Below are 52799 nucleotides of genomic sequence, written 5' to 3' on the forward strand. Positions count from 1 at the left end.
AAATTTTTTTGATGATAAGTTGCAGTTTAGAACACCTAGCACATGTAAAACTCATGACTTCATATTACCCCCTTGATAAATTAAGAAAAATACCTGGACTTGAAAATGTGAAATTCATTGATCCTTACGCCGGAGGTAAGGGAAATTCCATAAGATATCTTTCTGTAGCTCCTGTTTCCAATGACTTAAAAGTATCCGGGGTAGAAAATCTATTCTGCGGCGGAGAAAAAAGCGGATTGTTTGTTGGTCATACTGAGGCAATATGCACCGGATCTTTGGCAGGTCATAATGCTGTTCGCCATGGTCTTGGAATCCCTCCATTGATTTTACCAACCAGCACCATAATAGGTGATATAATAGATTATGCAAATCATAAAATACGTACCAGCGAAGGGAGAAAAAACAGATACACTTTTTCCGGTGCTGAATATTTCAATAGAATGAAAGAAAGAGGCATGTATACCATAGACAAAGTTGTTATAAAACATCGAATATCAAGCTTGAACCTGCTGGATATATTCAACAAGAAACTTCTCTAAAATAGAATCCACCTACAAATACTGCCGGATAATAAAATAACCGCAGTATTTGTATTTTTCATAAGTAAACAGTAATTTTTACCCTATCCATTGATTTCTTCACTTTAAAAAACCTTTCTCTGTAGATCTGTCCTATTTCTTCTCCTATATCATATCTGATGTTAAACTGCATTGGAAATGTTATGAACAATTTTTTTTATAAGTTTTAATAATTCTTCTCTTTCATCCCAGGTATCCAGGCACCTCATTATCCTGTCATAAACTGTTTTCTCAAATTCAATGTGTTCTTTTTGCATCAATATGCCTTGTTCAGTAAGTATTAGCCTATAAGAACGCTTATCCCTGTTACTGATGGTCCTATTTATAAGGTTTCGCTTTTCCAATCTATTAATTATACTTGTCAATGTACTCTTAGGTATTTTTAATATTTCTACTATGTCTTTTATAATTACATCTTCTTTTTCTGAAATAATTCTCAACACCCCTATTTCTGTGGTGCTTAACCCTTGTATCCTTGAAAATTGAGATTCCATGTGTTTACAGTTTGATGCCATTATCATGGAATGCCATATCTGACTTAGTTCATCAACCTGTTTTTGATATTTTTTGTCCAAGCGATCACCCCCCATCTATTTTTGAATGCATGCATTAACCACAAAGCTTTTATAATTTATCCTTTTAAAGTCAAAAGGTTTAAAACCACACTTTTCTATCTGAAACTATTTACTCTTTCAATTACTTCATTATACATTACTTTTACAAATTTTCCATCATGCCCTTCATCGTAACTTTCTGCCTGCCTATCAAAATTTGCCTTTGAATTTTCTTTAAAAAATGTTTTTATCATCTATCATGTAATTTTCTCCTTAATATTAATACCATATTAGTAATGTACTATTTTAGTACTATATCGATATGGTATCATTTTGTAAACTTAAAATCAATATGCCAAATTAATAGATTATTTATTTTTACTAAAATACACTGATATTTTAACAAATTCTAAATTATTATTCTACGGCCCCTCTATTTTTGTTTTAAGCACCACCTAATCCCTTGCAAGTGGATTTTTTAATTTGTGTTTAATACCTCTTACTCAATATGTCCTACTGATTAATTCAAACAATCAATTATGCTGTTTTTTACTTTATCTATTTACACTGCCTAGAAAACAATGCTAATGTTCCAATTGATCACTTCATAAATATTTTTTATACTATAATCTGGATGTATATACTTATATTTTATTTTTATAATACAGTATTCTAAGTCCTTCTAGTGTTAAAATTGGATCAATTATATCAATATAAGAAGTTTCATCCGAAATTAATTTTGATAATCCACCTGTAGCAACAACTAATGGTTCTTTCTCACCCATATCCATCATTTCCCTTTTCATTTTAGCAACTATACATTCCACTTGTCCTACATATCCATACAACAAACCTGATTGAATACTGCTTACAGTATTTTTGCATATTACCTTATTAGTCTTTAAAAGCTCCACTTTAGGAAGCTTGGCTGTTTTTGATGCAAGTGCCTCCAGTGAAATCTTTATTCCCGGAACTATTACACCCCCAAGATGATCAGCCGACATCGTAATTGCACAAAATGTAGTTGCAGTTCCGAAATCAATAATTATAAGTGATCTCTTGTATTTTTCAAGACCCGCAACTGCATTAACAATTCTATCCGCTCCCATTTCTCTAGGATTATCATATTTTATATTTAATCCTGTTTTAATCCCATGTTTTACTATTATAGGGCTAATTTCAAAACACTTCTTAACCATATGTTCAAGAGAATACATAACATCTGGTACAACTGATGAAATTATCACACCTTCAATTTCTGATAATTTAAGATTGTTATATAAAAAAAGGTTCTGAATAATTACAGCATATTCATCTGATGTTTTGTCACTACTCATAGAAAGTCTCCAATCTACAATAAGTTCCTTTTTCGAAAATACACCAAGCACTATATTAGTATTGCCAACATCTATTACTAATATCATATATGCCCCTCCACCTTTATACAAAATGTTTGTATATAAATTTATTCATTATACATATTTTTCAGGAAAAACTGTAATTTGAAATTTTTTATATACCCTAATATCCTTTCCTCCAAATCATTCCACCTGCCATACTCCGTCTTTTAAAAAGTCAGAAGCATTTTCCTGAGCTCTTTTTACTATATCACTGCTATATCCTAAAATACCCAAAAGTTTTATTGCATTTTGAGTTTGGGATCTTCCATCATGTATTTTATAATCGAAGGATATATTATCATCTATAATATTCTCTTCAAAATGATAATTGGAAAAATACCTTTCAAGTATACGGGTAAGCTCCACATCATGAGTAGCCGCCACACATACACAATTGTTTAAAGTCAAATATTTAAGTACCTGGGAAGAAGCTGCCACTCTTTCTACAGTATTGGTACCCCTGAGTATTTCATCCACAAAACATATAGTAGGTACATTATCATTTATACTGTCTATTATCCTCTTTAAGGATTTAGTTTCTACAATATAATAACTTTCATTATTAAATATATTATCCTTTAATGCCATGGAAGTATATACTTTAAAATAACAGCATCTAAACTCCGAAGCCAGGCAGGTGTATATGGTTTGAGCTAAAATAATATTTATGGCAACTGTCTTTAAAAATGTGGACTTTCCAGATGCATTGGAACCTGTAATCAAAATGGAATCCCTCATCACTATTGAATTGGGTACCGGATCTTTTATAAGTGGATGTACCACATCTTTAAAAATACTGGTTTGCTCCTGCTTTTTACTGCATCTGATCAATTCAGGTGTGACATAGTAGTTGAGTCTTTTTCTATATGATGCGACAGCCATACAGCTGTCTATAGTACCTATGGCTTCAAATATAACTTCAAACTCCCTGCTTTTTTCTATAAGCATATCAGACATCTTTTCATAATTGATAAGCTCTACAAGGAAAACCATTCCCACATATTCTGTAAGAATTCCTGTATCCGTACCATTATTGCTTTGGCTAAAGGAAGCATTTTTTATACTTTTTATTTCTTTAAGGGCGTGTCTCAGCTTTTCATTATAGTCTTTAAGTTCTCCTACCTGCTCTTTTAAAATTAATCCTGCATATTTTGCTATTCTCAATATGTACATAAAAGCTTCAAATTTATGTATTATTTTTTTCTTTCTACTGTAATATACCCCTATGTTTAGGCAGAAGGATATAACTATTGTAATCAATCCAATATATGAATTTAAAAATAACGCTCCTATGCCCAAAATGGGGATTCCGGCCAGAATTCTATAATAAGCCAAAAATGACTTTCTTTTTTCTTCTTTCTTATAAAAATAATCTGATATAAAGCAGCCTCTATTTTTACCCAATCTTGCAAGTATATACTGTATTTTTTTTCTTTCTGCTTCGTTATTCTGAAAAAATTGTATCAATTTATTTCTATTCTCAAGTTTTTCATGGTCAAATAAGGGTTCTCTTAACATATTATATAAATATTGTTCTCCTGGACTGCTCTCAGTGGTATTAATATTTTTAAAAATATCGTCCATGCTCAAATCATTCCAGGTAATTTCATCAATAAAAAATTTACTTTTTTCACTTTGCCTTTTATTATTAAAATATTCAGCCATAGTCTTCATATCATCATCATTATATTTTTCCCCTTTTTCCTTTCCCCAGTTACTTTCTATTCTTTCTCTAATTTCATTATTTGCTTTAAAATTTGAAAATGCAGAAAACAAGGTACTTACTACTATAATTATCAATATATATACAACAATAGCTGCCATAATTAACTCTCCCTTAAGAATAAATATTTTTTAATTTTTCCTTAGCAACATATACAATTAAAACAAAATATATTCAGATTATACCATAATAGGTAATTGGAAATCAAAACAGAGAATTTTTAAATGGATTGAACCAGTGACATTATCATAAATTAGCAACAAGATATTCAAAATTTTATTTGACATATATTTATTAAAGATATATAATATAATGATACAAGGAGGTGATAGAATGAATGACAATAAATCTGTATTAATAACGCCTGAAGTCATGGAAGAATGTTTATGTGAATCTTTGGATATAATTGAAAAGAACAACCAGTCACATAAGAAAAATAAAAAACATTTAAAATAGTTTTTTATTTGTGAATAAATGAGTGTAGTAGAAAGTTTTATCTAGTAAAATTTACTTTTTAATGCCCATCAGTTAATCTTTGCATATTGTTCCTTTCTTAACAATAATTTTCTTTTAAGAGTTTATATTTTTAAAAAAATACCCTGTAAATTTCCCACTGCTCCTCATAATATCATTGAGGAGAATAAAAAGTGGTATTTTTATAGGATTGCAAATGAGATCGACTGATCTAAAGGCTTTAGAAGTATTTTCTTTTTTTGTTTTTGCAAGTAATTTTTTACCATAAATTCAATTTTAAGTATTATGGCCTATAGATTTTCTCTACACTTACTTTAATATATTAATATTTATTCACTAATTTCAACTCCATAAATCTTGCATCTTTAAATGGATTATATGTATAAGCCGGAATATCATAAAATCCAGAGGACAAGTACAAATGCTGTGCACTTTTCATGGTCACAAGAGTATCAAGCCTCATATATAAATAATTCATGCCCTTACCCTTTTCAATTAATATGTCTATGAGTTTTCTGCCTATACCTAATCCTCTATAAGTATCCCGAACATAAAATCTTTTCATTTCACAAATATTTTTAGATATTTTTCTAAGAGCTATACATCCTGCACTTTTGCCATCCACTAAAGCCAATATGAGTATTCCCCCTGGCAGGCTGTATTTTCCCGGTAGTGTATCCAGCTCTGTTTGAAAGCCCTGAAAATCAAGATCTATATCCAATGATTTTGCATAGTCTAAAAATAATTTTTTTACCTCTTCTATCTGTGGCTGTTCTTTTACTAATTTAAATTCAATCATATGGTCTTTTCTTTCATAAATATACATAAATAACCCCTTTTATATATTTTATCCCATGGTTGCCCATTGCTAACACTCTCATAATAAGCAATGCTACACCTCTGCTGAGTTCTCCTAATGTAAATAATACTACAAAACTCCTAATTTAACAAAATATTATTTTCATGCATTTATCCTGAATTAAATTGTCGATTATAGTTGAAATATATGAATTAATATAATATAATAAAACATGTTATTTTAATATGAAGGTGATGGAGTTCACCATAAATGCCCTTTAGGGCTAATGACTCCTACAAATAGCAAGGACATTCATACTATTTGCAGGTGTCTTTTATTTTTATTTAAAATATTCATAAATTTATTACTTGAGGAAGTGACAGTTTGATGAGAAAGTATATTTTTATAGCTATAGCTGGAAGTCTGGGAACTATTTTAAGATATGTAATCAGGAATATTCACATTTCCAATTATAAGGGAATTATTCCGATAAATACATTATTGATTAATATATCCGGTAGTTTTCTATTAGCATTTATATTAACTGTAGCTTTAGAAATTTGGACCTTTGATACTGATATCAGATTGGGAATAGCTACAGGATTTATAGGATCATACACAACTTTTTCAACTATGTGTAAAGAAACAGTGGAACTTATGAGAAGAGGATACTACTATTCTGCTATATCCTATATATGCTTTTCTGCTATGCTGGGACTTGCTGCAGCATATTTTGGAGTGATTTTAGCTAGAGAGGTAATTTCAAAATTAGTAAATAAAAATAATTCATACAATTTAGAAGATGAAGATACACCAGAACATGAACAATTGAGGAGAGAGATAAGATGACATATTTATTACTTGCAATTGGCGGAGCATTGGGAAGTTTGTTTAGGTATAGTTTAGGCAAGTTCATGAGTAAAAATTCAAATACGTCTTTTCCCATAGGAACTTTTATAATAAATATCACAGGTGCAATTCTATTAGGCGTTGTAACTTCAATTCACATAAACAGCAATCTATTATTATTACTAGGGGATGGCTTTTTGGGGGCATATACAACTTTTTCAACCCTCATGTATGAGGATCTTAATCTTTTTCAATCAAAAGAAAAGCTAAATGCTTATATCTATATATTGAGTTCATTGTTTCTTGGAACTATAGGATTTGCTCTGGGAACCAAAATAGGTAGTGTATAAAAAAGTGGTGATAATAAATGAAATTAATAATAAGATGGGAGATACTTAAAATTTACATTAGTGAATTGCCAGAAACAAGAAACACAGTTTATATCATGCCTTAGCCCTAAAATCAGACTTTGTTTTTATAGAAATTTTGTTATCTTCCCATCTGACTTAATACCTTTGGATGAAGTATTTTTTTAGTAGCTGTATTTATACTTTTTGAAGAAAGTACTAAAACTATAAAAAATGAAAATATAATTATAAGAATTTTGCTCGTAAAAGAATTTATATAACTGAAAAAGTCATACTTGACTAGTAATTTTACAATAAAACCATGAAGTGCATATACAGACGTAGTCCTTGAACCTAATTTTGTAAAAAACAATTTGCATTTTGGAATTAAAGCCAGAACAAAAACGGATGTAATTATAGCTAACATATATGTAAATATACGCATTATAAATTTAGGATAGATTGGAGTTGAGAGTTGAGAGTAGGAAAAACTCCCATAAAACCATTTATAATCAAAATCATCATTTATAAAATATATTAAACACACAATGATAATTAAAGCTAAAATTGCATACTTCTTTCTTATATATTTTTTAATTATATTTATATGACTTTGGCTGCAAAAATATCCTATTAGAAAATAAGGGAAAAATGTTATTGTCCTAGACAAACTTAAATAGTATCCAATATTATTGTCATATCCAGATAATATAGAGATAAAAATGGCTATTACAATAGAATATTTAATTTTAGAAAAATAAGGTAATATAAGGATCCACATAAAAAGGGACAGAAGATACCATGTAATCCAGTAAGGATAAACGAAAGTAATTTTTGCACTTTGTCCCTTAAGTACATATATATTGAACAGGGAATATAACAATTGAAAAATAATATAAGGGATAAGTATATTATTGATTTTAGAAAAAGTTTTTTCATTCTCATTGATATTTTTACAAAAATAACCTGAAATAAAAACAAAAAGTGGCATGTGAAAAGAATATATAAAACTGTATATTAATTTAACATTTACATATGAGCCTATTAACGGCTCTATTATATGACCAATTACCACCAGTGTAATTAACATAAATTTTAAATTGTCAAAATAATAATTTCTATCTACATTTAATTCCATATCCAACCCCATTTTCATAAAATTTTTTATTAATTAAATTGTATATTTATATTGTTACAGTGGGGTGTTTTATTAATTAACTAAATTTGTATTTTATTAAAGTTCAGTAAATAATGTTAATAAATATTTGCATAATAAAAACATCTCTTCCCTTAGTCTTATAAAGAAAAGATGTTTTATAATAAAAAATTTATTGACTACCAAATAAAATACAATTAAACGCCTGTATAATATTTAAAATGTATTATCCAATAAGCACTAAGCCATAACAGTTAATTTGATCCTTACCGTTTTTATCCTTTAACACACCTATTGGAAATCCATTTGCCCTTATTGTGGCGAATACATCTATTCCACAGGCTTCCATGGAAGGTCTTGCTTCATTAGGATGTCTGCAATTTCCTATATCACATTTTTCACACAGCTTGCAGGGTCCTGCTCCAAAGCCAAATGCCTTATAATCTCCCGACAAAAAAATAACTCTTTCCATTTCAACTGCAATTTTAGTAGTTGAACCTAAATCCAGCCTGCATTGTATAAGGAGAGCTTTATTATAACAGTCAATTATTTCCCGAGTTTCCTTATAGGAAGGGGCATTAGGCGGACAGCAATTGCTTTTATTATAGTTGCCACATCCAAATTTACACTTCATTATTGTCCATGCAGCTATCTCTATAGTATTTGTATCAATTATCTTAGCATCGTGTGCACCCAGTTCCTTTGCTTTTTCGACATATGTTTCCAAATCATTCTTCATTTAAAATTCCCCCTTGAAATCAAACAATTAATTGATAAACTACATTCAATTATACACTAAATAAAGACTTATCCCAATCAAGATAAGTCTTCATTTTATATTTATTATCTCCTCATAGTATAAAATAAAAGTTAGGCCAAAGCTCCTAATTTTTTATATATGGTATTATATACCCAAAAAGCATTTATTAAAAGTAAACTACTTGTAACAATAAATACGCTTCGAATACCAAAGTTTGACGCTATCTGCCCGCCCAACACCGAGCCGCTAAACATACCTAAATATTGTGCAGATATGCTGAATCCGAAAATTCTTCCTATAAGAGGTTCCGGACTGATTTTTCTCACTATTACATTGACTGAAGGGGTTAGTCCCGCAGTTGCCAGTCCTAATAAAAATCTAAGTACCATAAGCTGCCATGGACTTTTTACAAAGGCCTGTGGTATGAATACAATTCCTGCTACAATAAGTGCCAATAGAATAACTTTTCTGGCTCCAATTTTATCTGAAAGTTTTCCAAGCCTAGGTGCAGCTATTATACTTGCTAATCCTGAAGCTGAAAATGTGAATCCGGAAATCAATGCAACATGTGCTGAATTATGAGACAATTCAGTAATATACACAGTTACAATAGGTTCTATGGAATAAAGCGCCAATTGCAGTACAAAAGATGTTACAAACATAATAACTATTAAATTAGGATTTGGAATCAGTTTCCACACCTGTTTAATACTAAGTACCTTTTTCTTTGAAGGTACAAAATTTTCCTTCACAAATATAAGCGTGGTTATAAATGCAATCATCATGAGAGTTCCCGTTATAAAAAATACACTCTGAAGTCCCGTCATTTCTTCCAAATACCCTCCAATAGTAGGTCCTATGAGAGAACCTGATACAGAAGCTGTTGAAAGCGTTCCAAGTGCCCAGCCCACATGTTCTCTCTCCGTTTGGGTGGCAATTAATGTGATACACGCCGTACTATAACCGGTAATAACACCCTGAAGCAGCCTTAATGCTATTAATTGGTATACGTTATGTGAAAATCCCATACAAAATATTACAATTGACATTCCCAGGCTAGCACGAAGCAGCATTGGCTTTCTACCATACTTATCAGCTGCTTCACCCCAAATTGGTGAAAAAATAGCTGAAACTACGAAAGTAACACCAAAAGCAATTCCAGACAATTGTTCAATAGAATTTGTATTATGAACTCCAAGCTGTCTCACATAAAGGGGCAGTACAGGAGCTATCTGACTCATTCCTATTAATGTTACAAACATTCCAAACCAGCAGACTACTAAATTTCTTTTCCAAATCTTCATGAATTAAGCCTTTCTATACTATTAATTCTTAAAATTCTTCAATGATTCAAATATTCTTTTGGAAATAGCCTCATAACCTGCGGAATTAGGATGAAAATTATCAGCGGCAAGATAATTTTGGGAATTATATTTAAAAAGATCATAAGTGGGAATATATACTGCATTATCATATGATGACACTAAATCCTCCGTTTTATAATTCCATTCATTTAACAATTCCAGTTTATCTGCAGTCAGATCATCTCCAAAAGGATTATATAACCCGATAAACGCAACAATGCTGTTTTGATTTTTACTTCTTATTAGTTTAAAAATATTCTCCAAATTTTTCAGGTAACTATTCTGAACCGCTTTCTCATTATTGGGCTGAACAACTGATGAAGATGCATCTGTACTTCTAAAATTTTTGATTTCATTACCTCCAATGGAAATGAATATCATATTCGAGTCCTGTATATATTGAAGATTTTGCTGATCTTTTACAATATTTAAAAGTCCGGAAGACACATCACCATTAACTGCAATATTGATAACCTTTATAGGCTTTTTAGCTTTAGCTCTCCACAAACTTGAGAAATCATTTGCAAACCCCCTGTTGCTTTCATCCCCGGTACCTCTTGCCAGAGAGTCCCCCATAACCAGGATATTATATGAATTACTGTCCAATTTTTTTATTTTAGTATTCACAGCTTTATTTTCACTTCCTTTATCTTTCACTATAGAAGTACTATTTTTACTGGGTGCATTAGTAATTGAAATGGAGTATATAAAACCTGTTGACAGTACTGCTGTAATTATCAGTGCAAAAATCAGTATAGTTAAAAATCTTATTTTTTTATACATCAGACTCCTACCCCCTGAACTAAACCAATACGTCTTGTTTTTGAAACACATTAAAGCTTATAATTAAAGCTGCCAGCGACCATGCACATAATACCAACACGGAAAAAGTAAGGCTCATACCTTGTATTGGCTGATAAGATCCTGCTAAATACTGAGTCAAATCCAAATTTACTGCAAAGAAGTATCTAACTAAGGGCCAATCTGATAAAAACATTTGAAGAAATCCTCCTCCTATGAGGGAGGCCAACATTATACCTATGGAAGTTGCAGTGTTTCTCACTATTACAGAAACCATAAAAGATAAAGTTGCAATATTAATGGAAGTAAACCATCCAAGAGAATACACCAAAATGGCATATTGCCATTGATAAATTCTTATAACGCTTGAAGAATCCAGCTTATCACCTATAACTTTAAATCCCGTTGCCATGGGTTCATTCCAGCCCCCATTGTGAAATATAAAACTTGACACCAATATACACATAACAGCTGATTCTAAAATCACTATACAGGATAAAATCAAAACTGCAATATACTTGCTAAGTAATATCTTCCACCTGGGAACGGCCCGGGTCAGAAGCATCTTTATTGTCCTTGAAGAAAATTCTCCCGAAACAACATCTCCGGCCAGTATTATTATAAGAAGCGGTAAAAACAGATAAACTGCCTGCTGCATAAAATCAATAGTAAATTTTGCACTGCTTGGAGTTATGGGATTTATATTATGGTTTAAATAATATTCCAGCTGATCTATTTGAATATTTATGGAATTTTTTCTATCCTGCTTAATGTATTGATTATTGACAGTATTTTTTAAATACAATATCTGCTGGTTTACCAGTGATCGCCAATTATAATTTTGAGTTTGACCCGGTGTCCCTGAAAATCTTCTTATTGTATGTTTATACGATGCATTTTCACCATAACAAAAAAGAGATACCAGTATTAATAAAATTGCCGAGATAAAAACAAGTTTCTTTTTCGAAAGCATTTTAAATATTTCATTTTCCACTAGTTTTAGCAAATTTATCACCTCCACCGCTAAACAATTTCATTTCCTTCTGTCAGGCTTAAAAATAAATCCTCCAAAGTTTTATGTTTATTATCCACATATCTTATCTTCAAACCCTGCTCTATAAAATAGGAATTTATTCCTTCCAATTTATCTGGAGAAACCTGTGCTTCAAGCTTTTCTTTTACTATTTGCCCATTAATTTTCCATACATCTTTTAAAATTTCTTTTCCCTTTTCATTGTCACTTAGTACCCAGAATACATTTTGATTATTTAATAGTTTATCTACATCTGAACTTTCCAAAATCGTTTTTCCATTTTTAATTATAGTTACTTTATCACACATGAGTTCTATCTCAGAAATAAGATGACTTGATATCAGTACGGAAATATTCTGCTCTTTTGCTATTTTCTTTATTAAATTTCTAAGCTCGCTTATACCTGATGGATCCAATCCATTAGTTGGTTCGTCTAAAATAAGAAGCTTTGGATTGTGCATTAGGGCTTGTGCAATTCCAAGCCTCTGCTTCATTCCCAATGAATATGTACTTACCTTGTCTTCTATCCTATTTTTTAAGCCTACCAACTTTACAGAATTTATTATATCCCCTTTCCCAACATTTTTACTCATAGATGCCAGCATTTTAAGATTATCAATTCCACTCATATAATTATACAAATCAGGTCCCTCTATAATACATCCCACATTTGACATGGCCTTTACATAATTTTTAACTATTGAGCACCCGCATATTTCAATCTTCCCGGAGGTAGGTCGTGAAAGTCCTACAATCATTCTAAGAGTAGTGGATTTACCTGCTCCATTTGGGCCGAGGAAACCCATTATTTCTCCTTCTTTCATGGAAAAGCTTATTCCCTTAATTATATTCTTACCTTTTATTGTTTTTATTACATTGTCCAACAGCAAAACTTCTTTTCCCATAACATACCTTCTCTTTAACAATTATATACTATACATTTTATTATGATTAATTTTACAATATATATCAACATTATAAATACAATTTAATATTTTATTCATTTAAAATAATTGAGAAGAGCCATACAAACTCAGTATAGCTCTTTTTTCACTTCACCTTGTATTACCACTTTTCATAGTGGACTATATCTTCCAATCTTTTTCTTGGTCTAGGCTGTGGCTCTTCATCCGCATATCCAATTGTAATCACGCATAAGACATATTTATCTTCAGGTATGTTCAATACCGGTCTTATGTCTTTTTGGGTAAACCAGGCAATCCAGCAGGTTCCCAGCCCCAAATTTTGTGCTTCAAGCACAATATGTTCTGCTGCAATTGCAGTATCTCTAACTACTTGTTTAACTTCTTCCTGAGAGCTGTATTCATCTACAGACAATTTTTCACTTCCTTTTATTCGCGAATTCAAATCCCCAACGCATACTATAAATAAAGGAGCTGCATTCATCCACTGTTGATTATGGCAGGCTTTTGATACCTTTTTTTTCATATCCTCTGATTTTACTACTATGAAATGCCAGGGTTGAGTATTATCTCCTGATGGTGCAATTCTTGCACTTTCCAATAGTTGAATTATTTTTTCCTCTTCAACATTCTCATTTTTATACTTTCTTATACTCCTGCGTCTTTCAATTTCCCTAATCAATCTTTATCTCTCCTTTATATACCTAATGTACAAAGTACTAAGCCCTTTGCCACGGCTAAATTTATACATATATTATATCAATTAGCAAATCTTTGTAAAATTATTTTATTGATAATTATATATCATTTGATATATAATTATCAATCAGTACAAGTTTAATTCTACTTATAAAATTTCATTAATATAATCAAATATATTTACTTTTTATATAATAAAGTAAATACACTATTATTACTTAACTAATTATACAAGGGGTGATACCATGCAAAGAATATGTGTATATTGCGGTTCAGGTTTAGGTGCACGTAAAGAATATACTAAAGGTGCCAGATTACTTGGAAAAGAATTAATTAAAAATGAAATACAGCTTGTATATGGTGGATCCAGTACTGGACTTATGGGGGAAATTTCAAATGAAGTTCTAAAAAATGGTGGAAAAGTTATTGGTGTTATTCCCAAAATGCTTCTTTTAAATGAACCACCTAATAAAAACTTAACTGAACTTATCCAGGTTGAAAACATGAGTGAAAGAAAAGAGAAAATGTCTGATCTTTCTGATGGGTTTATAGCTCTTCCAGGAGGACTTGGTACCTATGAAGAACTATTTGACACCATAAGCTGGGCCAGACTTAAAATTCATAAAAAACCCATAGGATTGTTGAATATAGAGCATTTTTTTGATCCGCTTTTAGACATGCTTGAAAATTCCTGCAGAGAGGGTTTTATAAGTGAACTCAGCCTGAAACTCCTATTGGTTTCAAACAATGCTCATGAATTGATAAATAATATGAAAACTTATAAGCCTTACTAAATATCAAGGGAAAATTTTATTATAAATTTTCCCTTAACCTGTATCACTTGATAACCTGGGCAATTATCCTTGCCACATATTTCATGGAAGCCTTGGATTCATCCGTAGTATTTATCTGTGCTCCAACCTCCATGAGTATTGCATTATTGCTCATACCCTGGTTAAAATATCTTGTTCCATAATTATAATCCAAATTAATACCTCTTGAAAAACCTGGATATAACTTGTTTGAAAGATCTACTATTTGATTTGCCAGTTCCATATTCTTGTCAAAATGAGGATTTTTTTTAGTCATGACAAGCATAAATTTAGACACATCTTCCCCATTTAATTTTATTGTCTCCGAACTTTTATCTTCTGCATAATCCCTATGCATGTCTATTATCAGTTTAAAGTCCCCATATTTTTTTAAATATTTGCCCAATGTAACTGAAGATCTGGCATAACTCTGGGTATATGCTACTGCATCATGTACAGTTGTATCATTTATTGCAGATATACCATATTTATTCAATTCAGTCACCAACTGCTGTCCCACAGCACAGACATTTTTGGTATCATCAAAGCTATTAGCATCTCCAGGTTTATAGCTCTCTGTAGTATGGGTGTGATATATAAGTACATCGGGATTTTTTGTGTTCATCTTTCTATTTAAACTGGGATCATATACATTTGTATTTTCAGTTGGAGTATTTGAACTGTCTCCCCTGCTTAAATTATCATCTGTTTTAGTTATTTGTTTATTATCTAGTTTAAATTCATTGACATTGTTATTAGAAATATCCTTTCCTATAAAGGCCACTTCCTTTCCCAGTATACTCAATGGATTTTTAGCATCTATATTAAACATTTTCAAGGCCAAATTCTTCAATGAAAAACTGTCTTCTGCCATGTCATCTTGATCAAAACAAATGGTTTTAACTGCTGGCATTGAGTAATTCAGTACTTGAACATAAAACATATTTCCTTTAATATTATTATTTGTATTGCTGCTGGCTTCAACCAAATAGGGTAAAATAATTACAAATATAAGGCTTATAATTAAATTGAGCATTTCAAACTTAGGTTTATCTTTTCTGCTAAATCTTCTATAATTCAATATATTTACTGCTCTAACTTAAAAGCAGTTTTCCCCCCTTTCATAAACAAAATCACTAGCTATTTTTTATCTAAAACCCAATATACAAAAACATCAATTGAATTATTTTCCCATGCTTTATTTGAAGATACTATATTTACAATATTTCCTTTTACTATACTTCCAGCATTGGCATTATCACTTTCACTTCCTTTTGCTTTTACTCCAATAGTACTAAATAAAATAGCGGGAATTATCCATAGTACTATAAAAAGTACAAAGCTTTTGTTTATCTTAGACAACCTCATCACTCCTTAATTTAATGTTTATTAAATAATATTCAACTATTTTTAAAATATAACAGTTATATATTCAATGAAGTTTTCCGATATAATTAATAATTACACTAGAATATTTTTCCTGATGTTTATTGACAAGATTTCATTCATCTATTATATTATATATGTAAATGCATATATGTTGCATTTACATAATTTTAAGGAGGTACTTACATGTTTAAAAAAAATAAGTTATCTGTATTAGCTGCTATACTCAGCTGTATTATGTTTATTTTTTCCGGATGTAATGGCACTGGCGGAACGACCGCAAACAATAAAACTCAATCCAAGCCAAAAGTAGTGGTATCCTTTAACGCTATGAGAGAATTTGCTTCAGCTATTGGAAAGGATAAGATAGATATTACCACTATAATACCTAACGGTACTGAGCCTCACGATTTTGAACCTACTGTAAAGGATCTTAAAACTTTAAGCAATGCCAATGTATTTGTATACAGCGGCCTTGGAATGGAGTCCTGGAAGGATAAGATTATAAATTCAGTAGGTAATAAAAACTTAATTGTGGTAGATGCTTCAAAGGGGATAAGTCCAATTAAAAATACTGCTAATGATGAAATAAAAGAACATGGCCAGTATGATCCACATGTATGGATAAGTTTAAAAAATGCCCAAATTGAATCAAAGAACATAAAAGATGCTTTAGTTAAAGCTGACTCCATAAATAAAGATTTTTATGAAAAAAATTACATAAACTTTTCAAATGAGCTCAATGATCTTTACAATGAGTACAATAAAAAATTTGCCACTGTTACAAATAAAAATTTTGTAACTGGGCATGCTGCTTTTGCATATCTTTGCAGAGATTATGGTTTAAAACAAAATAGTGTGGAAGGCATATTTGCTGAAGGAGAACCTTCTCCGAAAAAATTAGAAGAGCTGGTAAACTACTGCAAACAGGACAATATTAAAACCATATTTGTAGAAGATATGGTGAGTTCCAAGGTATCTGACACTCTAGCTAAAGAAGTAGGAGCCAAGGTGGAAAAAATATATACAATTGAAAGCAAAGAGGACAATAAAAATTACATTCAAAGTATGAAATCCAATTTGGAAATGATTTATAACAGTTTAAAATAACTGAATAAAAATGATCATGGAGGCATTGACAAATGCTAAGTATAATTACAGCTATTAATCAAAATTATGTAATAGGCCGAGATAATCAGTTAATATGGCATATACCTGAAGATTTAAAAAGATTTAAAAAAATAACATTGGGCAAAACCATTGTAATGGGAAGAAAAACCTTTGAGTCACTTCCCAAAGTACTTCCGGATAGAAAACACATTGTAGTAACCAGGGATGAGAATTATTCCACTTCAGATAATAGAGTTACAGTCATACATTCCATTAAAGACATTTTAAAATATAAAGATTCCCCTGAAGAAGTCTTCATAGTAGGCGGGGAACAAATCTATAAGCAGCTGTTGCCTTATTGCAGCAAATTATATCTAACTGAAATAATGTCCTATGAAAATGGGGATACATATTTTCCTGAATTCAATAAAGCAGATTATGAAATAATTGAATATGAAAAACATTATGATAACTATATTAAATACAATTTTTTAACTCTTGAAAAAAAGTTTTTTCGAAATAATGGACTTTAAAAAATATTCTATTCAAAATTAATTAACATTTTCATAAAGAAATTCTGAGCAAATCTTAATGTAATATTAAGGTTTGTTTTTTATAATAAATCTATACCAAAAAAGAATTAATTTGAGTTTTGCAGGTGATAGTATTGTTTCAAAGCACATTAAATATCTTTATAACAATTAGTGCACTTATATTAGTGATTATTTTTTCACTAATAATTCACAATAAAAAAACTTCTATAGTAAAAAGCAGTTATGTTCTGGGGACTATAGTTCATCTACAGATATTTGGCAATAAGTCTGAGCAATTGGCAGAAAAGTCACTGGAAAAGCTCATGGATATTGACAATAAAATGTCTGTATTCAAGGATTACAGTGAGATATCAAAAATAAATAAAAATGCCGGGTTATCTGTTCAAACTGTCAGCAGCGATACTTATTTCATAGTAAAAAAAGCTGTAGAATACGCTAAGCTGTTAGATGGAACCTTTGATCCCACTATAGGACCTTTAACATCTCTATGGAATATAGGTACCGAACATGAAAGAATTCCACAGAAAAATGAGATAGAAGAAAAAATAAAGCTAGTTAATTATAAGGACATAATCATGAATGAGGATTCCAAATCAGTCAAATTAAGGTACAAAAATCAGTCAATTGATGTAGGCGGTATAGCTAAAGGATTTGCAGCAGATCAGATTAAGAACATGTTATTCAAACATCGTGTTAAAAGTGCCTTAATCGATCTAGGTGGAAATATTTTTGCCCTAGGTTGTAAACATAACGGGGGGCTATGGAGCATAGGCATTCAAAATCCGTTTAAGCACCGTGGAGAATACATTGGGATAATAAACGTTAAAGATAAATCCATAGTTACATCAGGTAATTATGAAAGATTTTTTATGGATAATGGTAAAAAATTTCATCACATACTGGATCCTAGAACCGGATATCCTTCAGAAAGCAGTATTATAAGTGCTACTATTATATCTGACAATTCTATTGACGGTGACGGATTATCCACAGGTATCTATATTATGGACGTATATAAATCCATAGATCTAATAGAATCCTTATCCGATATAGATGCAATACTAATTACCAATGAGAAAAAAGTGTATATTACATCAGGCATTGCTAAAAATTTTAAATTAACTGACAATGACTTTAAATATATAAAAGATTATAAATGTGAAAGGATCTGTGAAAATGACAAAAAGGATAAAAAAAATACAAATTTTTAGACACATCATACAGTTGATCTTGTTTTTTCTGCTGCCCGGCATGTACATACTGGCTTTCAGTGAGTTAAAATCAATTTTTCAAATGATTATCAAGGGCAATTTTAATTTTATTCAGGCTTTTCCAGGGTTAATGGAATTTACAATAACAATTGTCTTTACTATTTTAATAGGAAGATTTTTTTGTGGATGGTTTTGTGCCTTCGGTACTTTCAATGACTGGGTTCATATAATATCAAAGAAAGTTTTTAGGATTAATTTTAAGATCGGTGAACAGCTTGATTCTATGCTGAAGTATGTAAAATATATAATTTTATTTTTCATCCTAATCCTTGTATTTACAGGTGGAAACACCATCAATGGTTCAAGTCCCTGGGATGCATTTGCACAGATAACTAATTTCTCCACGGTATTGTCCTCTTTAACCATTGGATTTATACTTTTAGTTTTAATAACCCTAGGCGATATTTTTGTGGAAAGATTCTTCTGCAGATATTTATGTCCTTTAGGTGCCGTATTTTCCCTGGTATCTAGAATGAGCATATTGAAGATAAACAAACCAAGCGACAAATGCGGCAAATGCAGAATGTGTACAAACAATTGTTCAATGGGTTTAAAACTTTACAGCGTAAATAGTGTCCGGGGAGGTGAATGTATAAATTGTCTAAAGTGCATAGAAACCTGCCCTAGAAGAAATCCCCATGTAAACATAATGGATGAAGATGTCAATCCAGCAATGGCAAGTTCTTTTGCCATAGTTATTTTCGCTGGCATATACGGTTTAGGCAACTTTGGAAGTTCAATCTTAACTCAAAGAGGGGTAGCTTCCGCAAATGATGTAACCTCCGGCAGTGAGAATAAGATATCAAATAATGCCGCATCCAGTAATAGTACAAATAGCAATAGTTCAGCCGCTGCAGATTCAAATACTTCACAAAAAACCAAGTACAAAGATGGCACCTATACGGGAACCGGCACTGGATTCAGTGGTGGTACAACAAAAGTTTCCGTAACTGTAAGTGGTGGTAAGATCGCTGACATAAAAACAATATCAACAGATGACACTCCAAGATTTTATCAATACGCTGAAGACACTATACCCAATGAAATAATTTCAGCTCAGTCAAGTTCAGTTGATACTGTATCCGGGGCCACCTACAGCAGCAGAGGACTTATTGAGGCAGTTCAAGATGCATTAAATAAAGCTGTTTAAAATTTTATAAACAGGAGTAAGAGCTATATTCTAGTATAGCTCTACTTTTGTAGTCTATTTTAAAAAATACAGTATCATCAAATACTTTCCAGTGCTATAAGTGCTGCACCTATGGCACCCACTATCTGGGGTTCTTCAGGTATAAATACCTTATTTCCAAGCTTTTCTTCCAGACACCTGACCACACCTATGTTTTTTGCAACTCCTCCTGTCATCATATAGTATTCTTCCTTGCCCACCCTGTTTACAAGTGAGACTGTTTTTGTGGCAACTGACTTATGCAATCCATGAATTATATCTGATATCTCCTTATTTTGGGCCACGAGGGATACAACTTCAGATTCTGCAAACACGGTGCACATGCTTGTTATATTTATGTCTTCATTCCAGTTTAAAGATTTTTTCCCCATTTCACTTAGCGGCACTTCAAGCGTACGGCTCATCATTTCAAGAAACCTTCCAGTACCTGCTGCACATTTATCATTCATGGCAAAATCCAGCACTTTTCCCCTGTCATCCAATTTTATGGCTTTGCTGTCCTGACCCCCTATGTCAATTATTGTTCTAACCTTGTTATTTAAAAAATATGCTGCCTTTCCATGACAGGTGATTTCAGTTATTTCCCCATCTGCAAAAGGAATGCTTACACGTCCATATCCTGTTGAAATTATTTTGAAAAGTTTGTCACGGCTTATATCGAGTTTATCCAAAGCTTCCTTCATGGCCTTTTCTGCTCCGCTTTGACTTCTGGCACCAGTTCGCACTATAGAAGAAGAAAGTATCTCCTTGTTTTTATTCATTATCACTACATTTGTAGATGTAGAACCGCTGTCTATACCTGCAACTAAAATATCATCTTCTGCCTTTTTATTATAACTTTTTTCATCCTGTTTATTTCTTGATTTAATTGTTTCAATAAAAGCTTCTATTCTGGTTTTCATCTGACCATTACCCTCTTCTGTATAATCGGTTTCTATTTTTAACATGGGCACTGAAATTGAATTTCTAAGTTTGGCATATTCAAAAGAATAGGCATCACAAAACTTTGTAGTGTGATATATCAAACCATCTATACTGCCCAAATTTTCATTTAAAATTTTAATTCTGTCGTCATTGTCCACCATTCTCATACATGGAAATGAATTCAGCAAAAACGAAGCATAACTTAAAATAAAGTCCTCATTCTTCATAAGCACCGTTGACTTTGCAAAATTTCCTGTGCAGGTAAAATTGAAATTTACAGAAGCACCTGTATCCTGGATTTGTTTCACTGTTGAGTCCTTTACTCTTGATCCCATAAGTGCGATGTTTATATCTGAACGTTTAGAAGATTTTTGGGGAACCCTTGAATTGACTATATCTATAAATTTATCTTCATTAAATTTTTTTCCCGTAAATTTTTCCATTGAATTTATGAATTTTATAATTTCATTTTTCATGATAAGATCAGAAGCTCTATTTCTTTTTCTTGGTACATCTATAAGATATACGAAATTAAAATCAGGACTGCTTTTCAAAACATCATATAATCTTTTAATGCTATCACAGCAATTTACAAGAACTACATTGCGAATACCAGAATTAATACATTCTTCAAGTACCGCTTTTGCATAAGTGCATATATTGGGGTGCATCAGTGTTTCAGCTTTATCAAAGCCCGAAACATGAGGATCTATTTTTACTGCTTCCTCCCCAAAAGTCTTCATAATGTGAAAAGGTGTATATTTACAAACATAACCTATCATCTTGCCACCTTCTGTCTGCTATTTAATATTTCCATAAATGCTTCAATTCTTGTCTTTACCTGACCTTCATGGGCATTTCGCCTATCCACGCTATCACCATCTATGGATAAATAAGGTATATTTTTTTGTTTAAGAGCCTTTTTCAAAAGCATTGTCCCACCGCTGCACTCTTTACAGCCAAAAGAACATAGATTTATAACACCATCGGCTTTAAAATTCTCAGCTATTTTGATTATGTTTTGTATTTTTATTTGAAAAGGACCATTAAGCTTGTTTTGAAGAAATTTTCTTGCCAAAGCCTCATAAGGATGGCTATAATCCATTTCTTCTATATTATCCAGATTATAATCACAAGCTAAAAGCTGATAATCCGAGTTTAAATTGAAATAGCTTTTAAGCACTTCACTGTAAAATGGCATCACATGGCTCCAGAGAATTCTTTTTCCATTATAATCAGGATATTTTCCTATATCTTCAGCTTGCATTTTATAAAATTTCAGTGTTTCACTTTTACCTATTCCCAAATGGGATGCAAATAATCTGTACATCTCCAGTGTAAGTGTATTTGGGAAATATTTATATCTAAGGCTTTTATAAAATTTACGCATGTATATCTTGGTGTTGTTTTCAATTTTTATTACTTCCTTGAATTTATTTTCATCAAATTTAACCTTCATTATATCCTGAATGAATTCTACCATTTCATGAAGCTGGCCTACTACATATTTTTCTGTATCCTCATTGTACTCATAGGGTACGTCAAGGTAGTAATAGGGTATATTATATTTATCTGAAACATATCTAAAGGTATTTAGATTTCCATCACATATCATAGATGAAGTTATTGCAAATTTAGGTTTTGAAACTACCTGTGCCTCTACAGTCCCTATAAAAGCTTTATGATAACTGCAGAGAGTATCAGAAATACCTGATCTTTCAGCACAATCTATAAATACATCCTCACATTGTGTGCCAGAAAGAAATGATGAAAATCCCTCAATCAAAAATGGAGTTATACCCATGGCATGAAGTATTTCAACGGGCGAAAATATGGTGATAAAAGCTGAATTTTGTGAATTTTTAAGGGGCTTGAGTATAAAATCGACACAGAGTTCATTTAGATAATTAAGGGAAGGCGGAAGATTCTTATCCTTAAATTTTGAAACCAAAAACTTTTCAAGAGAAAATCCAATCTTTAATAAGTTCAATGCCTTAGAAGGATTATGTATATTCTTTTTTATATATTTTCCATAAGATTTAATTAAATCCATTTTAAAACCCTCTTTATTCAGAAACAGAAGCTTGCTCCTGCGCTACCTTTTAATCTGCCTATAACAAATATCTGTTAATATTTTACTTACATTTGATTATAAAATTATGTTATCATATTATAATATAAAATGCAAAAATTACAAAATAAGAAATATATAATATCTATAATGTAATTACCTGCATCAAAAGACAACAAGGAGGATTCTATTTTGAAAAATTATAATGAACTTCAAAAATTACTATTGTCGATAGATGGAAGAGGTTATTCTGCTTACAAGGAACTGAGGGGAGAATATATCTTTGGAAAATATATACTTTCGATTGATCACGTCCAAGCTGATCCCTTTGCCCCTCCTTCAAAGGCCCGTATAATTATATCACGCAGCGAAGCAGGTTTTCCGCATAAGTTTTTGGATTCAAGCTGCAAAATAAGGGCAGTATCGGATTTCCTAACCAGAGCCTTCCGAAACAGCATAAATAATTTTAACTATGGCGTGAATTTTAAAAAGCTAAGTGAACATTTAACCATGGATAACTGTGGTCAGGAAATTCTTGAAAGAACTTCCATACTCATAAAACAAAACCGCATTGAAGCAAGGTTTGAAATTAAATTGCCTGCTGCAGGAAGAAGAGTCCTAGGTAAATCTGCCAATAATATTTTTTCCGATATTCTTCCCAAAATTGTAGATGCCTCACTGCTTTTTAAAAACATTGATCACAGCGCACTGAAAAATCAGATAGAACTGATCCTGGATGAAGAATACATTAGAGGTGAATTAAAGGAAAGAAACCTGGTGGCTTTTATAGCCAACGGTTCTATTTTACCCAGGGAAAATGGTATATCCGACAAACCTCTATCACAGGGAGGAGTTCCCTTTCAAAGTCCTGAAGATCTTGAAATAGAATTAATCCTTCCAAACCATGGTACAGTAAGGGGAATGGGAATTCCAGAAGGAATCACCTTGATCGTAGGAGGAGGATATCATGGAAAATCAACCCTGCTGAAAGCCCTTGAATTAGGAGTATACAACCATATTCCAGGTGACGGCCGGGAATTTGTCATAACCAGAAGTGATGCAGTGAAAATACGCGCCGAAGATGGCCGCAGAGTAGAAAAAGTAAACATCAGCCCCTTTATAAACAATCTGCCCAACAACAAGGATACCATAAGATTTACTACGGATAATGCCAGCGGGAGCACTTCCCAGGCGGCCAATGTAATGGAGGCCCTGGAAGCAGGCAGCACTCTCCTTCTCATAGATGAGGACACTTCTGCAACAAATTTCATGATACGTGACGGGCGGATGCAAAAACTTGTCTCTAAAGACAAGGAACCTATTACACCTTTTATTGACAAGGTAAGGCAGTTGTATATCCAGCATAATGTATCAACCATATTGATTGTGGGAGGTTCTGGAGATTATTTTGATGTAGCTGATCACATAATCATGATGGATGAATATGTTCCAAAGGAAGTTACAGCTTTTGCCAAAAATATTGCAAGTACCGACGGATATAAAAGAGAAAGAACAGATGAAAACAGTTTTGGAGCCATCACAGCCAGAGTACCTCTTAAATCCAGTTTTAATCATAGAGGAAAACTGGCCAGAATAAGATCCAAGGGACGCCATACCATAATGTATGAAAAATCAGTCATAGATCTTTCGGCTCTGGATCAATTAACAGACAGCAGCCAGACAAACTGTATAGCAGTAATGCTAAATTTTCTGTCAGAAAAAATAATAAATGATCAGATATCAATTTCTCAGGCCGCAGATAAATTATTTGAACAAATAGAAAATTTCGGTTTGGATTCCATTTCACCTTATACAGGCCATCCTGGAAATTTGGCCCTACCTAGAAAATACGAGCTTTGCGGTGCAATAAACCGTTACAGAGGCCTGAAAGTAAAGCAATAATTTCATTCAAATATCAAGGACGATTTTCGGTGACAGCCGAAAATCGTCCTTATTTTAACTTTTCCCCTTATTTTCTATATACGCTGTCAACTGTGCATTGTGAATCGTGAATAGTGCATTGACAATTAGGATCTGAATACAACTTCTTCTTTGGAAAACATGACCTTTGCCAAAAATACAGTAGCTACTACATATACAATATGCCATCCCAATACCACTGCAATATGCACAGGGTTAAATATTCCTACAATAGCTTCTTTCATAACCACCACTGCATTTACAATGGGAATATTAAAAAACATGAAACCTATATTTTTAGCATCCATCATGAAAGGCACATATGTCAAAATCATTACCGGCACCAGAAATCCTCCAAGATATGTATTTGCCTCTTTCATGGAACGTGCAAATATGCTTATGGATATCTCTATGGAACTAATTGCTATAAGCACAAATACAGACACTATTCCTATAAGGGCAAAAGCACCTATGGGAATGGTAAATTCACCTCCACCTGAAAATATATACAGCATGGAACCTATCATAGAAGCCAGTGTAACTATCAATGTAATAAGAGCTACAGAGGAAATAGCCATAAGTTTTCCCCAAAATATAGACATCCTTCCCACAGCAGTTGATAAAAGCGGCTCAAAAGTCCCTCTTTCTTTTTCCCCTGCTACCAAATCAGCTGCTATTCCTATAGTAGGGCTTATCATGAAAATGATCAATATAGTTGGGAGTACACTTAAAATACCAGCTGCTATAGGACTATCATCCTGTTTGCTTAAAGTCTCCTCCTTTATTTCGAAAGGTGTCAGTATCCGGCTGTTGATTCCCTTTGCCTGCAGCCTTCCGTCAACAATGGATGCACTGTATTTATTGAAAATATCCTTTATTATGGAAGATGCCATGGAGGACTTGTTTGAATCCTTGTCATATATTATTTTTATATTGGTTTTATCCTCACCTGCAACTTTTGAATCAAAATTCTCAGGCACGTCAATTATTAGGGCTATCTTTCCCTTCTTCAGCTTTTCAGACTCATCTCCGCTGTTGTCCATTGTTATATTCTTCATGTTTTTAAGCATCTTATGGATTGATGAATTTTTATCTCCCCTGTAGGCAATGGTGATATTTTTCTGGAGGGAGTCCGTAGTATTTTTCATTGTAAGATCTATTATCTTAAACATGGCCGGATACATTATAATAGGCAGGAGTATGGTAAATATAAGAGTTTTCCTGTCTCTGAATATATCTGTAAGTTCTTTTTTTAAAATTACCCAGAAATTATTCACCTGCATTACCTCCTATCAATTTTATAAATACTTCTTCAAGGCTGCCATTATTATACTTTTTCTCTAAGGCCTCTATTGTCCCCTCTTCCACCAATTTTCCCTTATGAATTATTACAACCCTGTCACAGAGTTTTTCAACTTCTGACATTGAATGAGATGACAGGAGAATTATCTTGTTTTCACTTTTACATTTTAAAATGAATTCATGTATGACCCTGGCCGCTGAAACATCCAAGCCCGTACTTGGCTCGTCAAACAGCATTACATTAGGTGAATGTATTATGGCCCTGGCTATGGATACCTTTTGTTTCATTCCCCTTGAAAATTTACCAGCTTTCCTGTCTATATACTCCTCCATTTTTAAATCTCTCACAAGTTCATCTATTCTCCTATTTATTTTTTCTCTTGACATTCCATATAGTTTCCCAAAATATTCTATGTTTTCTCTGGCTGACAATCTATCATATATCCCAACTTCGCCTCCAAATAAAATGCCTATCTTTCCTCTAACCTTGGAAGAATCTTTAACTGCATCATACCCATTTACTCTTATAGTCCCCCCGCTTGGCCTTAACATGGTGGAAATCATCCTTAAAGTTGTGGTTTTTCCCGCACCATTTTCACCCAACAGCCCCACTATCTCTCCTTCATTCACCTGGAAAGACAGTTCATCCACAGCCTTTATGTCTTTGAATTTTTTGCTTACATTTTTTACATCAAGCACTGTTTTCCCTCCTTTTATTTTATAAAGTCCTTATATAAATTCTATTATTTTCAATACATATTTATCAAATTATTTGATAAAGCAAAATGACACCCACAATGCAAGAGCTGTGAACCAAATTTATATAACATCCACCCTTTTTTAGCATAGGCTGACAGCATTTCCATCTCCTCATCTTCTGCAAATGCCAGTCCATTACTCATAACATATTTTTATTAAACATACTTTAAAACATCCTCCTGTCATTAAATGCTTTTTCAGCAGTCTTCACCATTTGACGTTTTTTTTCAACATCCTTTTTTAAAAATTCAATACCTTTGTCTGTTATTACATAAATTTTCTTTTGCTGAGATTCCTCCGTAAGTTTTATAAGTCCACCCTCAAGAAGCTTTTTTATACTGCTATATAAAGAAGCAGGACCTATTGAAAAAGTATTTTTTGATATTATTTCAACTGATTTCATGATCAGATATCCATGCTTTGGTTCCATTAAGGAAAGTAAAATATAATAATATGTATCTGTAAGCTCACCTTTTTTCAAAGAATTGTTTCTAGCCATATCTGCCTCCAAATATATCATTAAATGATATATCATCCTTCAAAAAAACTATATCATTAAATGATATAGTTTGTCAATAAAACCCCAATACTTTTTTATTGAATAATAAAAGATATAAAAATGTTTTTTCATATCTTAAATTTCAATATTAGCTCATTTAAATTTTGGACAAGTTCTACCTGCTTCTGTGAAATTCCAGACACCTGCTGTATGGCTTTTGTCGTCTCATCCACATTTGATTTTACAGTTTCCACATGTTCGGAAGACTTCTGGGATGCATTTGCAATATCCTGAACCGTATCGCTCACTTGGTTTACCGTTGCTGTAAGTTCTTCTGACATGGATGCTATTTCTTCAGACATCTTGCTCACAAAATCCGAATCCTCATAATATTGGTTTCCAACTTGTTTAAAATACTCATATTTACTATGTACATTCTGATTTATAAATTCCAGAATATCCTTACTGTTTTGAGAAAGATTTTCAAAAGCTTTCTGCACTTTAACTATGGTATCCTGAATTCCAACTACTGCCCTTGCAGATTCATCCGCCAGCTTTCCAACTTCATCTGCAACTACAGCAAATCCTTTTCCCTGTTCTCCAGCTCTTGCCGATTCTATAGAAGCATTTAGTGCCAGAAGATTTGTCTGTTCTGCTATATTTGCTATTGTATCTGCCATAGCCTTTATATTGTCAACTATCTTACCATCTTCAATTGCCTGTAATACATTTTTCTCCTTTTCCAAATATAATTTTTCTGATTCTTCTACGGCATTTTCACCATTTTTCTTTACATCTGTAGCTCTTGTCTTGGCTCCATTTGCATTATTGCTTCCTTCCACTGCTTTTTGTGCTAGCTCGTTTATATTAGCATCCACCTCTTCTACAGAAGCTGTTATTTCTTCTGAAGCTGCACCATTTTCCTCAATTCCAGAAGTTATATTCCCCATTGCATTATCTATATCCATGGTCTTTGCAAACAATTCCTGTACTGTGGCAGAAAGCTCCTGGCTGGAACTGTTTATATTTTGAAATTTCTCAGTAATTTTTTCAATAAATTTTTTTATGTTTTCCTGTGCCTGTTTCATTGATAAAAATACCTCTCCGAATTCATCTTTTCTATCAATCTCACTGGTTTGTCTTAAATCCAGTTCAGACAAATTTTTTGACAGATTTATCATCTTTGACAAGGATTTATTTATATCTTTGGATATAAATACTTCAAATACAAGTGCAAATATAATCCCCATTATTACCAGCACTGCAGTTACAATATTCTTATGGGGAAATGATACCACACCCACAATTCCAATAGCAGCAATTATAACAGTCATAATTCCAAAGCATACTGTTAATTTGGTTTTCATTTTAATATTTTGTAAAAATTCCATCTTACCTTTCCTCTTTCCTATAATTATAGATATTTATTAATAAATATATCCACTTTCTAAGTTTTGAACTAATTTCTTTGAACTCATTGGTTTGCTGAATATAAATCCTTGTATCTTACTGCATCCGATATCTTTAAGGCAATTTAACTGTTCCTCAATTTCCACACCTTCTGCCACCACTTCAATATTCAAATCCAGAGCCAGATTTACAATACTTCTTAAAATTACCATGTCCTTCCCAAAATTTTGTATATTATCTATAAAGGACTTGTCTATCTTAATTCCATCAATGGGAAGATCTCTCAAATAATTTAAAGATGAGTACTTTGTTCCAAAATCATCTATAAATATCTTTATTCCCATCTCTTTTATTTTAAAAATCCTATCCAATATCTTTTTTGACAAATCCATTAGTATCCTCTCTGTAATTTCAAAACAAAGATACTTCGAATTTATGCCAGTACTTTTTATTGTAAAATCTATAAAATTTAGAAATGAATCTTCTTCAAGTTGTTTTTCAGATATATTTACAGACACATATATACTATTATATCCTAGAATGTTAAATTTTTTCATTTGATTACAGGACTCGTACAAAACAAATTTCCCTATTTCGTTTATCATTCCGTTTTGCTCGGCAATGTCTATAAAATAAGAAGGTAATCTTATGGAACCATTGCAATTCCATCTTATCAATGCTTCCAATCCATATAATTTTCCTGAAGTAATGTCAACTTGCGGTTGATAATATAAGATAAACTCCTTATTTATTATGGCCTTCCTGAGTTCATTCTCAATTTCCACTTTTTTTATTATTTCAAAATTCATTTTGGGATTGTATATTTTATACTGGTTTCCACCAAGCTTTTTAGCATTTATAAGTGCCATATCTGAACTTCTCATAATTTTATCGGTATCCGGCGTATCTTTCGTACACATACAGACACCTAAGCTTAGAGTTATAAATATTTTTATCCCGTCAATTTCCACTAATCTATTAAATAAATTTAAAATATATCTGGCTTTTAAACTGACATTTTCCACACCTTTGCAGTTATATGCCATAATTGCAAATTTACTTTGATCTACCTTATACAACCTGCTGTTGCTTCCCAGAACACTTTTCAGCGTATCTGATATTTTTTTTAACACATTGTCACCAAATTCTGTAGTGTGTATATTGTTTATCTTTTCAAAATTGTCAACGTCAATATAAAACAATGCCATTTTTTTCTTATCATCCAAACTTGACTTATTAAAAAAATCATTTAATTTCGTTATTAAAAGCAATTTATTGGGAATGTCAGTTAATACATCATTATATGCTAGATATCTGATTTCCAATTCGTATATTTTTTTGTCAGTTATATCTGAAATAAAACCTATCATTAAATTGCATTTTTCACTATTTTTTAAAATTTTTCCCCTGTGAAGCATCCATTTTATTCTATGTGATTTTGTTATAATCCTATACTCACATTCAAAAGAATATATTTTTTCACATATACATTTCATTAAAATTTCATCGAACATCTCTATATCATCAGGATATATTGTTTTTACAAGTTCTTCAAAGAAATTCATTTTTGGGGAAATAAAATATCCGGTTATATTTTCCCATGATTTAGACAATAAAAATTCGTTTTTGTCCATGTTCCATCTCATTATAGTCTCATTTATATTATTTAATATAAAATTTTTATCTTCTATTGACAATATTTTCACCTACTTATACAAGATTATTGATGTTATAAGTTTTCTTGTCAAATGTAATTTTTCATAATAAAATGTACATAATTTAATAACAAGGATTAAATTTGTAATAATTTAGCTTTTAATTTTCAATATTTGTGCATAAATGTAATCTATTTTATAGTATACACATTTTTTTATACAATTACAAGTGTATTTTACACTTACAGTTTGTTATATGTTTTGTTAAAAATAGCTAAAGTCAGAATAGGTGATGCAGATGAAAACAGATTACAAAAAAATGGGGAATCGTATTAAATTAGCCAGAAAAAAGAAAAAAATTACTCAAGAGCAACTGGCAGAAATGACCGGACTTTCAAATAATTATATAAGTAATATTGAAAGGAACTGTTCTATACCAAGCATTGATACTTTGCTGAAAATTTGCAATTCCCTCGGTATAACTCCAGATTTTGTCCTATTAGATTCAATATATATTTCTAATGAATACTTAAAAGATGAAATTGCCCAAAAACTCAATAAATGTAATAATAAAAACATAAGACTTGTTTCTAAATTCTGTGATTTACTATTGGAAGAACAGGAAAAGCTATAAAAAATAAGCACCCTAATAACGGGTACTTATTTTAAGGGAGACAATCTTTTAATTTTCGCTAAGGATATTTCCTTAGAACACTTATAATTATATAAAGTATTTGTTACAACTTAATGTCATATTGACAAACTATTTGTAAACAATATAAAAATACCGTAAAATTCTCTGGAATAATACGGTATTTGATAAATTCTTTCACTTTCAATAATTATAAAGATGCATAAAAATAAGAGAATAGCATATTACCTAATGCAATTTGCTGATGTCAAGTAATTTTATTTCACAATATAAAAGGATAGCGAATCACCACTTGAATATCAAATTTATACTGCACCTATCTAAAAATAACGTCTCACTCTATTCATATAGTTTATATACTCTTCCCCAAATTTCTTGATACACCATCTTTCTTCTGAAAGAATAATCCAGTGCGTCGATATTTGGAAAATTATTAATAACCCAAGCAATATCCATGAATGTGTAAGCAATACACAACCCAAGAAGTAAATGAAGTATGCAACATACATAGGATTACGGGAGATTTTGTATAGTCCTTTTAGATTTATTCCATCCTTTTTCGGTTTTGCAAAGTTTGATACGGATACAATACAAAGAATAACTCCTAAACTATATATGATCAGACCCGCACAAGACCAAAACGAGTCATTCTTGATCTTGAGAAAAAATAAATACAGGAGTATAAGAATGTTAGAAATTTGATAAAACCAGAACGCTATCTTTTCACTTCCAATTAGCGGAGGAAAGTAGGCCGCACGTTTTAATGCCTCTTTGTCTAATATGCTTAGAAGTCCGAACCTTATAAGTATAATTGGAATTACCGTGAGAAATGCATTCATTATATCCCCGCTCTCTTAAACTACCGATTATATAAATAATTGTAGCTTTGAATAGTCATAAGCATACTGTTGAAATTATAGTCTTTACTCCAAGTTTTATAAGCTTGATCACTATAGACAGATCCTATTTATAATTTGATCTTCCGAGTTTTAATTTTTTGAGTTTTTCTTCAGAAGTTATAATTATCTCATTTCCAGTTTATATCTACTTCTTTTCTCGGTACTGTTCTCAAATACTTTACATCAGGATAGCCCAGTATCATACATGTTACAATTTCTTTTCTTTTTTTAATTCCAAGGAAATCTGTAATCTCCTTGTTTCCTTGGGCAGCTCTTACGAAAAATCCACTAAAAAGTGCTCCAAGACCTAGGACATTAACCATAAGTTCCATATTTGAAGAAGCCAATGCTCCGTTTACCTGTGAGCTAGCTGTTACAACTATTACTACTGGAGCGTTAAAAAATATTCTATCATTTTTAGGATTTTCTTTATATTCTTCATACATTTTTATCCACATCTTGCCATATTTTCTATATAACTTAGTTTCTAGAGTATGATTATTAAGAATGTATTCTCCCATTGTTTTTAAGCTTTCAAAGGTTAAATCTTTTAATTTATCTAGCCTCTCTCGTATAACTATGTACGATACATCCTGCATATTACTGCTGGTCTCAGTAAATCTTCCAGCCTCTATAATTTTAGCAATTTTTTCTTCTTCAACCTTTTTATTTTTAAACTGTCTTACAGTTCTCCTGAATTTTATGAAATTTAATAAGTTGTCTGCATCTATTGAGAAACTTTCTTTATCATAATCTTTCACATCCGCCATATTGTATTCATCCATTGCTACCGCATTTTGGGGGCAAACTGCAATACAGTGTCCACATTTAATACAGTCCTTATTATTAATCTCTGCTTTACCATCCACTACTTCTATACTCATTGGGAAACAATCTTTAACACATTGCCCGCACCCTATACATTTTTCAGTATCTATTTTTATCATGACCATTTACTCCCTTTATAATTTTTAATTAAGTATTTTGTATAAATATCATAACATATTTTCTATATTATACATTATAAGTTTATGGAAAATGCAATATAAATATTGAAATTTGGATAAATTCATCTGGCAATGGAAGGTTTTATTCAGGGAATGGGTATAGATTTCAGTAAAAATTTATAATTATCCTCAACAAAATTAAGTATTATATCAGCAATTAAGGAATGACCTTCTAAATTAGGATGAATACCATCTATACACAAAAATCTGCTATAATCACCCTGCTTAAGAATTTCTGATCTCACGTCAATTAAAATAGTTTTTGTTCTATGTGCAATCTTTGTAATCATTTCACTATATACCTTGTGCCAATTATAAATTTCTATTTCTGAGCCTAACCATCTTAAAATATTTTGTTCAGCTACCTTATCCCCCTTTGTAATCCACTTGAAGTATCTTCTATAATCTAGCGGAGGGAGCGTCATAAGTACTGGTGTTATACTAAACTTTTCAAAAGTGCATATCATATTAAATAGGGTATCACGGAAGATTGAAATATCTGTTTTAGGTTTATGTTCAGAGTCAGGATTATGTGCTATGCTTTTCCAGTCAAAGTCACAGTCATTTCCACCAAACTCTATTAATACGATATCAGGAGTTTTTTTCATGACATCAGGGTACATTTTGCTTACACCTCTTTTAATTGTACTTCCAAATCTTCCGGCATTATATACAGTACCTTTAATACTTTTTCCAACCAGATTAGCAAAGCAATTCTTCAGATTTGAATATCTTGCTCTCCTGCTATCATATATAACACCCTTTGTTATGGAATCACCAAAAGCAACTAACTTGTAGCTTTCCTTTGTTTTCATAGTATTCCCCCCTCGTATAATAAGTTTATAGTCAGCTTTAAAATATAGAAGCTTAAGCTTTTTCAGTTTTTATCCAGCAGTAAAAGGCATTTAAAATGTCTTCTAGGTTTTGAACTCCACCATAGCCCTTAAATAAGCTATTTTCTTTAATACATTTAAACCAATCACTACCGCTTTTCTGTATATACACAGTGTCAAAGCTTTCAGTCTCATAAGCTGTATCAAATAAGTCAATATATACACACCATCCACAATTATTTACAGTTTCTATTTGTATTCCCGTGCAAATGCTGCTCTCACATATATTTTTATACCATTCTTGAAGGACTTCTATAATTGACATAATTTACTCCTTTTTTGTTTCAATCTAAATATTTATATTCTTTGTATTAATATAATACTACATATATAATCATATTTCAATATATAGTTTTTATAACTATATATTGAAATAATACTGATATCTATGCCTATCCCTCATTTTGACAATCATTCTCTTGATTTTAGATACTTCATAGCATATAATAATATATGAAAATGTTCACAAGACAGTTCGTAACCATGCTGTCTTAATTCACTGTAAAGCTAGTTATATCAATGTTTCTAGTATTCAAAAATGATTTGCAAACATGGAATTTATCTGGATAATTTTAAAAAGTATGTATTTTGCATTATTGAATAATATAATTGCATATTTAAAAACATAACTCCAACTTTTAGGCTGGAGTTTCTACTTATTTTTATATGTAAAAAATAAAGCCCTAGAATCAGCTAGAGCTTTTACTATATATGGAAATTGAGCAACCAAATTAGGAGAAACTTATTATTCCATATATTATATAGACCTACTTTAGTAATTGTTACAATGAATTAAATAATATACCGTGAATTCAATAAGTTAAATCAAAATATTTAAGTATAAAAAATTTCATCAAAATGTTATATTGTAGCAAGAGACTTATTTGTAGGGCTTTGTATCCAATTTCCCTTATAATCATATCGTGAGCCATGGCAAGGACAGTCCCAAGTTAATTCATCAGCATTCCAATAAAGTTCGCATCCTAAATGAGCACATTTGGTTGATACTGTATATACATTTCCATCATTATCTTTATAAACTCCAACTTTCTGATCTTTATATTTTATCACTCCGCCATGGCCTCTTTGAATATTTTCTAAATTCTCATTAGGAATATTTACCCGTTGTGCAATAAAGTTCTTTGCTGTTATTATAAGATCATTAGCAGCATTTTTCATGGATGTTGATATATCAAATCTTCCAGGTGAAAATATTTCTGAGAAGTCATTTTCATTTTCAAGAATCATATCACTTACTATCATTGCAGCTGCCATTGAACTTGTCATACCCCATTTTTTAAATCCTGTTTCGACATAAATATTAGGAGTTTTTGATGAGTAATGCCCTATATAAGGTATATTATCTAAAGTCATGCAATCCTGTGCTGACCAATGATATTTTTCTATGGAATTTGGATAAAACTCTTTAGCTACTTTTCTTAATTTATCATAAGCTCCTCCTTCTTCATTTTCACCAGTTCTTTGAGCTATGCCTCCAAGTAATAACAAATTTTTATAATTCCTAAATGAATATGAGTTTTTATCAACGCCTATATACATTCCATTTACATCTTGAGCATTTTCTAAAGCTATAACATAAGATCTTTCCTGATGCATTTTCATAAAATAATAGCCTGGAGTATTTAAAAATGGATAATGTGTTGCTACCACTATTTTATTTGCTTTAATTTCTGTTCCATCCTTTGTAACTACAGAATTTTCTTCAGTAATATCAAGTGCTGTTGTATTTTCGTAAATAGTCAATTTTTCTGAAATTGGTTTTAAAAATTTAAGCGGATTAAATTGTGCCTGATTCTTAAATTTCAATGCCTTTTTAATCTTAAAGGGAAGATTTACTTCATCCACTAACTCCGCATCAATTCCTAACTTTTTAGCCGCATTATATTCATCTTCAAGACTTTGGATATTATTTAAACAATATGCATATGCATCTTTGTATTCAAAATTACAATCAATATTTTCCTCATTAATTATTTCTTTATATTTTTGTATTGCAAGTTCATTAGCCTTAGCATATTGTCTTGCCCCTTTTTCACCAAATTCTTTTATTAAATTATCATAAATCAAGTCATGCTGGCATGTTATTTTTGCAGTTGTATTTTTTGTAACCCCGCCTGCAATGCTTTTTGCATCAATAACAACAACTTCCTTCCCCCTTTTATTAAGCATATATGCTGTTAGAAGGCCAGCCATTCCGGCCCCTATTATAATAATATCACATTCTATATTTTTATTTAAGGCTTCTCTTTTTCTAAAATTAACCTCAGAATTCCATACACTTTCCATTCAAATCACCTCATGCTTAGTATTCCGCTTTTTTTACAATATACACAGATTTTTATTAAAAAGTTATAATAGGCATTTGGTGACAGTTTGAATTTTCCAAGAAGCCATCTTAATCCAAACTTTCTAATAAATATTTCCATTTAGCTTATCGAACTCACGTTAATATAAGATGGATATGCTATTATCGTATTCTTTCATTTTCCTTGTTCTTTATTTGGTCTTTTCATAAAGATAAACTCCAGCTTTCGGCCTGGAGTTTCTACTGTATGCGTCAAATAAGAAAGTGGATGGAAAGTGTTCAAAAAGTATGTGATAATCTTCCTAAAATAAGTTTTAAAGTTTTTCAAGTTAACTTTAAAAGGAGATTTTATATGGATGTACAAAATATATTAAGGTTAATCTGACAGCAGAGGCCAGCTATGAGAAGTCAATAGATTTTATAAAAAAACCTAACATGTTTAAAATATGTAAATACTTTAATTCGTAAGAGTAAAAAATTGTGAACCATTTTTAAAGGTATTATTGACTATCTAAATTATTTAGATTATAATTTTACTAAACATATAAACATATACTTATGTGTTTATATGTTTAAATATAGGAGGAAAATAGACTATGAATTATGATAATGAAAATATTGAAGTTTGCGGCGTAAATATTATACATGATAACGTAGTTAACATGGTTAAAAAAAATATTACAAATGATACTTCAATATTTAATATGGCAGAGTTTTTTAAGGTATTAAATGACCCTACGAGATTGAAAATAATTAACTCACTAATGCTGTCTGAAATGTGTGTATGCGATATTTGTGCTGTACTGAATATGCGTCAGCCTGCAATATCACATCATCTTAAAATATTGAAGCAGTCAAAATTAGTTAAATATAGAAGGGATGGAAAAATTGTGTACTATTCATTGAATGATGGGCATATCAAGACAATGTTTAATCAATGTTTATCTCATGTTAATGAAAATAAATAAAAAATTTTTAGGAGGGAGGTAAAGTTTTATGGATTCTGTAATTAAAAAAGAATTTTTGCTTCAAGGTCTGAATTGTGCAAATTGTGCAGAAAAAATTGAGAATGAAGTTAAAAAGATAAAAGGTATAAAGTCAGCTTCAATAAACTTTATATCAAAAAAATTAGTCATAGAAATTCAAGATAAAGATGTAGAGACTAAAATTACAAACCGGATAACTAAAATAGTAAAAGATATAGAGCCAGAAGTTAAGGTAATTGATTCCCATACCACAAAAAAAGACATTAAAAATGAAAATAATTATGATGACGACGATGAGGAAGAGGATCGCAAAAAAGTGATAATAAAGCTTGTGATTGGTAGTGCTCTATTTGTATTAGGAATGATTTTCAAGTTCCAGAATTGGCTTGAGCTGACTATATTCTTAATAAGCTATATCATAGTTGGTGGAAATGTTGTTTTACAAGCAATAAAGGAAATATCTAAAGGCCAGGTATTTACTGAACACTTTCTTATGAGTGTTGCTACAATTGGTGCTTTCTGCGTTAGACAGTATCCAGAAGGTGTAGCTGTTATGCTATTCTATATGTTAGGTGAATTGTTCGAGGATATGGCTGTAGATCATTCCAGAAAATCAATCGGTGCATTAATGGATATAAGACCTGATTATGCAAACCTTAAAGTTGGCGATAAATTGAAAAAAGTATCACCTGAAGAGATAACCATAGGAGATATAATTATTGTAAAACCAGGAGAAAAAGTTCCTCTTGACGGTAAGGTTATAGAAGGAACTTCAATGGTTAATACGTCTGCGTTAACAGGTGAATCAGTTCCACGTGAATTGAACCCTGGTAAAGATGCTTTAAGTGGATTTATCAATGAGAATGGTGTCCTAACAGTTGAAGTGTCAAAAAAATATGAGGAATCTACTGTATCTAAGATTCTGGATTTAGTTCAAAATGCCAGCAGTAAAAAAGCTCCTACTGAAAAGTTTATAACAAAATTTGCACGTTACTATACTCCAATTGTTGTATTTGGTGCTTTAGCACTTGCAATAATACCACCTTTGGTTATTTCAGGGGCAACTTTCTCTGACTATATTTATAGAGCTTTAATATTTTTAGTGGTATCTTGCCCTTGTGCATTAGTAATTTCAATACCATTAGGGTTCATCAGTGGTATCGGAGGAACTTCAAAAAAAGGAATACTAGTAAAAGGCGGTAACTACCTCCAAGCATTGAATGATGTTGAAGCAGTTGTTTTTGATAAGACAGGTACATTAACCAAAGGTGTATTCAAAGTTACAGAAATAAATCCTCAAAGTGATTATTCAAATGAAGAGTTAATAGAAAATTCAGCATATGCAGAAAGCTATTCAAACCACCCTATTGCTCTTTCAATTGTAAGGGCTTACAATAAGGAAATTGATAAAAATCAAATTGAAAACTATCAGGAGATTGCTGGACATGGCATTAAGGTTAATGTCAACGGTAAAGAAATTCTTGTTGGCAATACTAGATTGATGGCCAGTGAAAATATTAAATACAATGATGTTAATACTATAGATACTGTAGTTCATGTTGCAATAGATAAAAAGTATGCAGGCAATATAGTAATCGCTGATGAGGTGAAAGAAGATTCACCAAATGCAATTAAGAATCTTAAATCTCTTGGCATCAAGAAAACGATAATGCTTACTGGGGATTTAGAAACTGTTGGTAATAAAATCGGGAGGCAATTAGGTTTGGATGAAGTTTATTCAGAACTGTTGCCAGCTGATAAGGTAAAGAAAGTTGAATCTATAGAAATGAAAAAATCTTCTAAAAGAAAAATTGTATTTGTTGGTGATGGAATAAATGATGCGCCAGTACTTGCAAGAGCAGACATTGGCATAGCCATGGGAGGTTTAGGGGCGGATGCTGCCATTGAAGCTGCGGATATTGTAATCATGACTGATGAACCACCCAAGGTAGTGTCTGCAATAAGAATTGCAAGAAGAACTCAATGTATAGTATATCAAAATATAATATTTGCATTAGGTGTTAAAGCAATATTCCTTATATTAGGTGCATTGGGTATGGCTTCAATGTGGGAAGCTGTATTTGGAGATATGGGAGTTGCATTGATTGCAATCTTTAACTCAATAAGAGCACTGGATACGAAAAATTTATGAAGGTAAACTTGTAGGTTGTAGCAGGTATAAAGTTGCTTGTTTTTTTGTAAAGACTATACAAATATATATTAACTACGCATTTTTCTTATTTTACGAATTATTATATAATCGTTAAATACAATAAAATCATTTTATATATTCAGTAACTAAATCAGTAAAAAGTATACCTTCTAAATGATCTATTTCATGACAGAAACATTTTGCCAAATCTCCTGTACCTTTTAATATAATTTTATCCCCATTTTCGTTTAATGCTTGTATTGTTACTTTTGCAGGTCTCTTTAATTTTCCAACTACATTAGGAATGCTTAAACATCCCTCTACAACCTCTTGTTCTCCTTCCTGCTTAATTATTTCTGGATTGATTAATTTTATAAGTCCCTGTCCCATATCTATCACAACCAATCTCTTTAATATACCTACTTGCGGAGCTGCTAATCCTCCACCATTTTCTGTATTATACAGGGTATCTGCCATATCATTTAAAATTTGTCTTATTCTGTCATCTACCTTTTCAACTTTTCTACTTTTTTTCCTTAATATTTCATCATCAGAAAATCTAATTTGTCTTAATGCCATTTAAACTACACCTCTACTTTGTTGTGATCTGGATTTTCTTTCACTTTTTTCAAAAAGAAAAATATCCTCTATAGACTTATGAAAGACTTTGGAAATATCATAAGCTAGCCATATTGAAGGTTCATATTTTTCTGTCTCTATAGAATTAATGGCCTGTCGTGATACACCTATAATTTCTCCTAACTGCTGTTGAGTTAATCCAAATTTCTCTCTGAATTCCTTTAATCGATTTTTCATAGATTATCACTCCTGTAATGTTAACCTTACATTAAAACTATATCATTACTTCACTTATATATCAAGTTAAACTTACATAATAAACAATTTTATATTTTATAATAACCTTCGCAGAGATTTACAAATATGATTTAATATTATTATACTATTACTATGAAAATAAAGACAAAATAAAAAAGCTATCTCTAACCCTATTTTGCCTTATATTCTATTATTATGCCGGTGTATAATCCTGTCCAGTTATGGTCTTGTATTCATCTGCAGTTACAATACTTTTACTTACAGCCTGCTTTACCATGTCCAAAGTTACCCAACTATTTTTATAGCACATACGCCAAAAATTAAAATATTTACTCATTTATATCATCCTTTCTCTATCCTAATTGCATAGTAGCAACAGTTTGTAATAGTATCTGCATTTGGTTATTTAAGTCCGCATTTTGTAAGGTTAAATCCGCTACGGTCTGAACTAACACTTCATTTTGATTTGGTTGCTGATTTGCAGTCTTCTAGGTGAAGTAGCAAGATAATTGTTCCACCTTCAAGTGACCACAAGTTCATAGCTCCATCACCTTGTTTTATCCTGGTGCATGGAAATATATCAGAATAAACTATCTTTTCTCTATCTCCATTTTCTTCTTATATTTCATCCCTAACAGCCTTTGAAATAATTGAATTTCCCATATAGCCTCCTTATTCCAATGCATACACGCATATATTATTTTCCACACTTAGGACACATCCTCTTTAATTCCATATATAATCATCCACCTTTAATATTGCCTCAGTAGTATTATTTTAACTTCCATTTGAATAATCCACATACCAAGTTCCATTTAATATTTCATCTGAGCTTATAGGATTATCTTTATCATCTACTAAATAATGTAATTCATCAATGCTATTAGGATGATAATGTGTTAATGAACCACTATATTTACAATATATATCTTTTTGGAGGTCGTTAAATTCAGTAAGTGCATTATTAAAGTTACTTACTTTCTTAATAGTTTTCCAGCTTTTATCCTTAATATTAATTTTTTCGATGCTTGATACTTCTAAATATCCGTATTCCCCTACACCAAAAGCATTTCCGTTCTTGTCTACAAATAATAAATCAGGATTGCTCTCTAATTTTTGTATCATTTGAGATACACTATATTTTCTTTCTTCATCTCTGCTCATTATTAATTCCCTCTCCTTCTTGATAATTAACAGCAAAGTATATCCTCATATCTTTTATGCTTATATACGATTTTTGCAAGTATTTTGAAGGGCATTCTATTAATTTATTCTTCCAGTAAAAACTACATGCTTTTTATAGCCTCGCTTATTTTTCTTATGGCAAACTTAGTTTCATTTTTAAACTTCCAGATATTACTTTATTTGCAAAGTCTGATCTATAATCTTCCTTATAAAGACAATATAGACATCATATTTCCTAATTTACCTGGTTGTGTATCAAACGCCGACAGTATGGATGAAGCTGTTAAAAATGCTAAAGAGGTTTTGGCGTTACATTTATTTGGTATGGAGGAGGATAACATTCAAATACCATTATTAGTTGATGTTTATATGCCACTATATCGTGAAACTACTCAAAACACTTCTGTAAAAACTACTATAACTATGCCCCAGTGGTTAAAGTCCCTGGCTGAGAAAAACAATATAAATTTTTCCCAAGTTATCCAAACTGCAATTAAACAAAAACTTGATATAAATGGATAAATCAAAAGATGGATATGATTAATTTACATGTCCATTTCTTTTCTTCACGCAAAATAAGCATCCCAAATGACGGATGCCTACCCTGCAATATAATTTTAAAGGGGATAACAATTTTATATAGTGTCTATTGGCGGTTGCATTTAAGTTTATCGTGCCCTGCAACCACAAGCACCTGCTTAGTAATTACCATTACTCTTTTCATTTATGTAAATTTATTATTTTCAATTTCGCTAAGGCTATTTCCTTAGGACACTTATAAGTATATATAGTGTTTGTTACGTCTTAATGTCATATTAGTTAACTATTTGTAAACATTATGAAATTTCAAAGACACCCAGCTAAAAGTCAGGTGCCTTATACAAGATATAGGAATTATTATATTTGCGGCTTCCCGCATTGGAGCTCCACTTAACCCTGGAGCCATAGGTTTATTAAATTATATTAAAGGGAGGGTAAATTGAAAACTTATCTCCACAAACACTATCTAATTATAAAAGAGTATTGAGTTAGGCTTCATTATATGCATTAGAAAAGTAAAAGAACTATAGCCATTCCAGAATTCTTGGTTCCAATACTAAGAGAACATTATAAATGGCAGTGTAAAATGAAAATAAGAAGTAGAAACACTTGGGTCACAGATAAGAATTTACTATGTACTAGAAAAATAAATGGGCTTTCTATAAGCCCTCTTGATTTTACAGACTTTATAATATATAATGGAGTGGGAAAAACTATATAAGACAGTTCGTAACCATCCTGTCTATAAAAAAAACTATGGGCTATAGATTATTTATTGAAATAGTCTATTTATAGCGCCTAGGGCGCTTTTTATTTCGGGATAGTTACCTCTGTGTCAGGAGGGAAAATGGAAAGCAAAAAATTTTTTACTACAAGAAAGATTGCCTTGTCGGGATTGATAATGGCCCTTTACATAGCTCTTATGTATTTCACCCAGGGATTTGCATTTGGTCAATATCAGATAAGAATAGCCACAGCATTATATTCACTAAGTGCTCTTGCCCCTTACCTTATAGTACCATTGGGGTTAAGCAACATGATAAGTAATACCTTAATGGGTGGAATGGGCATATATGACATTTTAGGTGGTTTTATAGTAGGGGTTATAACAAGTGCATTTACTTATTTGATAAAACGTATGAATTTGAACTGCTGGTTTATGATAATTCCGCTTATTTGTGGTCCAGGCCTAATAGTTCCCATATGGCTTTCAAAAATACTCAATATAAGCTATGTGCTTCTGGCTACAAGCCTTTGCATAGGACAAATTATACCCGCTATAATAGGTGTATTACTTTTTAAACAGCTTCAGAGCAAAGTTAACTTTTAATGGGAGGTAATTAACACATATGAACAATAGAAAAACTGAATTGAAAAATACCACTGTTCTCGGTGAAAAAACAACAGAATATAAATTTGATTATGATGCCTCACTGCTTCAAACTTTCAAGAACAAACATCCTGGTAATGATTATTTTGTAAAGTTCAACTGTCCGGAATTCACAAGCCTTTGTCCAATAACCGGCCAGCCGGATTTTGCATCAATTTATATTTCCTATGTGCCGGATAAATTAATGGTGGAAAGCAAATCACTGAAGCTTTATCTTTTCAGCTTCAGGAATCATGGAGATTTTCATGAAGACTGCATTAATATAATAATGAAGGATATTATAAAAACCATATCTCCAAAATATATAGAAGTTCAGGGGAAATTTCTTCCTAGAGGTGGAATATCCATTGATCCTTATGCAAATTACGGGAAAGAAAATACCACTTGGAAACAGGTTGCCCAAAAAAGACTTTATTATCATGATCTCTATCCTGAAAAAATTGATAACCGCTAACATAAATCTTAAAATAAACACTGATAAATGAATAAGGTATTTGCTTTGTGAAAGCAGATACCTTAAATCCAAAAAATACTCATTATAATATTCCCACAGCTCTTTTTGCCAGTAAATCAGCTAGTTCATTATATTTATCTTCTCCTGAATGAGCCTTGATTTTTTTAAATCCTATGTTTATCTTTTTCATATATTTTTGCATGAAATCCCTATAATCTTTAGTGAGAATTTTATTTGCCTTCCATTCACCTGTGGCCCAACATTCTATACCCTTATAATCATAAGCAATAACTATATCTGTAAAATCATTGGCTAACGCCAGTTCAACGGCCTTTAAAGCTCCCCTTATCTCACCAAATACATTTCTGCTTTCAATCATGTCAGTAATTCTAAAAGCTCCCAAATCCTTAAAAAGCACAGTATCATTTTTTACTATTACCACTCCATATCCTGCTATATTATCACCGTTGTTATAGGATCCATCCACATAGGCGTATAGGACATCCTTTTCAGGTACATTTTGTGGCGAATAAGTTTTATCCTGACTTATAAATTCAAGTGCAGAATCATAGTCCTTAAATTTTTTATATACAGCTCCGGAAAATCCTTTGATCTGTTTTTCACAATCTTCCCAGCTATTATATACTCCCGGGATTTTTCCTTCTTTTACGCCATAAAAATTTGGCATTTCATATGCACTCTCCTTATTCTATGAGTTTAACAAGTTCCATAGGGCTGTTAATCAGCGTTTTAGCACCATTTTCCAGCAGCTCATGAACTTCTCTAAAGCCCCATGTTACACCTACAGCGTACATTCCAGCACTATTAGCTGTACTCATGTCCACCCCGGAATCACCAAGATAAAGGTACTCTGATGGTGGAATTTTTGAAAGTCTGGATATTTCCAACGCTGAAGATGGATCCGGTTTTTTAGGTATACCTTCTCTTGCACCAAAGACAAAATTAAAGCGTTTTAGCCCAAAAAATTTGTCGATTATTATTTTGGTAAAATTATCAGGTTTATTTGAAAGTACTGACATGGTTATCCCCATAGAATGGAGCTTGTCCATTAATTCCCTTATTCTCTCATAGGGCTTTGTCAATTGATCCCATCTCTCATTATATTCCCTTTTAAATTCTGCCAGACACAACTTCACCATTTCATCATTTGCACTGTCCGGAGGTAACGCCCTCCACACCAATTTCTCCATACCATTTCCAATAAAGTTTTTATATTTTTCTATATCATGCACAGGAAACCCGTGTTTCTTTAATACAATATTCATTGAATCTGCCATATCAGCAAGTGTATTAAGCAATGTACCATCAAGATCAAAAATAATTCCAGAATAATTCATTATTGCAGTACCTCCAATTAACATAAATTATATTAATTATACCATCAAAATAAACACATTGATAATAGTATGAACTAAAACTTATATGCTTCCCGCAGCATTTTAATTTCCTTAGCATACCCCGGCAGTTCATTGGGAGTTTCTAAAAAAAACGGCAAGCGGCACAATTTTGGGTGATTGATAATTCTAATCACAGCTTCTTTCCCAATGGATCCTTTTCCAATTTTCTCATGACGATCTTTATGACTTGAAAATGGATTCTTACTGTCATTTAGGTGAATTGCACGCAATTTATCAAGTCCAATGATTTTATTAAATTCATCCAAGACTCCATCCAAATCATTTACAATGTTATAGCCAGCATCATAGACATGGCAGGTATCAAGACACACGCCCATTTTATCAGGAAGAGCAATACCATCAAGAATTTGTTTCAGCTCCTCAAAATTTCTGCCTATTTCCGTACCTTTCCCGGCCATTGTTTCAAGAAGTACGGTAGTAGTCTGCTCTGGCTTTAATATGGCGTTAAGCATATTTACAATATATTTTATTCCAACCTGGACACCCTGTTTTACATGACTGCCTGGATGAAAATTATATAAATTATTGGGCAAATACTCCATTCTTTTTAGATCATCTGCCATAATGTCAAATGCAAATTCTCTTGTTTTTTCATTTGCAGAACAGGCGTTTAATGTATATGGGGCATGAGCCATAATTAAAGGAAATTTATTTTCCCTCATAATTTTCAACAGTGCTTCTATATCTGCAGGATCAATTTTCTTAGCCCTGCCTCCTCTTGGATTCCGTGTAAAAAATTGAAAGGTGTTTGCTTCTATTTCAAGAGCCTCTTTTCCCATAGCTTCATAACCTTTTGAAGCTGATAAATGACAACCTATATTCAACATAATCTTTGCCTCCAATAAAGTACTACATCTGCTTTTCTATTTTCAAAAGTTTTTCTTTCATAGATAAACCACCTGCATATCCAACCAAGTTTCCATTGGCACCGATAACGCGATGGCAGGGAATAAAAATAGGAATGGGATTTTTATTGTTTGCCATGCCTACTGCCCTGCAAGCCTTTGCATTACCTATATTTTGAGCTACCTCTTTATAGCTGCAGGTTTTTCCATAGGGAATTTTCTGCAATGTCCTCCATACTTTTTGCTGAAATTCCGTACCTTCTGGTGCAAGGGGCAGATCAAATATCTTTCTTTTCCCTGAAAGATATTCTTCAAGCTGCTGATTTGCCTTCTTTAACAATGGCGTTTCATTAATATTCACATCTTTAATCATGCTTTTTTGAAAGTACACATTGGTAATTGCTACGCCATTTTCCACAATTTCTATTTTACCTATTTCAGTATCATAACAAAATCCATTATTCATGCTAATACCTCCGCTTCATTTGAGTTTTCTATATAAAAGTGCTCATTTTATTTTTGAAATAATTTCTTTAGACCAAATTTTAGCTTGTTTTATATTCCCTTCTCTATCATTTCTAAGAGGTACATCAAATTCAATTCCACCTAAAATCTCATTTCCTTCCAGGCTCTTTGCCATATTCTCAAAAGTTTTACCCCTTTGTCCGCCATTACAGTTAAACAGTGCAATTTTTTTATCTTTTAAATTTGTTTTAGAAAAGAATGTTCTCAGTGCCGGAGCAAAATTTCCTGCCCAGGTAGGAGTTCCAATAAATAAAACATCATAATCCTCAGGATTAATATCATATTTAACAAGTTCAGGTTCTTTTTTAAAAATCACCTGACCTCCACCTCTTATAAATTTCATTACTCCATGGGGACTTATAGCTTTTTTAGTTTCTAATCTTAAAGTATCACCGCCAATTTCTTTTGAAATAGTTTCTGCCATCATCTTTGTATTTCCTTCCAAAGAGTAGTATACAACAAGTGTGCTTAATTTTTTGTCTTCCATAGTTAAATCAGCCACCTTTCAAATTCAAAAGTTAAATACTTACAACTTATCTTAACATATTTCATATTCAAATACGAATGTTAAAGAAACAGTTAGAAAATGCTTGAAAAGATTGCAGTTAAGCCATTCGCAACTGTCTTTTAATTTTTATTAATAGCTACAAATAGTTGATTTTTGAAAATTATTTTTGCCGAATTTTTGACGGCAAAAAAATAAAAAGGAGCTGAAGAGTAATGATAAGAACTGTAGTACATTATTCTAGTGTAAATGATTGTGCACCTTGGATAAAAGTATTGTCTGGGGAGCAATTATATACATTCTATCCAAGGGAATTTGACAGGGACATAAGGATGGGTATTGATGTGGAATTTATACCTGGGAAAAATAAATATACTATTATTAACTATTTTTATTAAAATAGTACAGAATACTGAACATATGCATATATTATGATATGGTACTTGTATAATATGTAATGCAACCATATTAACTTTGTGTGCACTTCGTGTTATATTTAATCAAAAAATAAGCCCCAGGTCATTAATTTGGCCTGTGGTATAATTATTGAGCTATATTAGTCGGAATGATTCGTAAGATAATAAAAGACCATTATAATGGTTAAAGATAGATTTATATGCCTTTATATTCTATCACTTTTTTATAAAAAGCAATAATTTAAATATTAGGAATAAATTAATATATTATGGGTATGCTATTATTAGAGTATTTTCATTTTAATTTTTGTATGCTTCCTTTATAGAAGTTCTGGCTAATTAGGCTGGAGCTTCTAATTATTTTTATATGTAAAAAATAAAGCTCTAGGGTTAACCAAAGCTTTGACTATACATAGGAATTGATTAAGCATCCAAATGAGGAGAAACTTTTTATTCCATATATTATATAGAGCTACTTTAGTAATTGTTACAATGAATTAAAAATATGATAGACTTTATTACAATTTATGGTATAATAAGTATACATAGTTAACTTCTTACAATGTAAGTTGCCTTCTTAAAATAAAGCCCCACCAATCCTCGGGCTTTATTTTATATATTTTTATATAAAACTATAACCTCCATCCCAAAGCTGGAGGTTTTCTTGTATGTTTATATCTATTATATTAAAAGATCACTTTATAGACACTGAATCCCCACAAAAATCCCCCGCAAAATTTATTTAGTTTTTAAATCTTCAATGCGTTTTAATATTTTATCTTTGTTTAGTTCGCAAAATAATTTTGTGAATCTTTTTTTAGCTGCAGGTAGTTCCTCTGGATTAGTAATTACAATTTTTATTTTTTCCCTTTCTTTTTTCATAAGATAACCCCCCTATTAAAATGGTATATCTCCATCGTCATAACTAATTTCAACTTTAATCTTAGATAATCTAGTATAAATATTATCTAAAACAATTTTTTGTTTTCGAAGTGATAGGTTATTTAGTAGTTTATAAAAACCAACTATCGTTTCCACTTTAATATCGTTAGTAGGAATATACCTATATGTACCATTTATGAAACATCTTATTAGTCTAGTATTATTTTGAATAAATTCTTCAAGAGCACTATCATGAATAACTTGAGCTAATTCGTTAAGTGTGTAATTTAAATCATTTATAGGATTATAATTATCTATATAATTATTAATATGGCCTATTAATCCATTCGCAAAATTAATATATACTTGCTTTTCATTTTCAGTAAAATCAATCTCACTTAATACCCCATCCGATATTGCTTTAGTCACTTCATTAAAAGATTTATATCTCTCATTGGGATCTACATTTATCATTTTTTCAATTATGTGGTTAAATTTAAAACTATCTTTATAATTTCTAATAAGTTTTTGAAATAGTTTACCTAAAAAGTAAACTTCTGTTTGATGATTATATTCTTTATTAAATTTTACTTCATTTGGTAATTCTGAAACAGGCCAATTCAAAAAAACACTTTTAGCGTTTTCTTGAAAATTTTCAAGTTTCTTCCCAAATCCAAAATCAATTATTTTAATGTTTTCATCTTTATCAATAAGTATATTAGTAGGTCGTATATCTCTATGTAAAACATTATTAGCTTCTAGATATTTAAATGCAGATATAGTTTCTATAAAAATAGAATTCCAATTTTTAGTTGAATTATTTGGATTAAATTTATCAATTGATTGACCTTCAATATATTCCATTTGTAAATATCCTAAATTTAAATTTGGGTATAAATAATAATTATATACTCTAACTATGTTTTTGTGTGATAATTTAAATAAAATTTTAATTTCGTCAACAAAGCGTTTATAATATTCTTCTTTATATTTTAAATCTTTGGGTGAATATTTTTTAAATGCAAACAACATATCTGTAGTTTCGTCTTTAAATAAATGCGTATCTCCTGTTCCGCCTGAACCAAGAGGTTTTATATAAATGAATTCTTTTTCTTTATTGAATTTAACGCTATCACCCTTTTTTAATTCTCTTTCCATTTATATCACCTTAATTACTAAAACATTATTTTATTAAAACTATTTCTACAAAAATTTTCATATTCCTGCTAAATATACTAATTAATTTTATATAAAAAAATAAAGCCCCGGTTTTCTATTGTAAAAATATGTATTGGCAACTCTATCGGCTTTATGGTACATTAGTATTATCAAATGGCTCTACTGGCTTTATGGTACAAAAGTAGGAGGTTATGAAAATGGGAAGGCAAAACTATATGACAATTACAGTAGCAGATACTATCCAGGATATGTTTAATGAATTTGTTACGATTAAAGGTACAACAAAAACAGCAGCATTAAATGACGTATTGGAGATGTATATGCTTGCAAAGGATGAAGATTTATATTTGAAATTGAAGAAGAAATATCTTAATGTGGAAGGGGTAATTAGTATGATAGCAGATAGAGATACAATAGCAGAAGGTAATACAAACGAGTTTTTATTTATGAAACTTAGCTCAGCTACAACTATTGGAGGTAATCAATTAGACGGTGAAGGTACAATAAGAGTCTACATAAAAGATGAAAAATTACATGGTTATACTTGGTTTTCAACAGAATCTTTATATTATGGAATGAGCAAGGATAAAGTGAAGTATTACAATAAGAAAATTGACGAGGGTAATAATGTTAGAATTCTCTTTGCCATAAATAACCAAAATTGTGATAATGATATTGCTTTTAGTGCTGACGTATTGGAAATCTATTCCGACAAAATGCCAGTATCATGTCCAGGAAGTGGATATCCTGTTGAATTTGGTGATGATGAAAAAGCTAAGATTTGGATTAAGCTTAAAAATATTAAAGAGGAAGATACAATTAATGCTAGTATGCTAAAGATTATTACAACGGGAAGGGATTTGAAGCAGACTATCACAAATGCACAGTATCATTTTGGGTATGTAACGTTCAAATAAGTTATTGTTGACATAGTAGCAAAGTTAGTTCGGAATCTTCTTATTTTGTTTACTAACTAAAATAAACCCCAAGTCAAATTAATGACCTGGGGTTAAAATTATTGAGCTGTATTAGTTGGAGCTGCTGCATTTTGCACAGGAGTTACTGCTCCTTGTATACTAGCTATAGTTTGCTTTAATTTTTCGTTTTCTTTTTGTAATTTATCCTTTTCACTCTGGAGCTGTGAATTTTGAGTTTGAAGCTGAGATATCTGACTTTGAACTGCCGTTTGCTGTGCTGTCTTCTTTTCTTCAGGAGTTTTTAAATCATATACTTTATTCTCAATTACTCCTGAAACTATGGTCTTGATATTTTCATCCACATTTATACCCAGCTTATTCAAAACACTGTATACATAATTCTCTGCACTCTTTTTTCTCTGGTCTGCCGGAAGTTGTGAAGATACATTGAGCTGTGCAGCCTGTCCCACTCCTATTTCAGCATATTTTTCTATAACACTTAAGATATTTAAAAACTTATTACCTGGCACCAGTGCTTTTGCTGCATCCGTATATTTTTTAACCTCTTGCAAGCCGTTATCAACCTTTTGTAAAACATCTGCTGTGTTAACACCCTTTTTCTTTAAAAAAGGCAATAGGATTAATACTGTAGCTCCTACTCCAACGGCCAGCCCTAAAATTATAAATAATACATTTAAATTTGTCATAATACATTCCTCCAATTATTTAATTAAATCTTTCTCTATGTCTGCAAATGTATCTCCATAAGTAAACCCAATAATCTTAATTCCATTAAAGGTTTTAAGCATTAGGTCTTCATTATAGGCCTTTTTATAATAAGTAAATTTTTCATCAAGATTAGCATTTTCATTAATTATTATTTCAGGCTTTGGAAATCCCTGCATCTTTATTTTTACACCTACATATTTTTTATTTAACTTGCTTGCCTCATAAAAGCATTTCTCTAAATTATTAATATTCATTTTTGTTACCTCCAATATTATTTTTACTTTACATTTTTATAAAAAATTCGCTCTGACTTTACACGATATGTTGTAAATAATTTTAGTTATTTAAAAATATACTCCAGGTCTCTATTCTTAGAACTCCATCCGTTGGTCCGCCCCAGTTTTTCTGTAAATTGGTAACAGCCTGAAATGTAGGCTCGTCATAAACCTTTTCCGTATAAGTACCTTCCTTTAAATAGCCATAACCCTCCAGCTTCTGTTGTATCCAAAGGACTACATAAGACTTATAACCCTTTACAATAATGTTTTGTATTCCTTTTAGTGCTGCCATAGTTGCTGGGCCTACTACTCCATCTACGACCAATCCAGCATTGTATTCAGAATTAAGGTCATATTGTAAAGCCTTAATCTGCTCCACAAGCGGGTTCGGCTGTCTTGTACCTCCCAGACTATTAAAAAAGCTATCTGACATATAATTTAAATCCAGATAACCACCTATGCCAGATATCTGCCCCTTTTCGGAATACTGCCATATAGCATAATTAGGCCATAAAACAGTGCTTGGAGAACTAACTCCATAATGAGCAATCCATAAAGGATACTTGGCTATTTTGCTATTTAAGTAAGCCTTTATATAGCTTGGATTACAATAGATAAGTGCTGGTGCAACAGTAGACGCTATCTTTAAAAATTCAAGACATGCATCTGTCATATCCCCACTGCACTGCTGTTCAAAGTCCAGGACTACAAAATCAGCATTGGTACCTTCTACAATTTGCTTAAAAAAGTTTGCCTCCTGGATGACCTTTGCTATGGTTGTAAAATTTCCAAAATGATACGCCCCGGTAACAAGTCCCAGGGCTTTGGCTTTTTTAATATTGTCATTATAGAATTTATCTACGAAGGTACTTCCTTCGGTGGCCTTCGCAATAACAAAACTATTACCAGCATTTTTAATAAGGTTCATATTTATAGGACCATTTAAATTACTTATGTCTATACCTTTAATCAATTTAAATTCCTCCTATTTAANGAAGGTACTTCCTTCGGTGGCCTTCGCAATAACAAAACTATTACCAGCATTTTTAATAAGGTTCATATTTATAGGACCATTTAAATTACTTATGTCTATACCTTTAATCAATTTAAATTCCTCCTATTTAAATATTTTGTTTTTAATTTCTTTTACGTCTTCTCCTATGTTGTCTAAAGTTTTTAGTCTATCTGTAAGTTTAGCTATAATGTTTTGGTAATTTTCTTCTCTCTCTGCTGCTTTTTCATCCCTTTCTTTTTGCTCTTTCAACACGTAAACGAGTATAAAAATAAACAGCATGGCCCAAATGCCTTGCTGTACCGCCATTTTGAATATTTCATTTTCCATCTCTAGCCTCCCTGATTTTTAGATAAAATAAAAAGGACCTGATTTTAATCAAGTTTGAACTGACCCCCATAAGTTAGACCTAAAAATCTAACTTATGGG

61 protein-coding genes and 1 riboswitch are annotated in these 52799 nt (G+C 31.5%); of the genes, 19 read left to right on the top strand and 42 right to left on the bottom strand.

Annotation, left to right across the window (positions count from 1 at the left end):
- The coding region (locus AB8U03_RS14525; protein WP_369705282.1) for an FAD-dependent oxidoreductase at positions 1–539 on the top strand (539 nt) is incomplete at its 5' end.
- Positions 540–700: 161 nt separating this feature from the next.
- Here AB8U03_RS14525 and AB8U03_RS14530 read toward each other — a convergent pair.
- The 4 genes from AB8U03_RS14530 to AB8U03_RS14545 all read right to left on the bottom strand — a co-directional run bounded on the left by AB8U03_RS14530 (position 701) and on the right by AB8U03_RS14545 (position 4356).
- A complete protein-coding gene (locus tag AB8U03_RS14530) occupies positions 701–1153 on the bottom strand; it encodes a MarR family winged helix-turn-helix transcriptional regulator (protein WP_369705283.1) in 453 nt (150 codons plus the stop codon).
- Positions 1154–1248: 95 nt separating this feature from the next.
- Entirely contained in the window at positions 1249–1386 is a 138-nt protein-coding gene (locus tag AB8U03_RS14535) for a hypothetical protein (RefSeq protein WP_369705284.1), read from the bottom strand.
- Between the two features lie 390 nt (positions 1387–1776).
- Positions 1777–2556, bottom strand: coding sequence for a type III pantothenate kinase (locus tag AB8U03_RS14540; RefSeq protein ID WP_369705285.1), 780 nt, complete (start codon positions 2554–2556; stop codon positions 1777–1779).
- 117 nt (positions 2557–2673) lie between these two features.
- Complete coding sequence (locus tag AB8U03_RS14545; protein WP_369705286.1) at positions 2674–4356, bottom strand: MutS-related protein; 1683 nt, start codon at positions 4354–4356, stop codon at positions 2674–2676.
- A gap of 232 nt (positions 4357–4588) precedes the next feature.
- Here AB8U03_RS14545 and AB8U03_RS14550 point away from each other — a divergent pair, with 232 nt between their 5' ends.
- The gene (locus AB8U03_RS14550; RefSeq protein ID WP_369705287.1) at positions 4589–4711 is read left to right on the top strand and encodes a hypothetical protein; all 123 of its coding nucleotides are present in this window, start codon (positions 4589–4591) and stop codon (positions 4709–4711) included.
- Positions 4712–5051: 340 nt separating this feature from the next.
- Here the strand turns inward: AB8U03_RS14550 and AB8U03_RS14555 are convergent, their stop codons facing one another.
- Positions 5052–5555, bottom strand: coding sequence for a GNAT family N-acetyltransferase (locus tag AB8U03_RS14555; protein ID WP_369705288.1), 504 nt, complete (start codon positions 5553–5555; stop codon positions 5052–5054).
- Between the two features lie 214 nt (positions 5556–5769).
- A riboswitch (Fluoride riboswitch) is annotated at positions 5770–5831 on the top strand.
- Between the two features lie 84 nt (positions 5832–5915).
- On the opposite strand from AB8U03_RS14555, the gene crcB (AB8U03_RS14560) reads away from it, so the two are divergent.
- Both crcB (AB8U03_RS14560) and crcB (AB8U03_RS14565) read left to right on the top strand, forming a co-directional pair.
- Entirely contained in the window at positions 5916–6377 is a 462-nt protein-coding gene (gene crcB / locus AB8U03_RS14560; RefSeq protein WP_369705289.1) for a fluoride efflux transporter CrcB, read from the top strand.
- Positions 6374–6727, top strand: coding sequence for a fluoride efflux transporter CrcB (gene crcB / locus AB8U03_RS14565; protein WP_369705290.1), 354 nt, complete (start codon positions 6374–6376; stop codon positions 6725–6727). The genes crcB (AB8U03_RS14560) and crcB (AB8U03_RS14565) overlap by 4 nt, the downstream gene beginning before the upstream one ends.
- Before the next feature lie 139 nt (positions 6728–6866).
- Here crcB (AB8U03_RS14565) and AB8U03_RS14570 read toward each other — a convergent pair whose 3' ends face one another.
- The 7 genes from AB8U03_RS14570 to AB8U03_RS14600 form a co-directional block, all read right to left on the bottom strand.
- Positions 6867–7880 carry an acyltransferase family protein gene (locus AB8U03_RS14570; protein ID WP_369705291.1) on the bottom strand — a complete coding sequence of 338 codons (1014 nt, stop codon included), beginning with the start codon at positions 7878–7880 and terminating at the stop codon, positions 6867–6869.
- Between the two features lie 226 nt (positions 7881–8106).
- Positions 8107–8619, bottom strand: coding sequence for a DUF2284 domain-containing protein (locus tag AB8U03_RS14575; protein ID WP_369705292.1), 513 nt, complete (start codon positions 8617–8619; stop codon positions 8107–8109).
- 131 nt (positions 8620–8750) lie between these two features.
- A complete protein-coding gene (locus AB8U03_RS14580; RefSeq protein WP_369705293.1) occupies positions 8751–9944 on the bottom strand; it encodes a multidrug efflux MFS transporter in 1194 nt (397 codons plus the stop codon).
- A gap of 21 nt (positions 9945–9965) precedes the next feature.
- Positions 9966–10787, bottom strand: a complete 822-nt coding sequence (locus AB8U03_RS14585; RefSeq protein WP_369705294.1) for a GDSL-type esterase/lipase family protein — start codon at positions 10785–10787, stop codon at positions 9966–9968.
- 19 nt (positions 10788–10806) lie between these two features.
- Positions 10807–11811, bottom strand: a complete 1005-nt coding sequence (locus AB8U03_RS14590; protein WP_369705295.1) for an ABC transporter permease — start codon at positions 11809–11811, stop codon at positions 10807–10809.
- Between the two features lie 17 nt (positions 11812–11828).
- Entirely contained in the window at positions 11829–12743 is a 915-nt protein-coding gene (locus tag AB8U03_RS14595; protein ID WP_369705296.1) for an ABC transporter ATP-binding protein, read from the bottom strand.
- A gap of 160 nt (positions 12744–12903) precedes the next feature.
- Positions 12904–13443 carry a nitroreductase family protein gene (locus AB8U03_RS14600; protein WP_369705297.1) on the bottom strand — a complete coding sequence of 180 codons (540 nt, stop codon included), beginning with the start codon at positions 13441–13443 and terminating at the stop codon, positions 12904–12906.
- Positions 13444–13705: 262 nt separating this feature from the next.
- Here AB8U03_RS14600 and AB8U03_RS14605 point away from each other — a divergent pair, with 262 nt between their 5' ends.
- Positions 13706–14254, top strand: coding sequence for an LOG family protein (locus tag AB8U03_RS14605; RefSeq protein WP_369705298.1), 549 nt, complete (start codon positions 13706–13708; stop codon positions 14252–14254).
- Between the two features lie 43 nt (positions 14255–14297).
- Here AB8U03_RS14605 and AB8U03_RS14610 read toward each other — a convergent pair whose 3' ends face one another.
- Together AB8U03_RS14610 and AB8U03_RS14615 are read right to left on the bottom strand one after the other, a co-directional pair.
- Positions 14298–15353 (bottom strand): stage II sporulation protein P, encoded by a 1056-nt coding sequence (locus AB8U03_RS14610; RefSeq protein ID WP_369705299.1) that lies wholly within the window; start codon positions 15351–15353, stop codon positions 14298–14300.
- Positions 15354–15412: 59 nt separating this feature from the next.
- Complete coding sequence (locus tag AB8U03_RS14615; protein ID WP_369705300.1) at positions 15413–15634, bottom strand: hypothetical protein; 222 nt, start codon at positions 15632–15634, stop codon at positions 15413–15415.
- A gap of 210 nt (positions 15635–15844) precedes the next feature.
- On the opposite strand from AB8U03_RS14615, the gene AB8U03_RS14620 reads away from it, so the two are divergent.
- The 4 genes from AB8U03_RS14620 to AB8U03_RS14635 all read left to right on the top strand — a co-directional run bounded on the left by AB8U03_RS14620 (position 15845) and on the right by AB8U03_RS14635 (position 19743).
- Entirely contained in the window at positions 15845–16768 is a 924-nt protein-coding gene (locus AB8U03_RS14620; RefSeq protein ID WP_369705301.1) for a metal ABC transporter substrate-binding protein, read from the top strand.
- A 32-nt stretch (positions 16769–16800) separates the two neighbouring features.
- Positions 16801–17301: a dihydrofolate reductase gene (locus AB8U03_RS14625; RefSeq protein ID WP_369705302.1), complete on the top strand. Its 501-nt coding sequence runs from the start codon at positions 16801–16803 to the stop codon at positions 17299–17301.
- A 185-nt stretch (positions 17302–17486) separates the two neighbouring features.
- Positions 17487–18533 (top strand): FAD:protein FMN transferase, encoded by a 1047-nt coding sequence (locus AB8U03_RS14630; protein ID WP_369705303.1) that lies wholly within the window; start codon positions 17487–17489, stop codon positions 18531–18533.
- Positions 18499–19743, top strand: a complete 1245-nt coding sequence (locus AB8U03_RS14635) for a 4Fe-4S binding protein (RefSeq protein WP_369705304.1) — start codon at positions 18499–18501, stop codon at positions 19741–19743. The genes AB8U03_RS14630 and AB8U03_RS14635 overlap by 35 nt, the downstream gene beginning before the upstream one ends.
- Before the next feature lie 77 nt (positions 19744–19820).
- Here AB8U03_RS14635 and AB8U03_RS14640 read toward each other — a convergent pair whose 3' ends face one another.
- On the bottom strand, positions 19821–21488 hold the full coding sequence (locus AB8U03_RS14640; RefSeq protein WP_369705305.1) for an acyl-CoA dehydratase activase: 1668 nt from the start codon (positions 21486–21488) through the stop codon (positions 19821–19823).
- Positions 21485–22759: a 2-hydroxyacyl-CoA dehydratase subunit D gene (locus tag AB8U03_RS14645; protein ID WP_369705306.1), complete on the bottom strand. Its 1275-nt coding sequence runs from the start codon at positions 22757–22759 to the stop codon at positions 21485–21487. The genes AB8U03_RS14640 and AB8U03_RS14645 overlap by 4 nt, the downstream gene beginning before the upstream one ends.
- A gap of 210 nt (positions 22760–22969) precedes the next feature.
- Between AB8U03_RS14645 and AB8U03_RS14650 the strand changes: the two genes are divergently transcribed.
- Positions 22970–24679 carry an ABC-ATPase domain-containing protein gene (locus AB8U03_RS14650; protein WP_369705307.1) on the top strand — a complete coding sequence of 570 codons (1710 nt, stop codon included), beginning with the start codon at positions 22970–22972 and terminating at the stop codon, positions 24677–24679.
- Positions 24680–24804: 125 nt separating this feature from the next.
- On the opposite strand, the gene AB8U03_RS14655 is transcribed toward AB8U03_RS14650, so the two are convergent.
- From AB8U03_RS14655 to AB8U03_RS14680, 6 genes are all read right to left on the bottom strand, one after another.
- Entirely contained in the window at positions 24805–25980 is a 1176-nt protein-coding gene (locus AB8U03_RS14655) for an ABC transporter permease subunit (RefSeq protein ID WP_369705308.1), read from the bottom strand.
- On the bottom strand, positions 25967–26698 hold the full coding sequence (locus AB8U03_RS14660) for an ABC transporter ATP-binding protein (protein ID WP_369705309.1): 732 nt from the start codon (positions 26696–26698) through the stop codon (positions 25967–25969). Before AB8U03_RS14660 ends, AB8U03_RS14655 begins: the two co-directional genes overlap by 14 nt.
- 50 nt (positions 26699–26748) lie before the next feature.
- Positions 26749–26901, bottom strand: a complete 153-nt coding sequence (locus tag AB8U03_RS14665) for a hypothetical protein (RefSeq protein WP_369705310.1) — start codon at positions 26899–26901, stop codon at positions 26749–26751.
- 23 nt (positions 26902–26924) lie between these two features.
- Positions 26925–27257 (bottom strand): PadR family transcriptional regulator, encoded by a 333-nt coding sequence (locus AB8U03_RS14670; protein ID WP_369705311.1) that lies wholly within the window; start codon positions 27255–27257, stop codon positions 26925–26927.
- Positions 27258–27385: 128 nt separating this feature from the next.
- Positions 27386–28624, bottom strand: a complete 1239-nt coding sequence (locus tag AB8U03_RS14675) for a methyl-accepting chemotaxis protein (RefSeq protein ID WP_455423798.1) — start codon at positions 28622–28624, stop codon at positions 27386–27388.
- A 60-nt stretch (positions 28625–28684) separates the two neighbouring features.
- Positions 28685–30364, bottom strand: a complete 1680-nt coding sequence (locus AB8U03_RS14680) for a bifunctional diguanylate cyclase/phosphodiesterase (protein WP_369705312.1) — start codon at positions 30362–30364, stop codon at positions 28685–28687.
- A 256-nt stretch (positions 30365–30620) separates the two neighbouring features.
- Between AB8U03_RS14680 and AB8U03_RS14685 the strand changes: the two genes are divergently transcribed.
- Entirely contained in the window at positions 30621–30956 is a 336-nt protein-coding gene (locus tag AB8U03_RS14685) for a helix-turn-helix domain-containing protein (RefSeq protein WP_369705313.1), read from the top strand.
- Between the two features lie 338 nt (positions 30957–31294).
- Here the strand turns inward: AB8U03_RS14685 and AB8U03_RS14690 are convergent, their stop codons facing one another.
- The 5 genes from AB8U03_RS14690 to AB8U03_RS14710 form a co-directional block, all read right to left on the bottom strand.
- Positions 31295–31813, bottom strand: a complete 519-nt coding sequence (locus AB8U03_RS14690; RefSeq protein ID WP_369705314.1) for a methyltransferase family protein — start codon at positions 31811–31813, stop codon at positions 31295–31297.
- Positions 31814–32001: 188 nt separating this feature from the next.
- Positions 32002–32820: a nitroreductase family protein gene (locus tag AB8U03_RS14695; protein WP_369705315.1), complete on the bottom strand. Its 819-nt coding sequence runs from the start codon at positions 32818–32820 to the stop codon at positions 32002–32004.
- A 146-nt stretch (positions 32821–32966) separates the two neighbouring features.
- Positions 32967–33695 carry an SGNH/GDSL hydrolase family protein gene (locus AB8U03_RS14700; protein ID WP_369705316.1) on the bottom strand — a complete coding sequence of 243 codons (729 nt, stop codon included), beginning with the start codon at positions 33693–33695 and terminating at the stop codon, positions 32967–32969.
- A 52-nt stretch (positions 33696–33747) separates the two neighbouring features.
- The gene (locus AB8U03_RS14705; protein ID WP_369705317.1) at positions 33748–34038 is read right to left on the bottom strand and encodes an Imm53 family immunity protein; all 291 of its coding nucleotides are present in this window, start codon (positions 34036–34038) and stop codon (positions 33748–33750) included.
- A 596-nt stretch (positions 34039–34634) separates the two neighbouring features.
- Complete coding sequence (locus AB8U03_RS14710) at positions 34635–36080, bottom strand: FAD-dependent oxidoreductase (RefSeq protein WP_369705318.1); 1446 nt, start codon at positions 36078–36080, stop codon at positions 34635–34637.
- Between the two features lie 615 nt (positions 36081–36695).
- Between AB8U03_RS14710 and AB8U03_RS14715 the strand changes: the two genes are divergently transcribed.
- On the top strand, positions 36696–37067 hold the full coding sequence (locus AB8U03_RS14715) for an ArsR/SmtB family transcription factor (protein ID WP_369705319.1): 372 nt from the start codon (positions 36696–36698) through the stop codon (positions 37065–37067).
- Between the two features lie 28 nt (positions 37068–37095).
- Positions 37096–39237, top strand: a complete 2142-nt coding sequence (locus AB8U03_RS14720) for a heavy metal translocating P-type ATPase (RefSeq protein ID WP_369705320.1) — start codon at positions 37096–37098, stop codon at positions 39235–39237.
- Positions 39238–39363: 126 nt separating this feature from the next.
- On the opposite strand, the gene def is transcribed toward AB8U03_RS14720, so the two are convergent.
- From def to AB8U03_RS14740, 4 genes are all read right to left on the bottom strand, one after another.
- Positions 39364–39816 carry a peptide deformylase gene (def, locus tag AB8U03_RS14725; protein ID WP_369705321.1) on the bottom strand — a complete coding sequence of 151 codons (453 nt, stop codon included), beginning with the start codon at positions 39814–39816 and terminating at the stop codon, positions 39364–39366.
- A complete protein-coding gene (locus AB8U03_RS14730; protein ID WP_369705322.1) occupies positions 39817–40053 on the bottom strand; it encodes a helix-turn-helix transcriptional regulator in 237 nt (78 codons plus the stop codon). It abuts the gene before it with no gap.
- Positions 40054–40267: 214 nt separating this feature from the next.
- The gene (locus AB8U03_RS14735; protein WP_369705323.1) at positions 40268–40411 is read right to left on the bottom strand and encodes an XkdX family protein; all 144 of its coding nucleotides are present in this window, start codon (positions 40409–40411) and stop codon (positions 40268–40270) included.
- A 440-nt stretch (positions 40412–40851) separates the two neighbouring features.
- On the bottom strand, positions 40852–41238 hold the full coding sequence (locus AB8U03_RS14740; RefSeq protein WP_369705324.1) for a hypothetical protein: 387 nt from the start codon (positions 41236–41238) through the stop codon (positions 40852–40854).
- Between the two features lie 156 nt (positions 41239–41394).
- Here AB8U03_RS14740 and AB8U03_RS14745 point away from each other — a divergent pair, with 156 nt between their 5' ends.
- From AB8U03_RS14745 to queF, 4 genes are all read left to right on the top strand, one after another.
- Positions 41395–41781, top strand: coding sequence for a type II toxin-antitoxin system HicB family antitoxin (locus tag AB8U03_RS14745; protein ID WP_369705325.1), 387 nt, complete (start codon positions 41395–41397; stop codon positions 41779–41781).
- Between the two features lie 604 nt (positions 41782–42385).
- On the top strand, positions 42386–42520 hold the full coding sequence (locus tag AB8U03_RS14750; RefSeq protein ID WP_369705326.1) for a hypothetical protein: 135 nt from the start codon (positions 42386–42388) through the stop codon (positions 42518–42520).
- Positions 42521–42646: 126 nt separating this feature from the next.
- Entirely contained in the window at positions 42647–43129 is a 483-nt protein-coding gene (locus AB8U03_RS14755; protein WP_369705327.1) for a QueT transporter family protein, read from the top strand.
- Positions 43130–43148: 19 nt separating this feature from the next.
- Positions 43149–43643, top strand: coding sequence for a preQ(1) synthase (gene queF / locus AB8U03_RS14760; protein WP_369705328.1), 495 nt, complete (start codon positions 43149–43151; stop codon positions 43641–43643).
- A gap of 82 nt (positions 43644–43725) precedes the next feature.
- Here queF and AB8U03_RS14765 read toward each other — a convergent pair whose 3' ends face one another.
- The 5 genes from AB8U03_RS14765 to AB8U03_RS14785 all read right to left on the bottom strand — a co-directional run bounded on the left by AB8U03_RS14765 (position 43726) and on the right by AB8U03_RS14785 (position 46939).
- On the bottom strand, positions 43726–44331 hold the full coding sequence (locus AB8U03_RS14765) for a ribonuclease H1 domain-containing protein (RefSeq protein WP_369705329.1): 606 nt from the start codon (positions 44329–44331) through the stop codon (positions 43726–43728).
- Between the two features lie 16 nt (positions 44332–44347).
- Positions 44348–45001: an HAD family hydrolase gene (locus AB8U03_RS14770; RefSeq protein ID WP_369705330.1), complete on the bottom strand. Its 654-nt coding sequence runs from the start codon at positions 44999–45001 to the stop codon at positions 44348–44350.
- A 74-nt stretch (positions 45002–45075) separates the two neighbouring features.
- Positions 45076–45909: a deoxyribonuclease IV gene (locus AB8U03_RS14775; RefSeq protein ID WP_369705331.1), complete on the bottom strand. Its 834-nt coding sequence runs from the start codon at positions 45907–45909 to the stop codon at positions 45076–45078.
- 22 nt (positions 45910–45931) lie between these two features.
- Positions 45932–46393: a methylated-DNA--[protein]-cysteine S-methyltransferase gene (locus AB8U03_RS14780; RefSeq protein ID WP_369705332.1), complete on the bottom strand. Its 462-nt coding sequence runs from the start codon at positions 46391–46393 to the stop codon at positions 45932–45934.
- 42 nt (positions 46394–46435) lie between these two features.
- Positions 46436–46939, bottom strand: coding sequence for a flavodoxin family protein (locus AB8U03_RS14785; RefSeq protein WP_369705333.1), 504 nt, complete (start codon positions 46937–46939; stop codon positions 46436–46438).
- A 233-nt stretch (positions 46940–47172) separates the two neighbouring features.
- On the opposite strand from AB8U03_RS14785, the gene AB8U03_RS14790 reads away from it, so the two are divergent.
- Positions 47173–47355 carry a hypothetical protein gene (locus AB8U03_RS14790; RefSeq protein ID WP_369705334.1) on the top strand — a complete coding sequence of 61 codons (183 nt, stop codon included), beginning with the start codon at positions 47173–47175 and terminating at the stop codon, positions 47353–47355.
- Positions 47356–48111: 756 nt separating this feature from the next.
- Here AB8U03_RS14790 and AB8U03_RS14795 read toward each other — a convergent pair.
- The gene (locus tag AB8U03_RS14795) at positions 48112–48255 is read right to left on the bottom strand and encodes a hypothetical protein (RefSeq protein ID WP_369705335.1); all 144 of its coding nucleotides are present in this window, start codon (positions 48253–48255) and stop codon (positions 48112–48114) included.
- Positions 48256–48270: 15 nt separating this feature from the next.
- On the bottom strand, positions 48271–49413 hold the full coding sequence (locus AB8U03_RS14800; RefSeq protein WP_369705336.1) for a protein kinase family protein: 1143 nt from the start codon (positions 49411–49413) through the stop codon (positions 48271–48273).
- 218 nt (positions 49414–49631) lie between these two features.
- On the opposite strand from AB8U03_RS14800, the gene AB8U03_RS14805 reads away from it, so the two are divergent.
- Entirely contained in the window at positions 49632–50351 is a 720-nt protein-coding gene (locus AB8U03_RS14805; RefSeq protein WP_369705337.1) for a hypothetical protein, read from the top strand.
- A 98-nt stretch (positions 50352–50449) separates the two neighbouring features.
- Here the strand turns inward: AB8U03_RS14805 and AB8U03_RS14810 are convergent, their stop codons facing one another.
- The 4 genes from AB8U03_RS14810 to AB8U03_RS14825 all read right to left on the bottom strand — a co-directional run bounded on the left by AB8U03_RS14810 (position 50450) and on the right by AB8U03_RS14825 (position 52700).
- Entirely contained in the window at positions 50450–51058 is a 609-nt protein-coding gene (locus tag AB8U03_RS14810) for a bZIP transcription factor (protein WP_369705338.1), read from the bottom strand.
- A 15-nt stretch (positions 51059–51073) separates the two neighbouring features.
- Positions 51074–51334, bottom strand: a complete 261-nt coding sequence (locus AB8U03_RS14815; RefSeq protein ID WP_369705339.1) for a hypothetical protein — start codon at positions 51332–51334, stop codon at positions 51074–51076.
- Positions 51335–51416: 82 nt separating this feature from the next.
- On the bottom strand, positions 51417–52331 hold the full coding sequence (locus AB8U03_RS14820) for a GH25 family lysozyme (protein WP_369705340.1): 915 nt from the start codon (positions 52329–52331) through the stop codon (positions 51417–51419).
- Positions 52332–52475: 144 nt separating this feature from the next.
- Positions 52476–52700, bottom strand: a complete 225-nt coding sequence (locus AB8U03_RS14825; RefSeq protein WP_369705341.1) for a BhlA/UviB family holin-like peptide — start codon at positions 52698–52700, stop codon at positions 52476–52478.
- Positions 52701–52799: the final 99 nt, after the last annotated feature.

Origin of the sequence: Clostridium moutaii, assembly GCF_041205085.1 — a bacterium.
Taxonomy (GTDB): Bacteria; Bacillota; Clostridia; order Clostridiales; family Clostridiaceae; genus Clostridium_B; species Clostridium_B moutaii.

What these genes read in the sequence shown, in the direction of transcription:
- AB8U03_RS14580 (WP_369705293.1), bottom strand. Translation starts at nt 9,944, where the DNA reads ATGAAGATTTGGAAAAGAAATTTAGTAGTCTGCTGGTTTGGAATGTTT.
- def (WP_369705321.1), bottom strand. Translation starts at nt 39,816, where the DNA reads ATGGCATTAAGACAAATTAGATTTTCTGATGATGAAATATTAAGGAAA.
- AB8U03_RS14765 (WP_369705329.1), bottom strand. Translation starts at nt 44,331, where the DNA reads ATGCCAAATTTTTATGGCGTAAAAGAAGGAAAAATCCCGGGAGTATAT.
- AB8U03_RS14645 (WP_369705306.1), bottom strand. Translation starts at nt 22,759, where the DNA reads ATGGATTTAATTAAATCTTATGGAAAATATATAAAAAAGAATATACAT.
- AB8U03_RS14735 (WP_369705323.1), bottom strand. Translation starts at nt 40,411, where the DNA reads ATGAGTAAATATTTTAATTTTTGGCGTATGTGCTATAAAAATAGTTGG.
- AB8U03_RS14585 (WP_369705294.1), bottom strand. Translation starts at nt 10,787, where the DNA reads ATGTATAAAAAAATAAGATTTTTAACTATACTGATTTTTGCACTGATA.
- AB8U03_RS14755 (WP_369705327.1), top strand. Translation starts at nt 42,647, where the DNA reads ATGGAAAGCAAAAAATTTTTTACTACAAGAAAGATTGCCTTGTCGGGA.
- AB8U03_RS14555 (WP_369705288.1), bottom strand. Translation starts at nt 5,555, where the DNA reads ATGTATATTTATGAAAGAAAAGACCATATGATTGAATTTAAATTAGTA.
- AB8U03_RS14810 (WP_369705338.1), bottom strand. Translation starts at nt 51,058, where the DNA reads ATGACAAATTTAAATGTATTATTTATAATTTTAGGGCTGGCCGTTGGA.
- AB8U03_RS14785 (WP_369705333.1), bottom strand. Translation starts at nt 46,939, where the DNA reads ATGGAAGACAAAAAATTAAGCACACTTGTTGTATACTACTCTTTGGAA.
- queF (WP_369705328.1), top strand. Translation starts at nt 43,149, where the DNA reads ATGAACAATAGAAAAACTGAATTGAAAAATACCACTGTTCTCGGTGAA.
- AB8U03_RS14665 (WP_369705310.1), bottom strand. Translation starts at nt 26,901, where the DNA reads ATGAGTAATGGACTGGCATTTGCAGAAGATGAGGAGATGGAAATGCTG.
- AB8U03_RS14790 (WP_369705334.1), top strand. Translation starts at nt 47,173, where the DNA reads ATGATAAGAACTGTAGTACATTATTCTAGTGTAAATGATTGTGCACCT.
- AB8U03_RS14570 (WP_369705291.1), bottom strand. Translation starts at nt 7,880, where the DNA reads ATGAAAATGGGGTTGGATATGGAATTAAATGTAGATAGAAATTATTAT.
- AB8U03_RS14625 (WP_369705302.1), top strand. Translation starts at nt 16,801, where the DNA reads ATGCTAAGTATAATTACAGCTATTAATCAAAATTATGTAATAGGCCGA.
- AB8U03_RS14675 (WP_455423798.1), bottom strand. Translation starts at nt 28,624, where the DNA reads ATGAAAACCAAATTAACAGTATGCTTTGGAATTATGACTGTTATAATT.
- AB8U03_RS14690 (WP_369705314.1), bottom strand. Translation starts at nt 31,813, where the DNA reads ATGAATGCATTTCTCACGGTAATTCCAATTATACTTATAAGGTTCGGA.
- AB8U03_RS14685 (WP_369705313.1), top strand. Translation starts at nt 30,621, where the DNA reads ATGAAAACAGATTACAAAAAAATGGGGAATCGTATTAAATTAGCCAGA.
- AB8U03_RS14750 (WP_369705326.1), top strand. Translation starts at nt 42,386, where the DNA reads ATGAAAATAAGAAGTAGAAACACTTGGGTCACAGATAAGAATTTACTA.
- AB8U03_RS14700 (WP_369705316.1), bottom strand. Translation starts at nt 33,695, where the DNA reads ATGAAAACAAAGGAAAGCTACAAGTTAGTTGCTTTTGGTGATTCCATA.
- AB8U03_RS14695 (WP_369705315.1), bottom strand. Translation starts at nt 32,820, where the DNA reads ATGATAAAAATAGATACTGAAAAATGTATAGGGTGCGGGCAATGTGTT.
- AB8U03_RS14575 (WP_369705292.1), bottom strand. Translation starts at nt 8,619, where the DNA reads ATGAAGAATGATTTGGAAACATATGTCGAAAAAGCAAAGGAACTGGGT.
- AB8U03_RS14780 (WP_369705332.1), bottom strand. Translation starts at nt 46,393, where the DNA reads ATGAATAATGGATTTTGTTATGATACTGAAATAGGTAAAATAGAAATT.
- crcB (WP_369705290.1), top strand. Translation starts at nt 6,374, where the DNA reads ATGACATATTTATTACTTGCAATTGGCGGAGCATTGGGAAGTTTGTTT.
- AB8U03_RS14635 (WP_369705304.1), top strand. Translation starts at nt 18,499, where the DNA reads ATGACAAAAAGGATAAAAAAAATACAAATTTTTAGACACATCATACAG.
- AB8U03_RS14730 (WP_369705322.1), bottom strand. Translation starts at nt 40,053, where the DNA reads ATGAAAAATCGATTAAAGGAATTCAGAGAGAAATTTGGATTAACTCAA.
- AB8U03_RS14825 (WP_369705341.1), bottom strand. Translation starts at nt 52,700, where the DNA reads ATGGAAAATGAAATATTCAAAATGGCGGTACAGCAAGGCATTTGGGCC.
- AB8U03_RS14545 (WP_369705286.1), bottom strand. Translation starts at nt 4,356, where the DNA reads ATGGCAGCTATTGTTGTATATATATTGATAATTATAGTAGTAAGTACC.
- AB8U03_RS14775 (WP_369705331.1), bottom strand. Translation starts at nt 45,909, where the DNA reads ATGTTGAATATAGGTTGTCATTTATCAGCTTCAAAAGGTTATGAAGCT.
- AB8U03_RS14720 (WP_369705320.1), top strand. Translation starts at nt 37,096, where the DNA reads ATGGATTCTGTAATTAAAAAAGAATTTTTGCTTCAAGGTCTGAATTGT.
- AB8U03_RS14540 (WP_369705285.1), bottom strand. Translation starts at nt 2,556, where the DNA reads ATGATATTAGTAATAGATGTTGGCAATACTAATATAGTGCTTGGTGTA.
- AB8U03_RS14715 (WP_369705319.1), top strand. Translation starts at nt 36,696, where the DNA reads ATGAATTATGATAATGAAAATATTGAAGTTTGCGGCGTAAATATTATA.
- AB8U03_RS14655 (WP_369705308.1), bottom strand. Translation starts at nt 25,980, where the DNA reads ATGCAGGTGAATAATTTCTGGGTAATTTTAAAAAAAGAACTTACAGAT.
- AB8U03_RS14815 (WP_369705339.1), bottom strand. Translation starts at nt 51,334, where the DNA reads ATGAATATTAATAATTTAGAGAAATGCTTTTATGAGGCAAGCAAGTTA.
- AB8U03_RS14740 (WP_369705324.1), bottom strand. Translation starts at nt 41,238, where the DNA reads ATGAGCAGAGATGAAGAAAGAAAATATAGTGTATCTCAAATGATACAA.
- AB8U03_RS14535 (WP_369705284.1), bottom strand. Translation starts at nt 1,386, where the DNA reads ATGATAAAAACATTTTTTAAAGAAAATTCAAAGGCAAATTTTGATAGG.
- AB8U03_RS14620 (WP_369705301.1), top strand. Translation starts at nt 15,845, where the DNA reads ATGTTTAAAAAAAATAAGTTATCTGTATTAGCTGCTATACTCAGCTGT.
- AB8U03_RS14770 (WP_369705330.1), bottom strand. Translation starts at nt 45,001, where the DNA reads ATGAATTATTCTGGAATTATTTTTGATCTTGATGGTACATTGCTTAAT.
- AB8U03_RS14670 (WP_369705311.1), bottom strand. Translation starts at nt 27,257, where the DNA reads ATGGCTAGAAACAATTCTTTGAAAAAAGGTGAGCTTACAGATACATAT.
- AB8U03_RS14550 (WP_369705287.1), top strand. Translation starts at nt 4,589, where the DNA reads ATGAATGACAATAAATCTGTATTAATAACGCCTGAAGTCATGGAAGAA.
- AB8U03_RS14745 (WP_369705325.1), top strand. Translation starts at nt 41,395, where the DNA reads ATGGCAAACTTAGTTTCATTTTTAAACTTCCAGATATTACTTTATTTG.
- AB8U03_RS14605 (WP_369705298.1), top strand. Translation starts at nt 13,706, where the DNA reads ATGCAAAGAATATGTGTATATTGCGGTTCAGGTTTAGGTGCACGTAAA.
- AB8U03_RS14595 (WP_369705296.1), bottom strand. Translation starts at nt 12,743, where the DNA reads ATGGGAAAAGAAGTTTTGCTGTTGGACAATGTAATAAAAACAATAAAA.
- AB8U03_RS14805 (WP_369705337.1), top strand. Translation starts at nt 49,632, where the DNA reads ATGGGAAGGCAAAACTATATGACAATTACAGTAGCAGATACTATCCAG.
- AB8U03_RS14710 (WP_369705318.1), bottom strand. Translation starts at nt 36,080, where the DNA reads ATGGAAAGTGTATGGAATTCTGAGGTTAATTTTAGAAAAAGAGAAGCC.
- AB8U03_RS14705 (WP_369705317.1), bottom strand. Translation starts at nt 34,038, where the DNA reads ATGTCAATTATAGAAGTCCTTCAAGAATGGTATAAAAATATATGTGAG.
- AB8U03_RS14795 (WP_369705335.1), bottom strand. Translation starts at nt 48,255, where the DNA reads ATGAAAAAAGAAAGGGAAAAAATAAAAATTGTAATTACTAATCCAGAG.
- AB8U03_RS14800 (WP_369705336.1), bottom strand. Translation starts at nt 49,413, where the DNA reads ATGGAAAGAGAATTAAAAAAGGGTGATAGCGTTAAATTCAATAAAGAA.
- crcB (WP_369705289.1), top strand. Translation starts at nt 5,916, where the DNA reads ATGAGAAAGTATATTTTTATAGCTATAGCTGGAAGTCTGGGAACTATT.
- AB8U03_RS14640 (WP_369705305.1), bottom strand. Translation starts at nt 21,488, where the DNA reads ATGATAGGTTATGTTTGTAAATATACACCTTTTCACATTATGAAGACT.